Genomic DNA, 57,671 nt, shown 5'->3' with positions numbered 1-57,671 from the left:
TTCGAGGACGTCGCCGGTGCCTTTGTCCGACGAACCCTGAGGTAGGGGCCGCGCCTTTTGGCGCTTACCCCGCGGTTGTCGCCAGCAGCAGTGTCAGCGGCGCGAGCACCACGATGACGATGGCGTTCGCGATGAGCACGGTCACGATGATTCGCACGGGGTCGGCGGGAGCCTGTTGGGGGGCGCGCAGCCCGTCGGCCACGCTGATGGCGAGGGCGATCCGTGACGGTGATGTCATGACGGCGGCCCCGGTGGCCACGTTTTGCGCTCCGAGCGCGACCATGGCGCTGGCCCCGAGGTTGCTGGCGGCGGTGGTGACTCCACCGGCGAACATTGCCGCGGTGGCGGTGTTCGACGCGGTGACGTAACCCCCGATGAATCCGATGAGCGGCACGACGAGCAGGAACCCGGTGCCGAGGCCGGCGGCCGCCTGCGCGAGTGTCGAGGTCATGCCGTTCGCGGCGAGGATCCCGCCGAACAGGATGAACAGCACCGTGATCACACTGACGGGCCAGAACAGCGCGAAGCCTTTGCGTGCGCTCACCCATGCGTCACGGGGCGCGATTGACAGGAAGACGGGGGCGGATGCTGCGGCTACGATCAGCCACAGGGCCGGACTGGTGAGCAGTTCACCCCACAGTCCGAGTTCGATGACCGCCGTGATGCCGGTCATCACGAGCAGCCCGACCACGAGCAACAGGTACGGCAGCAGCGAGATGACGGTGTCGCGCCGCATTCCGGGGATTGGTCCGCCGCTGACCCGGGCGATGAGCAGCACGCACGCGATCGCGGCGAATGACGCGAGGATGCCGGCGAGTGCAACGCTCACCCACGCGTTCGCAGCGATGAGTGCCAGCCAGCTCACCACTGCGGTGGCGAGGGTTTCGCCGGACATGCGGAGCGCGGCCCGGCGTCCCATGCCGACGATCGCGATGCCCGTGCCCATGATGACGAGCACGGGCAGGCTGAGGATGGCGCTCCACACCCCGATGTCGAGCAGGTCGACGCCGCTCATTTCGGCCATGACGAGCAGGCCGGGGCCGAGGGACCCCCAGGGGGCGAGGACGATTCCGAGCAGCCCGATGGTCGCGGCTTTGGTGGCGTTGAGGCCGACGCGCATGAGTAGCGGCACCCCGATGATCACGCCGACGCCCCAGCCGATGATGCATTCGGCGAGGGGGGTGACGCCGAGTCCGAGTAACAGTACGGCTCGGTCGCGATTGTGGGCGGCGGCTCCCAGCCATCCGCCGATTTTTTCTTGCGCCCCCGATACGGCGAGGAATTCGGCGAGCATGACCCCGCCGAAGATGATCAGTACGACGGCTACGGTGAGCAGGAGCAGCGACTGGGTCGTCGAGGTGAGGGCCCCAGAGGTGATGGGGAACCAGAACCAGAGCGCGAGGGTGACGCCGATGACACCGAGCACGGCTGGCACGGGTTTGACCCGCAGGGCGAGCAGTCCGGCGATGAGCACAAGGGGCAACGCGGCGAGACCGATTTCCAGTGGATCGGGCAAGAAATCCCCCGATCAGAGTGGCTGACTGCGGATCTAAATCTACCCCATACCGTTGCCCGGCGGGCTGGCCTCGTCGACACTGCTGACCCTGGTCGTGCTGCCGTCGCTCTACTTCCTGGTCGAGGGTGCGAGGGAGCGACGGGTCGAACGCCGGGGAGCCGTCTCGAACAGCTTCGCGGAAATCGCCAAGGTCAGCACAGCATCCGCGTCAACGACCAATGGCGCGTCTGCTTCACCTGGACGCCCGCGGGGCCCGAACACGTCGAGATCACCGATTACCACTGAACTCATCGCACAGAGAGGAGACAACGTGTCTACAGCACATGACCCAATCCATCCTGGAGAGATCCTCCTCGAGGAGTTCCTGAATCCCTTGGGTATCAGTCAATATCGACTGGCCCGGGCCGTTGACGTGCCGCCGCGTCGTATCAACGAGATCGTGCACGGCAAGCGGGGAATCAGTCCTGACACTGCCCTTCGCCTGGCGCGAGCGCTCGGAACGTCAGATCGGTTCTGGGCCAACCTCCAGACCCGATACGACCTGGATGTTGTCGCTGCAGCGAACGATCACGAGTTGCGTCAGATTAAGCCCCTGATCGGCGCATAGGGCGAACCCATCGGGGCTGCGGCACTCACAGGTGTGCGCGCAGGAACTCGATGATCTGCGCTCGCAGCCCATCGTCGAGCATCCCGATCGAGTGGGCGTTCCCGGGCACCTCGACGTACGCGTGCTCGACGCCGCTCGCCTCCAGCGCCCGCACCAACGTTTCACCCTGGGCCGGCGGGATGAACTCGTCTATCGCGTGCGCGACGAATACGGGCGGGTCGGTCGGGTCCACTGAGAGGTGCGGTGACGCCTCAAGCGCGACGACGCATCCGTCGTAGTCGTCGCAGCCGAGGTAGTCGAGCTGGTACCGCGCGAATTCGGCCGGATAGTCTCCGGCAACGGTCAGGTCGATCGGTCCGCTCAGGTCGACCACCGCGGCGACGCGGGTTCCGATGTCCCACGGACCGGTTCCGGATGCTCCGAGGAGGGCGACCAGGTTGCCACCGGCCGACCCGCCGAAAGCCCCGAGGAGGGACGGGTCGTACCCGTACGCCTCCACCTGCGTCGGCTGCCGCAGCCATTCGACTGCTGAGCGAACATCCTCGATCGCGGCCGGGAATGGCGCTGCCGGCGCGAGCCGGTAGTTGAGGGAGAACGCCACGAAGCCCTCGGATGCCAGCCACTCGCAGGCGCTCCGCCAGTGCAGGCTGGCCTTGTCCCCTTCGCGCCAGCTTCCGCCGTGCACCGATAGCACCGCCCGCCGTGGTCCGCTGTTCAGGGAGCTGCTCTCGGCATCCGCCGGCTGGCAGACGTCCAGGCGTTGAAGGGCGTCGGTCCCGTAAGCCACGTTCTCGACGACCGAGACGTCCGGATAGATGGGCACCTGCTCTTCAACGGATGCCGGTGTCACGCGATCGGTGTCGGGTGAGCACCCGGCGAGCGTCGCCACGAGGGCAGCCGCAGTGACCAGCGCGCCAAGCGCAATGCCGCCGCGTGCGGCACGCCGGAGGTGAAACATGTTGCGGACACTTTAGTTCTATTTCGCAAGCACCCTGTACACCTATTTTCGCGGCGGTTGCCTGATCATCCGCCGCTAAGCGGCCTTCCGGGCGCAGAATCCGTGCTAATTCGGGGCCGGTCCTGTAACGTAGACAGGTCGGCTCTAGACATCGCGGTTTCGCGAATGGGTTTGTAAGTCTTTCGGGCCGGTTCCCACACATCAACTACTCCTTGAATGTGCCTGGGAAAAATCACGTATGTGAACGGTCCTGGCCAACGGTTGCTCGGGTTCCTGCAGTAGTGCAGCAAAAAGTGCTGTGCCCTGCCATGCAATTTGAAACAACCCGGAAAAAGCACCTATGTCAATCAACAAATTCACCGGCAAGAAGTCTGCCAAACGCACCGACTCGACCCGAGGCGGTCACAGCCCGAACCATCGCGGTTACCAGGCGGATGCTGCGGCTCCCGCCAAGAAGCGCTGGAACGCGGATGAGCGTGCCGCTCGCACCGGCGACAGCCAGCACTCGGCGGACCGCCGCCCCAACTGGACGCCTCGCGAGGACCGTCCGGCAAGCCAGCAGCGCACCGAACGCCCGTCATACGGTGACCGTGCAAATCGCACGGAGCGTCCGTCCTACAACGATCGTCCGGCTCGCACCGAGCGTCCCTCGTACGGTGACCGTCCGCAGCGTTCCGAGCGTCCCGCATACGGCGACCGCCCGGCTCGCACGGAGCGCCCGTCGTACAACGATCGCTCCAACAATTCTGCTGGTCGAGTAGGCCGCGAGCGAAGCGAGCAGCCGTATCGAGACCCCGCCGAACAGCGTGGCCGTTCCAGCAACGACCGCCCGTCCTATGGCGACCGTCCGGCGCGCACCGAGCGGCCCGCCTATGGTGACCGCGACAGCCGTTCAGAGCGTCCGGCCTATAACAAGGACCGCACGGAGCGTCCCTCGTACGGTGATCGCCCGCAGCGTTCAGAGCGCCCGTCTTACGGTGACCGCCCGGCACGCACGGAGCGTCCCGCATACAACAACGACCGCACCGAACGTCCTTCGTACGGTGAGCGTCCGGCGCGCACCGGGCGTCCCTCCTACAACGACCGCCCGCAGCGCAGCTTCGACGACCGTCCGAAGCGTTCGTTCGACGAGCGTCCGCCGCGCCGCGACTCCGACCTCTACCCGGCGCGTGACGCCAAGACTCACGCCCACCACGAGGATGTCGTCCTGGAGCGCCTCGAAGCCCAGGTAGTCACCGCCGGTGAGGTCGAGGGCAAGACGTTCGGCGATCTCGGCCTCGGCGACAACATCACCCGCCAACTGGCCTCCATGGGTGCGGAAGCGCCGTTCCCCATCCAGGCTGCGACCATCCCCGACGTTCTCGCCGGGAAGGATGTCCTGGGCCGCGGCAAGACCGGATCGGGCAAGACGATCGCCTTCGGCGCACCGCTGGTCGAGCGACTCATGGAGAACAACGGCGGCAAGGGCCGCACCGAGGGCCGCAAACCCCGCGCGCTGATCCTCGCCCCCACCCGCGAGTTGGCCATGCAGATCGACCGCACGGTTCAGCCCATCGCCCGCAGCGTTGGCCTGTTCACCACCACCATCGTGGGCGGCGTTCCCCAGCAGAAGCAGGTCATGACGCTGCGTCGCGGCGTTGACATCGTCATCGCCACCCCCGGTCGTGTCGAGGACCTCATCGAGCAGGGCCGCCTCGACCTCAGCCAGGTCACGGTCACGGTGCTCGATGAGGCCGACCACATGTGCGACCTGGGCTTCCTCGAGCCGGTGCAGCGCATCCTGCAGCAGACCAAGCAGGGCGGCCAGAAGCTGCTCTTCTCCGCCACGCTCGACAAGGGTGTTGCCACCCTGGTCAAGCAGTTCCTGGTCGACCCGGCCGTGCACGAGGTCGCCGGTGAAGACCAGGCGTCTTCGACCATCGACCACAAGGTGCTGCTCATCGAGCAGCGCGACAAGCGTGCCGTCATCGAGCAGCTCGCGGCAGGTTCGGGCAAGACCCTGGTCTTCGCCCGCACCCGTGCGTTCGCGGAGGAGCTCGCCGACATGCTCGACGATGCCGGCATCCCGGCCACGTCGTTGCATGGTGACCTCAACCAGTCGCGCCGTACCCGCAACCTGCAGATGCTGACCAGCGGTCGCGTCAACGTGCTGGTGGCAACGGATGTCGCTGCCCGTGGCATCCACGTCGATGACATCTCCCTGGTGATCCAGGCGGATGCTCCGGACGAGTACAAGACCTACCTGCACCGCTCCGGCCGCACGGGTCGCGCGGGCAAGCAGGGCACCGTCGTGACGCTGATCAACAAGTCCCGTCGTCGCAAGATGGACGAACTGCTGGGTCGCGCCGAGATCGACGCGACCATGGTCAACGCCGCCCCCGGCGATCAGCTGCTCGACCAGCTGGCCGCTCTGTAGTACCAGAACCCTTAACAACGAAGGCGCCTGCCCATCACGGGTGGGCGCCTTCTGTTCCGCGCCCGCCCACGCCAGCGCACAATCGAGGGACCTTTCGGCCAGCAGCACCGTCTGAGGGAAGTTCTTGCTGAGAATCGGCAGATTCTCCCTCTTTTCCGCGGTCAGAACCCTGGTGCGACTGGAGTTACACCACCGCGAGCATCGCGGCGGCGGCCAACGCCAGCACCAGCCCGGCGACCTGGCTGGGCGCGAGGCGCTCCTTGAGCACAACGGCGGCCAGGATGATCGTGCCGGCGGAGTACATCGCGGTCAGCACCGACATGATCGTCAATTCGCCGAGGCGGAGGCCCAGCAGCATGAGGGCGTTGGCGACGGCATCCAGAACGCCGCAGATGATCGCGAGCTTCAGGCCGGACAGCCACGGGTGCGGAGAGTGGGTTTCGGCGACCATGGTGGAGGGGTCGGCTTTGACATTGCTACCGGCCTCGACGAGCTCGGCTGGTCTCGACGAGCTCGACCCGCCTAACTCGCTCGACCAGCTAGAGGTCGGCCGACGGCGGGCGGCGACCAGCGCCAGCACGGCGATCGTCGCCACCATGATCGCAGCGTTCACCGACCGGTTCGCGATCAGCGGCAGCAGGCCGGAGTCGTCCGGTGTGAGGTCGATGAGGATCATGAAGACGCCGATCAGCGCACCGGAGCCGGTCGCCATGGCGAGGGCCTTCGCGCTGGGACGTACCGCGTTCTTCTCCGGAACGAAGCCGACGAGCACCACGGCGACCAGCGCCAGCCCGAGCGCGAGGTAGCCGGGCGGTTCGAGCCGTTCGCCCCGGATCAGCCCCGCCGTCATCGGCACGATCGCGGACACGACCGCGGTCAGGGGCGACAGGATGCTCATCGGCCCGATCGCGAGGCAGGCGTACAGAAGCACGATGGCTCCGGCCCCGGATATTCCGGACAGGCCGCCGTAGAGGATCGCTTCCCTCGACCATTCCCCGCCGATCAGCGGCAGGGCGAGCAGCAGCACGATGAGCCCGGCGACCGCCGCGATCGCGGTCACCCGGATGCTGCTGATCCGCTTCGATGCCAGCCCACCGAGGAAGTCGGCCGCCCCGAAAATGAGGGCGCCGCCCAGGCCGATGATGACGACGATGAGTGTGAGCACGAGGGATAATCTAAGCCACGGTGGTGAGGGCCTCGACGAGCTCGACAGGCTCGACCAGCTTAATTGACGAGTTCCATCCGCCTATGCAAAAGTGTGGCGGTCGTCTTGATTAAGTAATATGGTGTCGACCATGACGGATGCTGCTGCGGGCCACGAGAGAACAATCGAGGATGACATAGTCACCGACTTCCGTGACCGGATGAGTTACGGCTCCTACCTCCAGCTCGACCACCTGCTCTCCGCCCAGACCCCGGTCAGCGACCCGGTGCACCACGATGAGATGCTGTTCATCATCCAGCATCAGACGAGCGAACTTTGGCTGAAACTCGTACTTCACGAACTCGAATCCGCGCGCGCCCTGATCGCCGCCGATGAACTCCAGATCGCCCTCAAGCGCATCGCGCGGGTGAAGCACATCCAGCGCACCCTCACTGAACAGTGGTCCGTGCTGGCCACGCTGACGCCGAGCGAGTACTCCGAGTTCCGCGGCTACCTGGGCAACGCATCCGGTTTCCAGTCCTACCAGTACCGTGCCGTCGAGTTCCTGCTGGGCAACAAGAACGCCGGCATGCTGAAGGTGTTCGAGTCCAACGCCGAGGCGCACGCGCTGCTCTCCAGGCTGCTCGTCGAGCCGAGCGTGTACGACGAGTTCCTGCGTTACCTCGCCCGCCACGGCCACGACGTTCCGACGAGCGTGCTCGAACGCGACGTCACCCAGGGCTATGCGTTCCATGAGGAACTGGTCGCCACCTTCCGCAACATCTATGAGAACCCGGATGCGCACTGGCTCGCCTACGAGACCTGTGAGGAGTTCGTCGACCTCGAAGACAACTTCCAGCTGTGGCGTTTCCGGCACATGAAGACGGTGATGCGCATCATCGGCATGAAGCGTGGCACCGGCGGGTCGAGCGGGGTCGGCTTCCTGCAGAAGGCGCTCGACCTCACCTTCTTCCCGGAATTGTTCGCCGTCCGCACCGAGATCGGGCAGTCGTGACCGAAAGCTCCCCCCTGGTTTTCTCGACCGACGAGTGCTGGTCCGGTGGCTGGCGCGGGCCGTCGACGATGGTGGCGGATGCCGGCGGCATCCGTTTGGCGACGGATGATGACGGCCGCCCCGAACTGCATCTCCCCGGCACGATCTTCCCCGGCTTCGTTGACTCGCACGTGCACCTGGGCCTCGGCGACGCCGAGGCACTGCTCGCCGGCGGGATCGCCGCGGTCGACGACCTCGGCTGGAACCCGGAGATCGCCCGCACCTGGGCAGACCGCCCTGAACTGCCCAGGGCACGATTCGCCGGAGCTTTCATCACGACGGTCGGCGGCTACCCGTCCGACCGCGAGTGGGCTCCGGATGGCGCGGTCGTCGAAGTGGCCGACGCAGATGCGGCCCGCAGCGCGGTCGACCGTCAACTCGAGGCGGGCGCAAGCTTCATCAAGGTTGTCCTCAACTCGGATGCTGGCCCGGTGCTGGACGACCTGACCCTGAGGGCAATCGTCGGTCACTCACACGTTCGCGGCCGCGAGGTCGTTGCGCACGTCGAGGGCGCAGGTCAGGCGGCGCGGGCGTTCGAGGCTGGAGCCGATCGCCTCGCCCACACGCCGTGGACGGAACGACTCGACGACGCACTGCTGATGGCGATGGCCGGGCCGAAGGCTCGCACGCTGAGTGGCGCCCAGAGCTGGATCAGCACCCTCGACATCCACGGCTGGGGGGAACCGACGCAAGAGTTCGTCACTGCGAAGGACAACCTGCGCCGCTTCCATGCCTTCGGCGGCAACATCAGCTACGGCACCGACTTCGGCAACGGGCCGCTTCCGGCAGGCGTCAACGAGCGGGAGCTCCGCGCGCTCATCGCGGTCGGCCTGAGCGAGAACGGCGTGATTCGCGCCATGACCCCGCACAAGTACGGCCACGCGATCAGTTACGTCGCCGGCGAACGACGGGACGAGCTGTCGGAGTGGCTGGCCGGCGCATCCGTTATTACTGCCCACCAACTCGTGTCCCGAAACTTGCCCACCAACGAAAGGTCTGCGGATGACTGATACAGCCACAGCGGCGGCCGGCCTCGACGCCGCGGACCCGCTCGCCGGGTACCGCGACCTGTTCGTGCAATCGGATGATGTTGTCGCCTACCTGGACGGCAACTCCCTCGGTCGCCCCACCAAGGCGAGCGCCGAGCGGCTCGGCCGGTTCGTCACCGACCAGTGGGCGTCACGCCTGATCCGTGGCTGGGATGAGTCCTGGTACCACCTCCCGCTCGCCCTGGGCGACAAGCTGGGGGCAACCGTTCTGGGGGCTGCGCCCGGGCAGGCGTTCATCGGCGACTCGACCACGGTCATCCTGTACAAGCTGATTCGCGCCGGTCTTGCCGCCCGCCCGGATCGCCACGAGATCATCGTCGACCGGGGCAACTTCCCGACCGACCGGTATGTGCTGGAAGGCATTGCCGCCGAATGTGGCAAGACGCTGCGCTGGATCGACGCCGACCCGAACGGCGGGGTGACGCCCGACGAGGTAGCCGAACTCCTCGGGAAGGATACGGCGCTGGTCGTACTCAGCCACATCGCCTACCGCTCCGGTTACCTCAGCGATGCCCCGGCGATCACGCGGCTCGCCCACGAGGCCGGTGCGCTCGTGCTCTGGGATCTCTGCCACTCAGTCGGGGCGGTCCCGCTCGAACTCGACGCCTGGGGAGTCGACCTGGCCGCCGGATGCACCTACAAGTACCTGAACGGCGGGCCGGGGTCGCCCGCCTTCGGCTACGTGCGGTCGGACCACCAGGCAACCATGGTGCAGCCGATCCAGGGCTGGATGGGCAGCTCCGAACCGTTCGAGATGGGTCCGCGTTACCAGCCGCATGACGGCATCCGCCGCTTCATCAGCGGAACGCCGGCGATCGTCGGCATGCTCGCGATGCAGGACATGCTCGACCTCATCGCGGAGACGGGAATGGACCAGCTGCGTGCCAAGTCGGTTCGGCTCACCGAATATGCGATCACACTGGTCGATGAACTGCTGGTGCCCCTGGGGGTAGAACTCGCATCCCCGCGCGACTCCGCAAAGCGGGGAAGCCACGTCACGATCGACCACGACAGTTTCCAGCAGGTGAATGCCCGGCTCTGGGAGCAGGGGATCATCCCCGACTTCCGGCGTCCGAACGGCCTGCGCCTGGGGCTGTCGCCACTCACCACCAGTTTCGCTGAAGTGCACCTCGGAGTTGACGCGATCAGACACGCGATGATCGAGTGATGGCGCCGTGATCCTCGACGATTTCGACGCCCGTCCGGGGAGTGCCACTTCGATGTTGCGCACCATCATCGGCGCGCACCTGCGCAGTATCGGCGGCTGGGCCTCGATCGCCGGCCTGATCACGCTGATGGGCGCCGTCGGGGTCTCGCCGGTCAGCACCCGAAGCGCGGTATTGCGGGTCAAGACGAAGAACCTGTTGACCGCCGAAACCGTCGGAGGCCAGGCAGGCTACCGGCTGAACCCCGAAGCAGTGCCGATGCTCGAGCGTGGAGACCGCCGGATCTACTCGTTCCGCCAACAGGGGGACAACGACCTGTGGTGCCTGATCTCGTATTCGATTCCCGAAACCAAGCGTGATGCCAGGCACCAGCTTCGGCGTCGCCTCGGCTGGATCGGATGCGGCACGGTCGCGACGGGACTCTGGATCTGCCCGGCGTTCCTCGCCGACGAGGTGGAGGAGATCCTGAACGACCTTGGGTTGCGCGAAACCGCGACTCTGTTCATGGCATCCGAGTCCCGGTTGTCCGGCACCCCGACCGAGGCTGCGGCTCGCTGGTGGGACCTCGACCGGCTCGCCAAACTGCACACCACCTTCCTGGAGCGGCATACGGATGCGACGCCGGCCGCTGACGAGAAGGAAGCCTTCTCGCGGTACATCCGGGCACTGGACGACTGGCGCATCATCCCGTACCTGGATCCCGGGCTGCCTGCGAGTGCGCTGCCGGCCGACTGGCCAGGGTTCGAGAGCGTGGCGCTGTTCGGTCGGCTCACCTCCACGCTGGCGCACCCCGCCGAGGCGTACGTGCACTCCGTGGTCGGCTGAGCGCGTCAGCCGACCCCTCCCGCTCGCGGCGCGCATCGATCGGAGGTTCGCTAGCGCATATGCGTGCGCGCCCCAGCGGTTCGTGCGCGTGGCGTTTCCGCGCCGCACGCATCGACGCACGCACCACAGATGCGTGCGCGCCGCCCGGAAGGCGGCCGGGGAACATCCGGTTACGCGCAGATGAGCAATTCGCGCAAACCCTTGGAATCGTCGTCCCTCAGGGTTAATGTAGCTTCGACCCCCGTTCGGGGGTAGACCTACTCGTTCCGTATCGTCATCTTCGAGGGGACCCCACTGCCATGCAGGATCACGAGCACACTCGCCGCCGCACACGCCTCAGCGTTGCGGCGGTTGCTGCGTTTGCCCTAGGACTCACCACCGTCGGGGTTCCGGCCGCGTTCGCCGCCGAACCAGACCAGACCATCGTCGCGGTCCAGGGCACCGCCGACACCCAGGGCAGCGGCGGCGCGAGCCCGCTGGTCGGCTCGACCGTCACCGTCGAGGGAATTGTGACGGCAGACCACCGCGGGGTATCCGGCTACCGCGGTATTTTTGTGCAGGCCCCCGGAACCGGAGGGGCGACGGATGCCACACCGGGTGCCTCCGACGGCGTCTTCGCCTACCTGAACAACACCAACCCGGCCGTCGCCCTGGGCGACCTGGTGACGGTGACCGGCGTCGTTGCCGAGAACTTCGGGCAGACCCAACTCGGAGCCGGCGCGACGCCGGCCGTGGTCGAGCTCGTCACCGCGGCCGCTGAGGTTCCGGCGGAGCAGCAGGTCAGCGCCTCCCCGCTCGCCGATACCGTCGTCGGCACCGACCGTGAGGCGTTCGAAGGCATGCTGGTCGCCCCGACCGGTACCTACAAGGTCTCCTCCAGTCACCAGCTGTTCAATTTCGGCAGCCTCTGGCTGAACGCCGGCGAGCTCGCCGTGAAGAGCACCGAGACCACGGATGCCGGCGCAGACGCGAACGCGATCGCCGCCGCCAACCGGGCTAACCGCATCCTTCTCGATGACGGCTACAACATCCAGGTCACCAACGCCAGCCACCCTGGCACCCAGCCCTACTTCACCGCAGGCACCGTGGTGCGAAATGGTGACACCGTCGCCTGGCCGGCCAACCCCTACGTGCTCGGCTACGGCTTCGATGACTGGCGCCTGCAGCCGACCGTCCCGATCAACGACGCCAGCGCGGCCGCGTTCAAGCCGACCTTCGATGCGACCAACCCGCGCCCGGCATCCGCCCCCGTTGTCGGCGGCGACCTGGCGATCGGCAGCTTCAACGTCTTCAACTACTTCACCACCCTGACCAGCGAGAACTCGAGTGCGCGCGGTGCAGACAACGCCGCCGACTTCGCCATCCAGCAGGCGAAGATCGCGGCGGCCATCAACGCGCTCGACGCAGACGTGGTGGCACTGCAGGAGATCGAGAACTCGATCAAGCTGGGCGAACCGGCCGATGAGGCTCTCGCCGACCTCGTTTCAGCGCTGAATGCCGCAGCCGGTTCCGCCGTCTGGGACTACGTGCGCACCCCGGCCGCACTGCACGATGCGGCCATCACCGACTTCATCACCAACGCCATCATTTTCAAGACGGATGCTGTTGAAACGGTGGGTGACAGCTTCACCCAGGTTGACGAGACGGTGTGGGACATCGCCCGCGAGCCGATTGCCCAGACCTTCGAGGCGCTCAGCACCGGCAAGGTGTTCACGGTCGTCGCGAACCATTTCAAGTCGAAGAGCGGCACCGGGGCTGAACCGGCCGACGGCCAGGGTCACTTCAACGCCGAACGGGTCGAGCAGGCCACCAGCCTCGCCGCCCTGGTCGACACCATCACCGCCGACGAGGCGAAGAGCGCAGATGTGTTCCTGGTCGGCGACTTCAACGCGTACGCCGAGGAAGACCCGATCCAGGTGTTCACCGACGCGGGCTACGTCGACCTGGTACCGACGCACACCGACGACCAGTACACCTACACCTTCGACGGGGAGCTCGGCTCGCTCGACCATGTGATCGCCACCCCGTCGGCTGCGGCATCCGTCACCGGCGCCGGCGTCTGGAGCATCAACTCGCCTGAGTGGTCCGACCGCGGCTACGAGTTCGACGCCGCCGACGCGAGCACCGTGTACCGCTCGAGCGACCACGACCCGATCAGGGTGGGTGTCAGCGCCGAGCTGGCCCCGATCGAGATCGAGATCCTCACGGTGAACGACTTCCACGGGCGCCTGGAGGCCGGCTCCGGAATTCCGGGGGCCGCACAGATGGGCGGGATGGTCAACTTCTGGGAGGCGGCGAACCCGAACACCACGTTCGTCGGTGCCGGTGACTTCATCGGTGCATCCACCTTCACCTCGTTCATCCAGAACGACCAGCCGACCATCGACGTGCTGAACGAGATCGGCCTCGACGGCAGCTCCTTCGGCAACCACGAGTTCGACCAGGGGCGGGCGGATGTCGATGAGCGCATCCTCGACGCCGCCGACTGGCCGTACGTCGCAGCGAACCTGTACGACGTCGATACCGGCGAGCCGGCCTACGACGAGTACTTCCTGCAGACCTTCGATGGGGTCGACGTCGGATTCATCGGCGCCGTGACAGAAGACCTGCGCGAGCTGGTCAGCCCGGCCGGAATCGAGTCGCTCGAGATCCGCAGCATTGTCGATGAGGTCAACCGCGTCGCCGAGTACCTGACGGACGGCAGTGATGCGAACGGTGAAGCGGATGTGCTGGTGCTGCTGGTGCACGAAGGCGCGGCAACCAGCGATATCAGCTCATCGACGGATGACTCGGCGTTCGGCCAGATCGTCATGGGGGTCGACCCGGAGATCGGCGCCATCGTCTCCGGCCACACCCACCTGGCCTACGACCACGAGGTCGAGGTGCCAGGAATGGACCGTCCGCGCCTGGTCATCTCGGCCGGGCAGTACGGCCAGAACTACGGCCACCTCGACTTGAGCATTGACGCGGAGACCGGCGAGATCCTGTCCTTCACCGGTGAGGTCCTCCCGATCACCGGCTTCGTGCCAGATCCGGAGGTTGCCGCGATCGTCGCCGAAGCCACGAAGGTGGCGGACGTCCTGGGAAAGGTGAAGGTCGGCGAGATCACCGACGACTTCTACCGGGCAGTGCAGAACCCGTTCCTGGGTGTCCCGCCGAACCCGTTCCCCGAGAACCGTGGCGGTGAGTCGACCCTCGGCAACTTCGTCGCCGATGTTCAGCTCTGGGCAGCATCCGAACTGGGTGCCGAAATCGCGATCATGAACCCGGGCGGACTGCGAGCCGACCTGGTCTACGAGTCCTCCGGACCCGACGACCCGGACGGCAACGTCACCTACCGGGAGGCGGCCGACGTGCAGCCGTTCGCGAACACGCTGACCACCATGACGCTGACCGGTGCGCAGCTGAAGCAGGTGCTCGAGGAGCAGTGGCAGCCGGACGGCGCCCAGCGCCCGTTCCTGAAGCTCGGCCTGTCCGGAGGCTTCGAGTACGCCTACGACCCGGCCGCTCCGGCCGGTGAACGGATCACCGCGCTCTACCTGAATGGTGAGCCGATCGACCCGGCCGCCGAGTACAAGATCGTGGCGAACTCCTTCCTCGCGGCAGGTGGAGACAACTTCTTCACCCTGGCGGAGGGAACGGATCGGGCCGATAGCGGGCGAGTCGACCTCGCCAGCATGGTGGACTACTTCGAGGCCAACCCGGTCGCGTCTCCGTCCTTCGAGCAGCACTCGATCGGCGTGCACGTGACGCCGCCGGCGCCGTACAGCGCTGGTGACCAGCTCACCCTCGACCTGTCGTCCCTGGTCTTCAGTCGCGGTGGTCCCACCACCGGGATCGTCGAGGTCCGGGCGGGCGAAACGGTGCTCGGCACCGGCCAGATCGACGGAACCATCGTCGACACGACGGACGAACAGGGACGGGCATCCGTCACCATCACCATCCCGGAAGGCACCCCGGCCGGCACGCTCGTGCTGACCATTGCGGTGCCGGAGACGGGCAGCTCCATCGACGTGCCGATCGAGGTCACCTCCGACCTGGAGTCGATCGAGGTCGTCAAGGAGCCGCGCATCAAGGGCAACGCGGAAGTCGGCAAGACCCTGCGTGTCGACCCCGGCAAGTGGAGTGTGAAGCAGCCCGAGTTCAGCTACCAGTGGCTGCGCGACGGCCAGCCCATCGAGGGCGCGACCAACCAGCGGTACGAGGTGACCGTGGAGGACGTGGGCACATCCCTCAGCGCCCTGGTGACTGCCAGCAAGGACGGCTTTGCCGATGGCACCGCGGAAACGGCTGCTGTGTCGGTCGACAAGCTCGACTCGCGGGTGTCGGCGAGCACCAGCCGGTTCCTGATCTGGGGTGACCAGACCTTGACGGTGGATGCCCGGGTTAGCGTTCCCGGGGCGAGCGGAGTCGATGTGACCGGTGACGTGAACATCCTGGACGGCGGCGAAGTGGTGGCCACAGCGACGCTGGATGACCGCGGCCGGGCATCCGTCGACCTTGACGAGCTGGACCGTGGTTTCCACTGGATCAGCGTCGAGTACGCGGGCACCGACCTGATCTCCGGTTCGACCAGTTGGCCCCACCTGGTGCTGGTCCTGTAGCCCGGTGGCGTCCGGGAACGAATACTTCGCTCCTCAACTCAAACATTGAGCGGTTGGGATGGCCGAAAAGCGTGGCCATCCCAACCGCTCAAAACTCGCACCCCGCGAAGCATCCGTACCCGGCCGCTCGTGTGGGCTGTGATTCCCGAAGAAACATTGTTGCCGCTCCCAGCACAGGAAACTAGGGTGATCACGACTCATATCGCTCCCCACGACACGAAGGATCAGCTGAAACCATGGCCGGCCGCATTTACGAAAACGTCGCAGAACTGGTGGGCAACACCCCGCTGGTCCGTCTCAACTCCCTGACGGAGGGCATCGATGCGATAGTGCTGGCGAAGCTCGAGTTCTACAACCCCGCCAGCAGCGTGAAGGACCGCATCGGCGTCGCCATCATCGACGCTGCCGAGAAGGCCGGTGCCTTGAAGCCCGGCGGAACGATTGTCGAGGGCACCAGCGGCAACACCGGCATCGCACTGGCCATGGTGGGTGCCGCACGCGGCTACAACGTGATCATCACCATGCCGGACACGATGAGCCGGGAGCGGCGGGCGGTCATCCGTGCGTTTGGTGCGCAAATCGTGCTCACGCCGGGCAGCGAGGGTATGAGTGGTGCGGTGGCGAAGGCCCGCGAGATCGTGGACAACACGGAGAACTCGATTTGGGCCGACCAGTTCGGCAACCCGGCGAATGCCCTCATCCACCGTGAGACCACCGGCGAGGAGGTGTGGGCGGACACGGACGGTGCGGTCGACATCTTCGTGGCCGGTATCGGTACCGGCGGAACCCTGAGTGGTGCCGGCGGCCTGCTGAAGGAGCGGAAACCCGGCGTCCAGGTGATCGGTGTTGAGCCGGTCGATTCGCCGATCCTCACCCAGGGCAAGGCCGGTCCTCACAAGATCCAGGGCCTCGGAGCCAACTTCATTCCCGATGTGCTCGACCGTGACGTGTACGACGAGATCATCGACGTCACCCTGGCCGAGTCGCTGGACACGGCGCGCAAGCTCGCATCGCAGGAGGGCATCCTGGCCGGGATCTCCTCCGGTGCCAGCGTCAGCGCGGCGTTGCAGGTGGCGAGGCGTGCAGAGAACGCGGGCAAGACGATCGTGGCCGTGGTGCCGGACTTCGGTGAGCGCTACCTGTCGACGGTGCTGTTCGACCACCTGCAGGACTGATGTTCTCCCGCGTGCGGGAGGACATCCGCACAGCGCGCCATCGGGACCCGGCCTCTCGCAGCAACGCGGAAGTGTTCTGGCTGTACTCCGGTGTGCACGCGGTGTGGGGCTACCGCCTGGCTCACCGGATGTGGCGGCATCGTGGCCTGAAGTTCCTGGCCAGGCTGGTGTCGCAGTGGACGCGTTTCCTCACCGGTGTGGAGATTCATCCGGGTGCCACGATCGGCCGCCGGTTATTCATCGACCACGGGATGGGCGTGGTGATCGGCGAGACGGCTGAGCTCGGCGACGACGTGATGCTGTACCACGGTGTCACTCTCGGGGGTCGGAGTTCTACCCGCGAGAAGCGTCACCCGACGCTCGGCAACCACGTCACGGTCGGCGCCGGTGCGGCCGTCCTCGGCCCGGTGACGATCGGCGACTCCTGTGTGGTGGGCGCGCAGGCGGTGGTGACGACGGATGCGCCGGCCCACTCCCTGCTGGTCGGCATCCCCGCGAAGCCCCGCCCGATCGAACCGAAACCGCACGAGTTCGACCCGGAGTTCTTCGTCGATCCCGGCAACCACAGCATCTAGCAGGCCCCCTCCGCCGGGCTGCCTTCTCGGGCGCGTCAGCATCCGCTGCCGCGCGGCTCAACCTCCGCTGCGCGTACCGATCCGTGATCCGTGACTGTGGGCCTGACGACCGCGCGCATGCACCCGTGGCTCGCTATGGCATATGCGTTAGCCGTGCACCGGATCCGTTCGCGGTGTCCCTCGCGCCGTTCTATGTCGTCCTGCCGGGTCTCGTGGCGAACCCCCGATCCGTGCGCGTTTAGCGCGTACCGGGCACCAACCCGAAGGGTCGAACCCAGGCAGCAAGTCGCGTCCGGTCGTAGGCGATGTCCCAGTTCCACCGGACGAAGCCCTTCACCAAGCGTCGCATGCGGTCCTCACGTGCTTTCTCGGCCTTCTTCACCTCCTCAGCGGACAGGCCCGAGGGAGATTTGGCACCGTCGTACTTGAAGTCGCCGTCGCTCTCGCCAATCAGATCCAGCTCCGGCCAATAGAAATCGGCATTCCCGATGAATCCGTCGTCGTCATAGAACGGCACCTGGAGTCGAGGTGCCGGAAACCCGAGCAGCATGAACTGCGCCCGGCTGAGCGACTCGAGTAGTGATCCGGCCTCGCCATTGGCAAATTCAATGGCCTTGAGGGCCTTCGCCGACCCTGAGTACGGCACAAGGGAAGCGAGCAGGTCGATGAGTGTCTCTTTTGGTGCACGCGTTGACCCTCAACTGCTCGCGGAACTCTCCCTCCTTCGGCTGCCGAAGTCCGTGATCCAGCATGCCGACTGCCCGGGTGAATCGGCTGGTGCAGCTCACGTCGACCAACGTTCGAGCCAGGGAGGTCACATGCAGCCCTTCAATCTCGTACTCTCGCGCGTCTTCTCCGAAGCAATGCCGACGGATGTTGTTGTGCGAGCGACCACCGGATGCTCGTGGGCTGAGTAGGTGCACACTCTGCGACCAGGGCCCGAGCGTTGGCAGGCCCCACAACACCGCCGCAGAGTCGTGTGAGAACTGCGGCGTGCGAAGAACCTCGGCTGCGGCGTGAACCTGGAAGCGGTACGCATCGTCGCGTTCGACTGTGACACCGGGTGCCATCGGCAGGTATACCCCAGACCGCAATCGGGTGATGGCTCCGGATGAGTGCAGTCGACGAAGCTCACTCTCAGAGCCGGTAGCGCGGGCATTGCGGTACAGGAGGAATTCGGGGATCGTGCGTGTTGTCTGCATGGTGCAGTTTCGTAATGGCGCCGTCGCCGCAACGGGGGACTCCGGACATCCGTCAGCCGAGCGTCTGAAGCTGGGTTGTGGAGGACGGGACGCGCCCCTATGTCTGGTTCGGTTCGCGCATGCATCAGAGCTTCGCGACATTGCGCGCGCATGGATCCGCAGCCCGTGCACGCATATGGGTGGGCGACTCCCCGATCCAACCGCGCGGCGGTCCTAGCGACAGCAGAGCGACCCGTCCACGCCCACGCCCAGTCGCAGCAATTTAGGATTGACCCCGTGAATCTTGCCTATCACCGCCTGGCCCGCTCCTCGCCGAAGTACCGCTGGTGGAAACCCATCGTCACCGGGCTGATAGCGCTCGCGTTCTTCATCGTCTTGACGGTGATCGTGACTGTGCCGCTCGTCGTCCTTACCGTCATCGACCCGAACGGGTTCGGGGCTGCCTTCGGGCCGCTGATCTACGAGGGCGTCATCGACTCCACGGTCCCCGCCGTGCTGGCGTTCTCCCTTGTCGCGATCGCCATCATGCTGCCCGCCATCTGGTTGGCGAGGCTCATCATGGGGCCGCGTCCGGTGGGGTTGCTCTCCTCGGTGGCCGGGCGCCTCCGGTGGCGGTGGATGCTCCGGCTGGTCATCCCGGCGCTGGTCGCGTTCGGTGCATCCTTCGTCCTGTACCTGCTGGTTCTCCCGCCGATCATGGGCGAACCCGTCCTCGAGATCGTGGTCGGGCCTAACCTGTGGCTGATGCTGGCGATCATCGTGCTGCTGGTGCCGCTTCAGGCGACCGCCGAGGAGTATGTCTTCCGCGGTTACCTGATGCAGACGATCGGCGGATGGCTGAAGCATCCGGCGTTCGCCATCCTGCTGCCGGTGCCGTTGTTCATGATCGGCCACCTGTACGACGTGTGGGGCCTGCTCGACGTCGGTGTGTTCGCCGTCTTCGCGGCCTGGCTGACCTGGCGCACCGGCGGGTTGGAGGCGGCCATCGTCGCCCACGTGATCAACAACGCGTCGATCTTCGTGCTGGGCGAGTTCGGCCTGGTCGACACGAACACCACGGAGGGCAGCCTGGTCGGGGTGCTGGTGACCGGTGCCACTCTCGCCCTCTACAGCTGGTTCGTGGTCAGGCTTGTCCACAGGCACGGACTGCAAACGACGCGTCTCGTTGTGGAAGTCCAACCGGAGCCGACCACGGAGATTGTGGGAAACCACAGCTAGCCCGAGTGGTGGCTCGGTCTGCTTGTAGGCGCCTCACTGAACACTTTGGCACCGATGCCGCCATGCTTAGCCTGAGGGAAGTTGTTTTCCGCACCCGATAGATGAGGATGCCATGGCTATCTCCGATCCCACCACGAAGTCGTCGAATTCCGCCGTGCCGCGCGCCGCCGCCGGCCTGGAGACCGAGGTCGACGGTCACCTGGATGCTGCCGCAAGCGGTTCCGCGCCCGCCGTCGATGTCGCGAGCCTGAACCGCCAGCTGCTGGGAACCTGGGCGGATGTCCGCAGCGAGGCCCGCAGGCTGGCCGCCGACCCCGCGCTTCACCAGCTCCCTGGCCTATCGATGGAGGAGCACCGCAAGCGCGTGTCGTCCCAGCTGATGCTGCTGGTGGAGAACGGCCACGTGCACCGCGGTTTCCCGAAGGAGCTCGGCGGCGAGGACGACAACGGCGGCAACATCGCGGCGTTCGAGGAGCTGGTCACCGCCGACCCGTCGCTGCAGATCAAGGGCGGCGTGCAGTGGGGCCTCTTCGGTTCGGCCGTGCTGCACCTGGGGACTGAGGAGCACCACAGGACGCTCCTGCCGCGCATCATGAACCTGGAGGTGCCGGGCGCCTTCGCAATGACGGAGACCGGTCACGGCTCCGACGTCGCATCCGTCGCGACCACTGCCACCTTCGACGTCGACGCCCAGGAGTTCGACATCCACACCCCGTTCCGTGGGGCGTGGAAGGAGTACCTCGGCAACGCCGGCGTCGACGGCACCGCCGCCGTCGTGTTCGCGCAGCTGATCACCGACGGGGTCAACCACGGCGTCCACGCGTTCTACGTGCCGATCCGCGATGAGGCGACCGGCGAGTTCCTTCCCGGGATCGGCGGTCTCGACAACGGGCTGAAGGGCGGGCTGAACGGTATCGACAACGGCCGCCTGCATTTCACGCACGTGCGGGTTCCGCGCGTCGCGCTACTCAACCGGTACGGCAACGTGGCGGAGGACGGCAGCTACACCTCGTCGATCAGCAGTCCGGGCCGCCGCTTCTTCACGATGCTGGGAACCCTGGTGCAGGGACGGGTGTCGCTGGACGGCGCCGCGACCGCAGCATCCGCCATGGGCCTCACCATCGCCGTAACGTACGGCAACCAGCGCCGCCAGTTCACCGCCGGCAGCGACACGGATGAGGAGGTGCTGCTCGACTACCAGCGGCATCAGCGCCGGCTCATCCCGCGCCTGGCCACCACCTACGCCCAGACGTTCGCCCACGACGAGCTGCTGGTGAAGTTCGATGCCGTGTTCAGCGGCAAGGAAGACACCGACGACGACCGCGAAGACCTGGAGACGCTGGCCGCTGCCCTCAAGCCGCTGTCCACCTGGCACGCGCTCGACGCACTGCAGGAGGCCCGCGAGGCCTGTGGCGGTGCCGGCTTCATGGCCGAGAACCGCCTGGTCGGGCTGCGCGCCGACCTCGACGTGTACGTGACCTTCGAGGGCGACAACAACGTGCTGCTGCAGTTGGTGGCGAAGCGGCTGCTCACCGACTACAGCTCCAAGTTCAAGAATGCGGATGCCGGTGCGCTCGCCCGCTACGTCGTCGAGCAGGCGGCAGACCGGGCCTACCACGGCACCGGCCTGCGACGGTTGGCCCAGACGGTTCGCGACTTCGGCTCCACGGCCCGTTCCGTGCAGGAACTGCGCGAGACCGACGTACAGCGCGAACTGCTCACCGATCGTGTGGAGACGATGGTGGCGGAGGCGGCGCAGAAGCTGCGTCCGGCGTCGAAGATGTCGAAGAAGGATGCCGCGGAGCTGTTCAACTCGCAGCAGAACCAGCTGATCGAGGCCGCACGGGCACACGGCGAACTGCTGCAATGGGAGGCGTTCACCCGCGCAGTGGAGAACGTGCAGGATCCGGGTACCCGGCAGGTGCTGGAGTGGCTGCACGACATCTTCGGGCTGGGCCTGATCGAGAAACACCTCGCCTGGTACCTCATCAACGGACGACTCTCCCCGCAGCGGGCACAGGCGATCACGGCGTACATCGACCGGCTGATCGCGCGCCTTCGTCCGCACGCGCAAGGCCTGGTCGACGCGTTCGGCTACGGACCGGAGCACCTGCGGGCGCTCATCTCCGAGGGCGGTGAGGCTGAGCGCCAGGACGAGGCGCGCGCCTACTACCGCGAGCTGCGCGAGTCCGGAAACGCGCCGATCGACGAGAAGACCCTGCGCAAGAAGAAGGGCTGACGCCGCCTCCCTGGTTGATTTCGCCGAGACCTTCCCCTAGCGGTGCCCGACCACCGCCGCGCGCACGGATCGGAAGGGCGCCTATGCAAATGCATGCGCGTCCCTCCGATGTGGTGGCGCGTCCTTCCGCGCTTCGCCGTTTCATGCGCGCGCCACCGAGAGGCGCACGCCGCATAGGCGCAGGTTGCCCCGAGGCTGGGCCTTCCGCTGCCCTTGCCGAAGGCGCGTTGTCCATACCTCCGAGCCGAACTGTCACCCACCCCAGCTACCCTGAGTACATGACGTCGGCATCCGCTCCCGCCCCCCAGCTTGCGGAGACGGATGCTGCTCTCGACGTGCTCCACCGGGTGTTCGGCTACGACTCGTTCCGCGGCGAGCAGGCCGCGATCATCCGCCAGCTGGTTGACGGCGGCGACGCCCTGGTGCTGATGCCGACCGGCGGCGGCAAGTCGCTCTGCTACCAGATCCCCTCACTGGTGAGGGAGGGCACCGGCGTCGTCATCTCGCCGCTGATCGCCCTGATGCAGGACCAGGTGGACGCCCTCTCCGCGGTGGGCGCGAAGGCGGCCTTCCTGAATTCGACGCAGGGGGCGGATGAGCGCCGCCGGGTGGAGGAGGCGTTCCTCTCCGGCGAACTCGACCTGCTCTACCTGGCCCCCGAGCGTCTGAAGATCGAGTCGACCGCCGAGCTGCTCGACCGCGGCAAGGTCGCGCTCTTCGCGATCGACGAGGCGCACTGTGTTTCGCAGTGGGGTCACGACTTCCGCCCCGACTACCTCCGGCTGTCCGTGCTGCACGAGCGCTGGCCGACCGTTCCGCGTATCGCCCTCACCGCGACCGCGACGGAAGTCACCCACGCCGAGATCGCCCAGCGGCTGCAACTAGAAGACGCGAAGCATTTCGTCGCAAGCTTCGATCGCCCGAACATCCAGTACCGCATCGTGCCGAAGGATGACCCGAAAGCCCAGCTGCTGAACCTGCTGCGCACCGAACACGATGGCGATGCCGGCATCGTCTACTGCCTGTCGCGCGCATCCGTCGAAACAACCGCGCAATACCTGGTCGACCACGGCATCCCGGCCCTCCCCTATCACGCCGGTTTGGACGCGGCCACGCGGGCCTCGAACCAGTCCAGGTTCCTGCGCGAAGACGGAATGATCATGGTCGCCACCATCGCGTTCGGCATGGGCATCGACAAACCGGATGTCCGGTTCGTCGCCCACCTGGATCTCCCGAAATCGGTGGAGGGCTACTACCAGGAGACCGGTCGGGCCGGTCGTGACGGCCTCCCCTCGACCGCGTGGCTCGCCTACGGACTGCAGGATGTCGTGCAGCAGCGGAGGATGATCCAGACCTCCGAGGGCGACCTGGCCCACCGGCGGCGTCTCGGTGCGCACCTCGACGCGATGCTGGCCTTGTGCGAGACCGTTCAGTGCCGGCGAGTGCAGTTGCTGAACTACTTCGGGCAGGCCGGCACGCCGTGCGGCAACTGCGACACCTGTTTGCAGCCGCCCGAGTCGTGGGACGGGACCATCCCGGCCCAGAAGCTGCTGTCGACGGTGGTGCGCCTGCAGCGCGAGCGCGGCCAGAAGTTCGGGGCGGGGCAGTCGATTGACATCCTGCTGGGCAAGGAGACCCCGAAGGTGAAGCAGAACGGCCACGAATCGCTCAGCACTTTCGGCATCGGCACCGACCTCAGCGAGCAGGAGTGGCGGGGAGTGGTTCGCCAACTGCTCGCCCAGGGCCTGCTCGCCGTCGACAACAGCGGCTACGGAACACTGGTGCTCAGCGAGACGAGCGGCGAGGTGCTGCGGGGCGAGCGCGAAGTGCTCCTCCGCCGCGAGCCGGAGCGGTCGGCGTCGCGCAAGGTGAAGCGTTCGAAGGCCGCCGTCGACCTGCCGCCCGAATCGCTCGACTTGTTCGAGCGCCTCCGCGCCTGGCGTGGCGCGGAGGCCAAGGAGCAGGGCGTCCCCGCCTATGTGATCTTCCACGATGCGACCCTGCGTGAGATCGCGGTCGTGCGACCGCAGACGGTCGAAACCCTCGGCACCATCACCGGTGTCGGCGAGAGCAAGCTCGCGAAGTACGGCGAAGGCATCCTCGAAGTGCTGGCCGCGTAAGCGAATATTCCGCAGTTGGCATGCAGCCGCTCCTAAGCTTGACTGCCGCACGCTCACTCGGAAGGTCGCATGCTCAAATTCCTGTCCCGCCTGATCCTGGCGCCGCTCGCGCGCCTGGTCTTCCGTCCGCGCATCGTCGGGAAAGCCAACGTTCCGACCTCCGGTCCGGTGCTGATCGCCAGCAACCACCTGTCGTTCATTGACAGCGTTGTGATCACCCTGGTCGCACCGCGGTCGGTCTCGTTCCTGGCCAAGGCGACCTACTTCACCGGCACCGGATTCCGCGGGTGGGTGTCACGTGTGTTCTTCACGTCGATCGGCGCGATCCCGGTTGAGCGCGGCGCGGGACATGCGGCTCAGGACGCCCTCGACAGTGGGCTCAGAGTGCTCCGCGAGGGCGGTGCCTTCGCGATCTACCCCGAGGGCACCCGGTCCCTGGACGGTCGCATCTACAAGGGCCGCACCGGTGTTGCGTGGCTGGCACTGACATCCGGAGCCGTGGTCGTCCCGGTCGCACTTACCGGAACCGAGAATCTGCAGCCGGTCGGTTCGCGGCGACTCAGGCTGGCGAAGGTGACGGTCGAGTTCGGCACACCGCTCGACCTGGGCTCTCACGGGCGTGCAGACTCGGGGCGTGCCCGCCGCAAGGCGACAGATCAGGTAATGGATGCCATCCAGCACATGTCAGGGCAGGTGCCGGCTGGTGTCTACAACGAGCCGCCGGCCACCGTCAGCGAGCGGATGCGCCGCGTACTTCGAAGCCCGTGGCAGCGTTAGATGATGCTGCGACCCTCACGTCGGGCCTGCTTGAGCTCGCGGATGAAGGCGCGGGCGATTACGAACAGCACGCCGGCTACGACGACGGGCCAGATCAGCACGTACAGGGTCAGCAAGACGATTTCCATGGGTGCTCCTTAGCGGGACGGTGTCGGGATCAGGTCGGCGGCCTCGCCGGTCGGGTCATCAGCTACGACCGGACCGGGAGCGTCCGGTCCTTCCGGGTCGAAGTCACCGGTGCGCTTGCTGATCAGCTCGAAGTCGAAATTCTGCTTGCTTCGGAACGACATGAAGTAGCAGATGATCGTGCTGACGGCGTAGGCGATCAGCGACCCGCTGAGCACGGCGTACTCGTGCAGGAATCCGATGGCGAATGGGGCCACCGCCACAGCGGCGATGCTGCCAGCGATGAGCGCTACCCGCTTGCCGAAGAAGCCGAACGCCATCAGTCCGATCACCACGCCGACACCGACAACCGAGAGGATGTCGAACAGGATGCCGGTGACGCCCGCCATCGAGAACCACTCGAATCGCACCGGGATGAACAACGCCAGCGCGGCCAGCACCGATACCGTGAACGCGGCGTTGGTGACTTTCTTCCAGTAGAAGCTGGCGATCACCGGGAACACCAGGGCACCCCAGAGCGCACCGACGAACACCAGCATGTCGAGGATGTTCATTTGCCCGGTGGCGAAGAACAGCGCCGCCGCTACAGCCACGATCATGGTGATGCGACCCACCAGCAGCATGACCTTCGGGTTCGAGTTCTTCCTTCCGGCGATGTTCTGGCCGTAGACATCCGCCATCATGATGGACGACAGCGCGGCCAGGTCGGAGTCGGCGGTTGATGACAGCGCGCCGATGACCATGAGGAAGAACAGGCCCAGGAGGATCGGGCCCAGGTAGGTCGCCGCCATCTGTGGGATCAGGTTGTTGACGTCGCCATCCAGCGGCTTAATGCCGAGGTAGAGGGCGATGACGCCGAGCATCCCGACGCCGATGACGGTTGCGCCGTACCCGATGGTGGCGGTGACGAACGTCTTCTTGATCAGGTCTTCCCGAACTGCGAAGAGCCGCTGGGCGATGGTCTGGTTGCCGATCGCGTAGGCGAGGACTGCGGCAATGTAGGGGGCGCCCTGGTTGAGGAAGGCGTCCGAGGAGAAGAAGTTCTTCTGCTCGGCGGAGAGGTTGCCTGCCCCTTCAATGAAGATGGATGGTCCGCCGGCGGAGATGAAGATGATGGGGATGATGATCACCACTGCGCCGAGCATCGCCATCACCTGCGCGAAGTCGGTGAGCACGGATGCGCGGAAACCCGACCACAGCGTGTACAAGAGAATGCCGGCGGCGATGATGAGGATGCCCTGGCCGAAACTGAGCGGGGAGAGCAATGCAATGAGCGCTCCACCAGCGATGAAGTTGGAGGTGAGGCTGATCAGGCTGCCTAGGATGTTCGACCCGGCGAGCATCAGCTGGCTTGAGCGGCCGTGCCGCGCGTACATGACCTCCGCCAGGGTGTGGGCCCGCGGTGCGACTTTGCGGATCCGCCGCCCGAACGGATAGATGAAGAGGATCATCAGCGCACCCCAGAGCCCGTAGTGGATGGGGCCGGAGATCCCGTAGGTGTAGCCGGAGGTTGCCGATGCGTACAACGATGACGCCCAGATCCAGGTGGCGGTCATTGACGCGGCGGAAATGCCGAAGCCGATCTTTCCGCCGGCGGTCATGTAGCCGTCGGCGTTCTCCTTCTTCTTTCGGATGGACATGGTGATGAGGAAGGTGCCGCCGAAGAAGACGAGCAGCAGTGCGATGGTCATCACTCCGCCCAGCTGAGTGAGTATTCCGCCGTTTTCTTGCATGCCTCTTCCATTCGTCAAGGTGGTCAGACCGCGTTTGTGGCGCGCGGGCGCGCCACATCGTTCCGCTCGATTTCGAGCTTGTGACCGCACAGGGGCTGTGGCCCACTTCGCGTGCGTGTCTTCCGCCGGCGCGTCTTGGTGGCCGGGTCACTCTGGCTGCCTCCCGAGCGAGCCCGATGGTCATGGGCGTGGCTCTAGGGTGGCGACTACAGTCTTCGAGGTTAGCAGGGCTCGGGCGTAACCCCTAAAGACGGTGTGATTCGACGCACCCGCCCGACCTCTGGACTAACTTCGGGTCATGACCTTCAACGACAACGCGCGCAGCGGCGGAGGGCGCGTCTCCAAGCGAGGCCGCAACACCGGGTTCGCAGTCGGCGGCGGCGGCATCGGGCTGATCGCCATCTTCCTGATCTCCCAGGCATTCGGCGTTGACCTCAGCGGGTTGCTGGGCGGCGGCACCACCGGCAACAGCGCCAGTGACACCACTCTGCAGAACTGCGAGACCGGCGCGGATGCCAATGCGAACCTGGAGTGCCGCCTCGACTTCGCCGCGCAGTCGATGGACGCCTACTGGGAGCGTGAGCTCGGTGCGGCGTACACGCCACCGCCGCTCGTGCTGTTCGAGCAGTCCGTCGGCACCGGATGCGGCAGTGCGACCAGCGCCGTCGGTCCGTTCTACTGCCCAGCCGACCAGACGGTGTATCTCGATATCGGTTTCTACGATGAGCTGCGCACCCGTTTCGACACGGATGCCGGCCCGCTGGCACAGATGTATGTCATCGCCCACGAGTTCGGGCACCACATCCAGAACCTGGAGGGCACCATGAACTCGATCAATCGAGGCGACACCGGGCCGACCTCTGATGCGGTCAGGCTGGAGCTGCAGGCGGACTGCTATGCCGGCGCCTGGGCGGGAGAGGCGTCGACCGTTCCGGACGAGTCAGGCACTCCGTTCCTGAAGCCGATCACCAGCACCCAGGTAGCGGATGCCCTGGACGCGGCATCCGCGATCGGTGACGACCGCATCCAGGAGTCGACACAGGGGCAGGTGAACCCGGAGGCGTGGACTCACGGTTCGAGCGAGCAGCGGCAGCAGTGGTTCGAGACCGGGTTCGAGCAGGGTGCCGACAGTTGCGACACGTTCGCTGTCGGCGCGCTCTGACCTGATCCCTGATTCTCAGCCCAGGCTGCCGGTAGCGGCGGGTCGGTCGAAATCATCCATGCTGTCGAGAGCGTGCCTCAGCGCTGTGCTGGAGGTGTCGATCGTGTACGGGAAGTAGACGACTTTGACGCCGACGGCCGCGAATTCGCGTTCGAGCTTCAACCCTTTCTGGGTTCCGCGCCAATCGTCACCTTTGAAGAACACGTTGAATCCGACCTCACGCCAGGTTTCGAGCTTGTCGGGTAATGACTCGATGACGACTGAGTCGACGTACCGGATGCTGCGTACGATCTCCAGCCGCTCCGTTAACGGGACGGTAGGGCGGATGCCCTTGGTAAGTTCCAGCATCTCGTCGGAGACGACTCCGGCGATGAGGTGGTCGCACTGTTCTTTCGCGCGCCGCAGGATGTTCAGATGGCCGACATGGAAGAGGTCGTAAGCGCCGGCCGCATATCCGATTCGTAGGGTCATTTCACTCATCCGGGGGTGTGAGGAAAGGTTGACTAGGCGGATCAGCCTACGCTCCGGGTGCCGCCTGCACCAGTGGGTATCGCACTAGTTTCTGGCGCTGCACCGGGGAGCGGTGTCCGGGCTCGATCAGGAGCGAAATGCAGAAGAAGAGAACGAAGATGACGCTCGACTCCACGAGTCCGTTCTCGGCAACGCTCCTGACCAGCAGCAGCACGAGCAGGGGGAATGTGAGGTTCCGCAGTTGGGGTGATCGCGCACTCTCGACGAGGGTGAGGAAGACCCAGACGAACACCAGAACCAGGCCGATGATCCCGGTCTGGCTGAGCACGGAGACCCAGCTGCTGTCGAGCACCTGGGTTTCCCACCAGCGCTGGTCGACTTCGACCGTCTTGACAGCCAGCCCGGCGCCGATCCACTTGTGCCAGGTGTCCATCGGGATGTCCAGCACGGCCTGCCATGCGATGGTACGGGAACTCAAGGTCGCCAGTTCCTGGAGGTTTTGACCGCGGACCGCCACCTGAGCCACGAAGTCGGTGAACGCCACGATCGTGTAGATGACCGGTGCGAGCAGGATGAGCACGATGCCGGCTGAATGCGGCAAGGGCCACGACAGCATGATCGCGAGAATGATCGCGAGTACGGCCACGAACAGCGTCGTACGGGAACCGGTGGCGAGGACGATGACGCTGAACGTGAGCATGAGCACGGCCGTATGGGTGCGCAGTCCGGAACGGGTGACCTCGATGGCCAGCCCCACCAGGGGCGGCGCCGCGAGTCCGGCGAGTTCGTTTGGTCTCATCGCCGGTATCCCGCCGGCAAGCCTGCCCTCCGAAAGGAATTCGGGTATGCCGGTCACCGCCCCGATGAGGCCGAGGATGCCCATGGCGATGAGCAGGGAGCGGAGCAGATCGAGTGGCGTCGTCGTGCAGGTGAGGGTGTAGACCGTGGCGGCGACCAGGATGATCCGAACTGCAAGGACCAGGGACGGCACCGGGTCGCCGGCGGCGAGGGCTCCGAGGCAGGACACCGCGACGATGGCGATGAGGAACGAGAAGGAGCGGATGCCGACGCGTGCGTGCATCCGATACCGGTGGTAGATCGCCAAAGCGCAAAGGAACGCCGTGAGCGTGACCAGGGCCTTGGTGATGACCACCGGGTCGGCTCCGCCGGCATACAGCGTGTCGGGACGCCATGACACCACACTCAGCACTAGGAGGAACCAGGTGCTGACGAGGATGGGCAGTGTGGGCGTGGTGCCGGTTCGACTCGGTGTCGAAGCGGACATCAGCCCTGCACCACCTGTTCTTCCGTGACCTCCGGGAGGGTGCTCGGTTCCGTGCCGGGCTTCGGATCCGGGTCGGCGGCGTTGAGGTCGGCGGTGTTGAGTTGGTCGCCGTCGAGGTGGCCAGCATCGAGATCGTCGGCCTCCAGCAGCGCCGGAGCGGTGGTGGTGGCAGCGGTCGGGGCCGGCTTGCGGCGAACCCCGATGAGCGCTTTGGCGGGCTTGGCCCGGAAGTCCTCCGGTCGCCAGGTCGCAGGCAGGTCGATGTGCCGGCCCCGCGGCACGTCGAACAGTACGACGCCGATGGGGCGTACGCCGACGATCCGCAGTTGACTGATGGCCCGTGCCAGGTCACCGTCGGTCGACCGCGCGTGGCGAGCGACCACGACGGCAACGTCGGCGTAGGGCCCGAGCAGGGGGAGGCTGGCTGGATGGCTGGTCTGGGTCGATTGGGCGATGACGACATCCGAATCGGAGACCAGGCTGCCCACCACGGTGCGCAGCGAGGCCTCGGCCCGGTTGCCGGTGATGACGGCAGTACCGGCCGGCAGCACCCGAATGCCGTGGCTCTCGAACGCGACAGCACTCTCCGCAAGCGTGCTGGTGCCCTCAAGGAGCTCGGCCAGTCCTGCTGCCTGGCGCACCGCTGCCAGCTCGGTGGTATCCGTCGATCGCTCCGTCTCGACCAGGAGAACGTCACGACCGGTCGAGGCGGCAGCATGGGCAAGACCGAGGCGGATGCGCGCGGGCGTCGCCCTCTTCCCCGCAGGGACGAGGAGGAGCAGGCGCGGCATCCCGCCCCCGTTGGCTTGCCGAATGGTGAGCAGCGCATCCGCCATCGCCGCGGGGACGAGCGGCTCCACGTTCTCGTGACGCCGCGGTGGCCGACGCACCGGGATGGCGCCCAGCACCGGGAGTCCGCTTGCGCGCCGCACGTCGGCGATGTTTCGAAGCCGACGGTCGAAGCGGGTCAGCAGCAGCGCGGCGACTGCGCCGAGCGCGAGTCCCGCTACGAGGCCCAGGCCGATGATAACGGTCTTCTGCGGGGCGCTCGGTGTCGGCGGTGCAGTGGCGGAGATCCGTTGATCCAGCAACACGTTGGACTTCTCGATGTCCGCCACGACCTCGGCCAGGTTGCTGGCTGCTGCATTGGCGATCGTGGCAGCCGTGTCCGGGTCGTCGGCCTGCGCACTGACGTTGACGAGCACGGTGCTGTCGGGGTTCTCTGCCGACACCATTGTCTTCAGCTGTTCCAATGTCACGTCGAGGCCGAGCTGGTTGATGGTCGGTCTCAGCACGCCTTCGCTGTGCACCAGGTCGGGGTAGGAGGCGACCCGATCCTGGGAGAATTCCGAGCGCTCGGCGAGGGTCGCGCTCGAGTCCTGCACCGAGAGGAACATCGTGGCAGTGGCTGTGTAAGTGGGCGGGATGCTGAACGCGATGATGGCGGCCGTTCCCAGTCCGAGCACGACGGCCGACACGATAGCCAGCCATCGTTGGCGGAAGATCTCGAGATAGCCCAGACTCTCCACGCTTGGGCACCCCCATTTCGGGTAGGGTCGCACGGAATATTCAGGGTATCCGCCGATGCCCGTCATCGCCAGCCCTCCCGCTCGACAAGTTTCCTGCGGGGGTTCATGGGGGATTCCGCCGCGGCGGCATCTATGGCAATGTACCCGTGTGCCCCTTTTTGGGGGTATGTTCGCTCGCCATACCCGGTGACGCGCGAACTCAGGAGGAGCGCGTATGTCCGCCACTGAACCGACTCGCAGCGTGAGACCGCGTCCTCGTTGGCTGGTCCCGACGCTGGGCGGGGTGGCGGCGGTGCTCGTGGTCGCTGCGGTCGTGGTGGCCTCCTTCGCCGGTCCTGGCACCGCTGGGCCTCCTGGCGACCCCGGAGTGCCTCCCCTGCCATACGTCGACGGGCTGGGCGCGCCGGATAGCGCGGGAGCGGATGCCGACGACGCCGGTTCTGCCCCGGTCGGCACCGCGCAGTACGAGCCCCCTCCCGGCGCGCTTTTCGTGTCGCCAACGGGGAACAATGACCACTCGGGCGGGGTGGATGACCCGCTGCTCACCATCAAGGCCGCTATCAAGCGGGCTGCGCCAGGCGGTGCCATCGTTCTGCGTGCGGGCGAGTACCACGAGAAAGTCACCATCCCCGAAGGCAAGCCACTCATCATCCAGTCGTATCCTGGCGAGCCGGCCTGGCTGGATGGCAGCCGGGTCGTTGACGGGTGGGCCGCTGCCGGGGAGCACTGGTCAACAGGCTGGGACCTGATTTTCGATTCCAGTCCGACCTATTCGCGAGGGGTGGACGACAACGCCGAAGAGCATTGGCAGTTCATCAACCCAGAGCATCCGCTGGCCGCCCACCCGGATCAGGTCTGGATCGACGACACTCCCCTTCGTCAAGCTGGAGCGATCGCCGAACTGGACCCGCTGTCGTTCTACGTGGACGAAGTGTCAGCCACCCTCTACCTGGGTGCAGACCCGACCGGTCACGTCGTGCGGGCCAGCGCACTCCAGCGTGGGCTCAGCATCAGGGCGGAGGGGAGCACCATCCGTGGAATCGGTATCCGTCGCTACGCACCGTCGGTGCCCGATATGGGGGCCGTCACCATCGAACGCCCGGGCGTCACCTTTGAGAACGTCGTCGTGTCGGAGAACGCCACCACCGGACTCTTCGTGACGGCGGCGAAGGCGACCCTGCGCAATGTCACGGTGACTCAGAACGGGATGATCGGCATCGCCGCGAACTACGCGGATGAGTTCCTGGTCGAGGGGGTGAAGTCCTCCGACAACAATGTGGAATGGTTCAACAAGGCTCCTGTCGCGGGGGGACTGAAGCTGACCCGGTCGCGCCTCGTGGTGGTCACCGGCTCCGAATTCTCGCGTAACAACGCGACCGGGTTGTGGTTCGACCAGTCGTCCCGTGACCTGGCTCTCACCGGCAGCCGGATGGAGGGGAACCAGGGGCATGGCGTGTTCCTGGAGCTCTCAGCCCGCGCGGTCGTTGTCGGCAATGTCATGGCCGGGAACCGGGACCTCGGCATGAAGATCAATGACACCAGCAGCGTGGAGATCCGCCACAACATCGTCTCCGGCAACATGAATGCCATCTCCGTGCTGCAGGACGAACGGCTGAAGAGCGACCTGAGCGTGCCCGGACATGACGAGCGTCACATGGACGACGCCACGATCACCTGGCTCGGTACCGACGTGACAATCGTGGGGAACACGCTCGTCGGCAACGGCGAGCGCGGCTTGCTCTGGGTAGAGGACTACTCCCGAGAGCGCAGTGCGGAAGACTTCGGCATCACGGTGGAGGGCAACCTCTATGCGCGGGCGGAGAACGGAGACCCGGCGACACTCATCGCCTGGCCGATGAGCGCGACCGGGTCAACCATGTTCAGCACGCTGGACGACTTCACCGCCAACTCCGGTCAAGAGACGAGCGGGCGGGAGTTCCTCGGAGGCGTAGAGAGCACGCGCGAGAGCGGTGCCGAGGCGGAGGTGCCGGAGGTGCCCGGGTGGGTGGCAGAAACGTTCGCTGCCTACCCGGCCGTCAGCGAGGCCCTCGGCTAGCTGCCTCGCCCTCCCGGACTCTGCCGTACCAGCGGTACGAGGACGAGGAAGCGGATGGCGAGGCCTCCGAGAACGGAGGCCAGCGCGAGCACCGCGGGAACCCACTGCACGCTGCCCTCTGCTGCCAGCAGTACCCAAGCGAAGGCGATCGCGATTGCGGTGTCGCCGGCACGCACGGCGAAAACCGCGGCCTGGCGGCCACCGACAGCCGCAAGGGCGCCGTAGGGCGTTACCGCCGCAATGGAGGCCGTATAGGCGATCCAGCCGATCACCGCCAGCAGGTCGGGGGCGGTGCCGAAGAGCAGTGCACCCGCCCACGGCAGCGCGGCAACCAGAACCGCACCAACCAGCACGGTGAAGCCGACGAGGGCGAGCACCGAACGATCCGCCCGACGCAGCTTCTCGCCCACCGGCTTTGCCTTGTCGCTGGCGAATGAGACGAAGAGGTAGGAACTGAGCCCGCTCACCGCGAGCGTTGCCGGCGCCACATAGACCCTCCCGGCCTCCAGGAGGCCAGTAGCGGCCAGACTGGCCAGCAGGGTGACCAGGGTGCGGACCACGGTCAGCATCGCCGGACGCAGGAACTGCTGGCCGGAGCGCCAGGCACCGTACCGGAACACCTCGAGTGCCCCGCCGCGCTCCATCCGGACCAGGAATCGTTCCTCTCGGGGGAGCAGCATCGCGCCCAGCGCGATGGCAGCCACCTGGCCGGCGGCGATGGCGGTGAAGAAGGTCAGCAGGCTGAGCGTGCCGGTCAGCGCGACCGCGCCGATCACCCCGAGCGCGACGACTAACGACGCGAGGTCGATCAGCGTGACCCGCCAGAAACCGAATCCGGCCATGAGCAGCCGCCGCATCAGTTCCTCCACCGCGAACAACGCAACGGCGGCACCGAACACGGCGGCGGTTGCGCCGTCGAGGAGTCCGGAGGACCAGGCGATCGCCGCAGAGGCGATGGCGGAGGTGACGGCGATTCCCAGGGCGAATAGCTGGAGCGCCGAGCGGATGCGGTTCAGGCGGCGTTCCAGCACGACCAGGGAGTCGCCCACCAGTCCGCTTGCCGTGCCGGCGACGAGCGCCATGACTCCGTAGGCGATCGCGAACGCGCCCAGCCCCTCGAAGCCGAGCGTGCGTGCGATGATCACCTGGATCGTGAAACTCGCCAGCGCTTGCGCGCCTTGCGAACCTACCGCTCCCAGGGCTGCGCTTCGAGCCCTCACTTTGGTCTGGCCCTCACGCTCGACAGACTACTGCGGGGTGCGGGCGAGGAAGTTGTCGTACCGGATGACGATGGGGGCGTTGGGCGACGAACTCGAGATGTAGCTCTCGAATCCGATGGATCCGGCGGACTGCAGCGCGGCCGTCGCATCCGTCACGCTCAGCTGCCATGCTGCCGGTTCTGTCGTCCCGGCCCGCCACAGCTTCGCCTGGATCGTCGTGGGGTTCGTGCCGGTGACCTGCAGCTTCAGGATCAGGATGTCTCCTGGTGCGTAGGTCAGCCCCGGCACCGTCATGTTCGCGAGAACCGCCGACGAGCCGGTGAGCAGCTGGAGTCCCACCACCCCTCCCGGCTGCAGGCGCGCTCGGCCCTGGTAGAACTCCGATCCGACCTGGCGCCCGACGATGCCCACCACGACGTGGCCGGACTCCGCTGCCTTGTCGCTGGAGATCTCGACCTGCGCTTCGACGTCAGTGACGCTCACCGCGCCGAGAAGGGCGCGGCGCACTGCTCCGGGCGAGCTGTGCAGGAACGCTCCCGAGCCGCCGGACACCGTGTAGGTGGAGTTCACGTTGGAGCTCCACGCCCCGCCGGTGGTCGCTGTTCCCCACCCGGCAGCGACGGTCCGCTCGAAATCGTCGGCGGCGATCGGGGCAGGCGGTCCGCCGGGGGCTGCGGCCTCCACAAGGTGGTTCACGTTGGCGGTGGCGCCGGCGGCATCAGTGACGGTCAGGGTGACGGTGTAGTTGCCCGCCGCCGCGTAGTCGTGGGATGTCGTCACTCCGGTCCCCGCGGGTGATCCGTCGCCGAAGTTCCAGGCGTAGGCGGTGATCGCGCCCTCCGCGTCTGAGGAGCCGGATGCGTCGAAGCTGGCGTTGAGCTGGTCAGTAGCGCTGGTGAACGCTGCCACTGGTGGGGTATTGGCCGGAGAGTCGGTGACAGTGACCGGATGGCTCACCGTTCCGGTCGCCCCCTGGTTGTCGGTCACAGTGAGGGTCACCGTGTAAGTGTCGGCGGCGGCGTAGCTGTGGCTCGGGCTGGCCTCGGTGCTGGTCGCACCATCACCGAACGCCCAGGAGTGTGTGGCGATCGTACCGTCCGGGTCGCTGGAACCGGCCGAGTCGAAGCTGGCCGTGAGTCCCGCCAACGTGTTGGTGAATTGTGCGGCGGGGGCGATGTTGGCTGGTCCGGCCGCCTGGTCGTGGCCGGCGACTGCGAGGAAACTGTCGTAGTTGATGGCGACCGGGGTGTTGGTGGCTGAGCCGGAAAGGTAGGTGACGGTTCCCACTGAGCCGGCGAACTGCAGGCCGGCGGTCGTGGAGGTGGTGGTGAGGGTCCAACCGGTCGGTTCAGGCGTGCCGGCCTTCCAGAGCTTGCCGCGGATGGTCGTCGGGCTGGTGCCGTAGGCCTGCACCTTCACCAGCACCACCTCACCGGGGGTGTAGGTCATCCCGGGGATGGTGGTGGCTTCCAGGATGGTCGAGCCGCCCTGCAGCAGCTGGAAGGCCATGTCTCCGCCGGCGAAGTAACGCACGCGGGCCTGGTAGAAGTCGTTGCCGACCTGGCGGGCGATCAGCCCGGTGTAGGCGCCACCACCGGTGATCGTCTTGTCGATCGACATGCTGCCGGTGACCGTCACGTCGTTGGTGGAGACGGCGGGCAGCCAACCCTGGCGAGCGTTCCCGGCGTTGTGGGCGAAGACGCCGACCCCAGCACCGACCGAGGAGTTGCCGGCCGAGTTCGTCGTCCAGTCGCCACCGGCATCCGCGGTGCCCCATCCGGCGGCCACCGTGCGGGAGAACTCATCCCGGGCCAGCACCGTCACGGCGGGCGGTTGCCCGGCGGTCACCACGTGCGTCACCGTTGCCGTTCCGCCGCTGTTGTCGGTCACCGTCAGCACCACCGTGTAGTCGCCGGCGGCCGCGTAACTGTGGGCAGGGGTCTCCCCGGTTCCGGTGGAGGCGTCACCGAAGTCCCACGTGTAGGTGCTGATCGTGCCATCCGTGTCATCCGATGCCGACGCATCGAAGGCGACCGCGTTATCGGTCACCGCATGCGTGAACTCCGCCGTCGGCAACACATTCACAGCACTCACCGTCACCGGTGACGAGAACGTCGCCGTGCCACCCTCGTTGTCGGTGACAGTCAGGGTCACGGTGTAAGTGCCGGCAGCGTAGACGTGACTGGTGGTCACGCCGGTGCCGGTCGAACCGTCGCCGAAGTCCCACGCGTAGCTGCTGATCGTGCCATCGGGATCAGACGAGGCCGACGCATCGAAGCTGACGCTGGTGTCGGTGATCGTGTTGGTGAATTGTGCGGTGGGGGCGAGGTTGGTTGGTCCGGCTTCCTGGTCGTGACCGGCGGTGGTGAGGAGGCTGTCGTAGCTGATGGTGACCGGGGTGTTGGTGGCGGAACCGGACAGGTAGCTGATGGTTCCGACGGTGCCGGCGAATTGCAGGCCGGCCGACGAGGAGGTCGTCGACAGGGTCCAGTCGGTCGGTTCGGGGGAGCCGGCTTTCCAGAGCTTGCCGCGGATGGTCGTCGGGCTGGTGCCGAAGGCCTGCACTTTCACCAGCATGACCTCGCCGGGGGTGTAGGTCATCCCGGGGATGGTGGTGGCTTCCAGGATGGTCGACCCGCCCTGCAGCAACTGGAAGGCCACGTCTCCGCCGGCGAAATAACGCACGCGGGCCTGGTAGAAGTCGCTGCCGACCTGACGGGCGATCAGCCCGGTGTAGGCGCCACCACCGGTGATCGTCTTATCAATCGACATGCTGCCGGTGACGGTCACGTCGTTGCTGGACACATCCGACAGCCAGGCCCGGCGGGTGGACCCGGCCGTGCCGTGGGTGAACACTCCGACGCCGGAGCCGACCGAGGTGTTGCCGGCCGAGTTCGTCGTCCAGTCGCCACCGGCATCCGCGGTTCCCCACCCGGCGGCCACCGTGCGGGAGAACTCATCCCGGGCCAGCACCGTCACCGCAGGCGGCTCCCCGGCCGTCACCACGCGCGACATCGTCGCCGTTCCGCCACTGTTGTCGGTCACCGTCAACACCACCGTGTAGTCGCCGGCGGCCGCGTAACTGTGGGCAGGGGTCTCCCCGGTGCCGGTCGAGGCGTCACCGAAGTCCCACGCGTAGGTGCTGATCGTGCCATCCGTGTCAGCCGACGCCGACGCATCGAAGGAGACCGCGTTATCAGTCACCGTGTGTGTGAACTCCGCCGTCGGCAACACATTCGCCGCACTCACCGTCACTTGGTGGGTTGTCTCTCCCACCCATCCGTCGTTGTCCGTCACCGTAAGGGTCACCGTGTAGTCGCCCGGCTCCGCATAGGTGTGAGACGTGGTCTCCCCGGTGCCGGTCGACCCGTCACCGAAGTTCCACGCGTAGGTGCTGATCGTGCCGTCCGAGTCGGACGACGTCGACGCGTCGAAGCTCGCCACCACGCCGTCCGCACTGTGAGTGAACGCGGCCACGGGTGGAACATTCGCGGTGTTGCGACCCGAGAGCGTGAAGTGGCTCTGGATCTGCGCGCCGCTCAGTGGCTGGGGATAGATAGCCACTTCGTCGATCTGCCCGTTGAAGTAGCGAGCGCCGCTCCAGGTGTTGTCGCCGCCGATGCGCCAGTAGCCCCAGTAGTTCTGGCCCCACGTCGTGTTGGGGTTCACGCCGGCGCGGACGCCGTCGACCCAGAGTTCCATCCCGTTCGGGCCGAGGCTGCCGACCACGTGGTGCCACGCATTGTCGTTATAGGCGCTCGCGCTGCGGATGATCTGCGTGTTGCCGGGGTAGACGCCGAAGTTCAGCCGGCCCAGGGTATCCATGTAGATGTGGCGGTCGTAGTTGCTGGAGTTGTTCGACTGGGACGAGCCGAATCCGACGATCTTGCCGCCGACGAGGGTGTTGGTCTTGAACCAGGCTTCAACAGACAGGGTGTTGTCACGCCACACCCGTTGGCTGGAGGCCGTATAGCTGTTCGTCGCACCGGTGAAGTCCGCGGCGGTATTGCTGTCGCCGACGATGGCTCCGGTCTCACCGAAGCCCACACCTGCTCGCGCAAGCGCATTGGCGCGACCGACGCTGTCGATCGCCGTGCTGCCGGCGGAATCTCCTAATCGCCAGTAGTTCGTCGGCTGGTCGTTCATGACCCCGCGGGCGTACTGGCCGAGCGTCCCCGAGCCACTGGCGGAGAACGACACGGTGGAGCCCCAGCCGTTGTTTCCGAAGGGGTCGATTGCCCTCAGGCGATAGGTGTAGTTCTGTCCAGGAGTCAACCCGGTATCGAGGTAGGTCATCGTTGGCTGGTTATAGAAGCGGGAACTCTCGATCTTCTCGAAGATGGGCGAGGCGGTCCTGCCGTCACGGATGATCTGGTAGGTCAGGTGCTCGTTGTCCCGGTCGTAGTTTGCCGGCCAACTGAGGGCGATCACACCGGATGCCGGCGAGCTCATGCTGGGAACGAAATTGTCTCCGGTCAGGCGCGGCCCGTCGAGATTGGGGGCGATCGACGGGACGGCAAACCGCACCAGGCCTTGCTGCGCTCGGCCGTTCACCTGAGTGAACTCGCCACCGTAGACGGCGTACTGGTCGTTCGAGTCGACGTCCCAAGGGCCCTGGAATTGTCCGGTGAATGAACCCAGGTTGATGTTCGGGAAGAAGTTGAGGAGTGACGGCGACTTGTTGCCTACCCAGTTGGGGTAGCCGTATGGGTCGTTCGAAACGACGCCGGTGGCTTCCTTGGTGAACGCGATCCCGCGGTGGAAGGTCCACGGGTCGGTTTGCGGGAATCCGTCGATGTTCCCGCAGTAGTGCGGGTGGCCGGCGGCATAGATTGCCCCGCTGGAGGATGCGGAGACGGAGTAGGTATCGCCATGGCAGTCGTTGATCCAGACGATCTGGCTGTCTGACCAATTCGCCCGGAAGATGCCCTCGAGATTGCCTCCGGAACCGAAGACATAGCCCGAACCGTAGAAGCTGTCGGCGTCGGACTCGAGGGCGAAGATCGCCGCTTCAGTCCCGGCATTGCGCACCTTCGTGTTGGCCGCGAATGGCGTGACGAGTTGCCCCTGGGCCGCATCCACCATGGCGAGTCCGTAGCCAGGGTTGTTGGAGCCGTTGACCGTCGTGAAGTCACCGCCGATGACGACCTTCGATGCATCGGGGGAGATCACGACGCCGTAGGCGCGGCCTCCCGCCAGCTCCGGTGCCCAGCCCGTGATGCTGCCGTTAGCTGTCAGCGCAGCGGCCGCGCCCAACCGGGTGTTTCCGCTGACGGAGGTGAACGGGCCGGAGAAGTACACGGTCGCGTTCGTGGCGGTGACAGCGTAGACACGATAATTCGCACCAGGGGTGAACGATGGGATCACGTTGCCGGTTTGCGTGTCGAACGCGACGATGCGGTTCCGGGTTGTGCCATTGACCTGGGTGAAGTCGCCCACCACGTAGAGTCGGGTGCCGTCGGGCGAGGCAGCCAGGGCGCGCACCTGGGCGTTGAAGGTCGGAGCCCACGGGAGCAGGGTGCCGGTGCTGAGGTTGTAGGCCAGCATGTAGGAGCGGTTGACCTCGTTGGCGCCGGGAGCGGATCCAAACGGTCGCGCCCTCGAGAAGTCGCCGGACACGTAGACGGTGTCCCCGACGATCACCTGGTCCCAGACGACCCCGTTGATCTGGGGTGTCGGGAGTGGATCCGTCGACACGGTCGACGGCGTCGGTGCCGCCGGAGCTGTATCGGCGACCGCAGGCGAGACCTGGACCATCGAGAGCAGTGAGGTGACGAGCACGGTGGCGGCGATAACCGACACGATTCGCAGTGGGGTAGGCGACATGAGTCCGGGTGAGCGCATGGTGTCCAACTGTTCGGGTTCAGTCGGCGGCTAGGGGGTTCCGCCGGTGGAACGAAACTATAGACCTCATACCCCCCGAACGAGTGTCCCCCAAACGGGGGACAATCTGCGTCCTATTGCGCCGAAGTTGATGCGAAGTTGTCGTAGTTCACGGTGAGCGAAGAATTGGCGCTGCTTGAGAGGTACGTCTCGATTCCGATCGAGCCGGTCGTCTGCAGACTCGTGGTGGTGCTGGTCGCGTTGACGTGCCAGGCCGCTGGCTCTGCCGAGCCGGTCGCCCAGATCCGGGCTCGCAGCGTCGTCGGGTTCGTTCCCGTCACCTGAACACGCAGCTCCACCGACTGCCCGCCGGCGCAGCTCACTCCGGGAACGGTCGTGTTCGCCAGGACCGACGACGATCCCTGCAAGAGCTGGAGCCCACAGGATCCGTTCGATTGGAACAGCACTCGCGCCTGATAGAAATCGCCTCCCACCTGTCGTCCGACCACGCCGACTCGCGCGCCGCCGCCTGTCGTGGTCGCGTTGACGGACAGGCTGACCCGTGAGTCAGTCGAGGAGGCCGAGATTCCCGACAGCAGTTGCCGACGCGTGGTGCCGGGCGAATGGGTGGTTGTCCCGGCACTGCCATTGACCGCGGCGCCCGTCGTGGAGCCGGACCACGCACCGCCGACCGGAGCGGTGCCCCAGCCGTTCGCGACGGTCCGCGAGAACGCGTCACTGGCCAACTCGCCTCCCGGTGGCGGCGGGGGTGGAGGCGGTGGTGGAGGGGGCGGTGTCCCCGTCGAAACCGTGATGCTCCGCGTGGTGGTTGCCGTCGCACCGTCGTCGTCCGTCACCGTCAGGGTGACCGTGTAGGTGCCGGCAGCAGCGTACGTTCGGCTGGCGGTCTGCCCGGTGGCGGTACCTCCGTCCCCGAAGTTCCACGCGTACTGCGCGATCGTGCCATCCGGATCGCTCGACCCACTGCCGTTCACCGTCGCGGTCAGAGCGTTCGTCGAACTGGTGAAGTTCGCCACCGGTGGCTGGTTGGGAGGAGGCGTTCCCCCTCCTCCGGTCCGAAGCTGGTAGTGCTGGCTCACCTGGCCGGCCGAGAGTACGGTCTTGTAGATCGCGACTTCATCGAGGTCACCGGTGAAGTTCTGGTTGCCGGCCGGAGTCGTGTCGCCGCCGAGCTTCCAGTATCCCCAGAAGCCGCGACCGTAATCCGTCGAGCCACTGCTTGCGACCAGCGTGCCGTCCACGTAGAGGCGCATTCCGTCTTCGTTCAGGGTGCCGACGGCGTGGTGCCACTGGTTGTTGTTGTAGCCCGTTCCGCTCTGGAGCGTGCGCGTCTGGGTGTCGAAGACGCTCCAGTTCACGCGACCGCCGTTCAGGTAGAGCGAGCGATCCTGCAAACTCGATGACGAGTTCCCGGTAACGGATCCGCTGTTGCCGAATCCGAGAATCTTGCCGCTGGAGGTGGTGGTACGGAACCAGGCCTCGACGGTCATCGAGTCATCCGTCCAGGTCTGCTGGCTCGAGACCGCCCGTCCTGAGCTCGTGCCGTTGAAGCGGGATGCCGTGTTCGAGTCGCCGGCGATCGCGCCGCCGACTCCCCGAGAGACGCCGCTGCCTGCCGTCGCATTCACCTGGGCGTTCGTATTTGCCGTCTGGGTCACGTTCGCCGTGGGGCCGGCCCAATTGACGACCGTGGATCCGCTCCCCTCACTGAGCCGGTAGTAATGCGTGGGGTGGTCGGCGAAGACACCACGGGCGTACGGGCTGAGAGTTCCGCTCGATCCAGCGGATGCCGTGATGGTGTTCGACCACGCCACGTTCCCGAACGGGTCGGTCGCGCTCACCCGGTAGCTGTGACTGGAGCCGGGGGACAGCCCGCTGTCGACGAAGGTCAGCGTGGTCCGGTCCCAGAACTGAGACAGTGCGGTGGTCGTGTAGATCGGTGAGCCGGTGTTGCCGTCGCGGATCAGCCGATAGGTGAGCTGTTCGTTGTCACGGTCGTGGTTCGCCATCCAACTGAGCCGCACGGTGCCGCTGGAGTATGCATTGGCAGTGAGCGGCCAATTGCCGCCTGACGTCCGTGGGCCGTCGCTGTCCGGCGCGATCGATGAGACGGCGAACCGGGTCAGGCCCTGCTGGTTGACCCCGTTGACGTTGGTGAATTCGCCCCCGTAGACCACGTAGTTGCTGTTCGCGGCGACGGACCACGGACCCTGGTACTGCCCGGTGAAGTTGCCGGCATTGATGGTGGGAAAGAAGGCGAGCGGTCGCGGACTCGGCCTGCCGGACTGCGCGTTCGCCCGCACGACGCTGTACGGGCTCTTCGAGAAGGCGAGCGCCCGGTTGTTGGTCCACGGCTCTTGCTGCGGGAATCCGCCGACCCATTGGCATTGGTGGGCGTGGCCGGCGACGTAGACGCTGCTGCCGGAGGAGGCGATCGAATAGTGGTCGCCGCGGCAGTCCGCCACCCACTGCAGGTTCAGGCCAGACCAATCGATGCGGAAGGTGCCCTCCGTGTTTCCACCGGTACCGAAGATGTAGCCGGCTCCGTAGACACTGTCGGTGTCGGAGGACATCCCGAACACGGCGGAGTCGTTTCCGGCATTGCGGATGATCGAATTCGCCGGCATCGCGATGCTGGCGCCGTTCGTGGTGTTGACTGCCCCGAGGCCGTAGCCGGGGTTGCCGCTGCCGTTGAGGGTGGTGAAGCTTCCGCCGATGACCACCTTCGAGGCATCCGGTGATACCTCCATGCCATAGGCGCGACCGTTCGCCAATGCGGGCGCCCACGCCGTGGTCGCGCCGTTCGACGCGTTCGCGGCCGCGGCGCGGCCCGGGCGGGAAACCCCGGAAGCCGAACTGAAGTTGCCGGCGAAGTACGCGGTGGTTGCGCTCGCCGTGACGGCGAAGACCTCGCCATTGGCGGATGCTGCGAAGCTCGACACCACGTTTCCGGAGGCCGTGTCGAACGCGACAATGCGGTTGCGGGCTGACCCGTTCACCGTCGTGAACGCACCGACGACGTATACCCGGCTTCCGTCCGGCGAAGCATCGATTGCGCGAACCTGCCCGTTGAGCGTCGGAGCCCAACCGGTCAGTGCGCCGGTGCTGAGCCGATAGGACAGCAGATGCGTCCGCGCGACGGTTCCGGAACCGGCTGGCGAGCCGGCCGGCCGCGCGGTCGTGAAGTTGCCTCCGACGAACACCGTGTCACCGACGATCTCCTGATCCCAGACGACTCCATTGATCTGGGCGGTCGGCAACGCATCGGAGGTCACGGTGGCCGGTATCGCGGCGGACGGCGGCGACGAGTCGGCCGTGGCCGGCGTGGCCGCCATCAGCGAAGCGAGGAGGGTCACCGACGCGAGGATCGCCAGCGCGGGGAGGCGAACAGGGCGGTGCGACTTTTCCATTGGACTGCCTTCAGGGGGTAACGGCAGAGGTCCCTGGGTGGCTCGGGTTGGCGCAATGCTAACCCCCCGTTCGGGGGGTGTAAATACCTCGGCAGGACGAAAGTCGAAACTCGTTCGTTAACGGTCGATGAGGGTGGCGATATCGCCCTGGAAGACCAGAGGTTCCACGTCGACCGAATAGTCGACCATGATCGTCACGTTGCTCCGCTCATCCTGCGGAACTGTGAAGATGTAGACGCCGGTCGCGGTGGTTCCTGCACCGACCATGGCCGGTAGCGGTGAGCCGCCCGGCTCGCGAAGTTCGGGCGCCGGGGTGAGGTCGGCCCCGTAGTACGCGCTCACGACGGTGGTGCCCAGCGGGGCATCCGTCGACGCCGAATTGGCGATGGTCACCGTCACGCGCAGCGATGGTCCCGCCACTTCTCCGGGCCCCCGTGCCGTGCCGTCGACCGCTTCGACGCGGGCGATCTCCGCAGTGAGGCTCGGAGTGATCGGTGCTGGCTCGTCGATAGCGGCCGGCGGTTTGTCGGTGGGCGCTGCAGGGCCTTCAGTGGGCGGGGTCGACGGGGTGGGGGTCGCCGATGGCGACGGTGAGGCACTGGGCGAGATGCCAGGCGGCTGGCTCGGGGTTGAGGCGCCCGGCGCCGCTCCCAGTGCCGCGACAACCGCGATCACGGCGGCAATTGCAAGGAGCACGGGAATGGCGATTAGCAGGATGCGTCGCCGACGAGCGCTGAGCCCGGCCTGGGCAACAGCGTCGCGCGAGGCGTCCGCGTCGTGTGCGTCGGGCTTCGCGTCTGCCATTGCGGCTCCGTGCGTGATCGGGTATCGGGCTGCTTATCCTACTCGCGATGAGCGAAATGCGACCCCTCGTTTACTCAATGTGATCCAGCGATGTCGAGGGTGCGCAACTGGCGCCACCAGCGGATCAACACGCCGAACAGGATGACGGCGTTCGCAGCGAAGAGTAGGCCATAGATGATCACAAACCCGGTGCGCCAACCGAAGGTCAGGAAGGCCAGGCAGAGAACCGCATAATCGTTCGGAATTGCAACGATCGTCTGCAACCAACCTCCACCGCCGGACGGTTTGGCATAAGTCTCGCCGCGCTCCGAGGAGGCGAGCCTGCGCAGCTGGTCGGTGAGCATCATTCCGAAAAAGAACACCGAGGAAACAACGATGAAACCGAGTGGGATGAGCAGCACCGCATCTGGGCCGCCAGTACCGAAGCGGTAGAAGGAGACAAGGATGACCCCGTGGAACAGTACGTTCTTGAACGCGTCAACGATGTGGTCGAGCCACTCGCCTGACTTCGTACCCCCGCCGCGGAGGCGGGCGAGTTGACCGTCTGCGGAGTCGAGGGCGTAGCCGAGCAGCAACAGGAAAGTCACTAGGACTCCGAGCCACCAGGAAGGGTTCACCGCGGCAACCAGCGCCAGGGCGACGAAGGTCATCGTGGCACTCGCAGCGGTCACCTGATTGGGGGTTCGGCCGAGGAGGTATGCGCCGGCAGCAAGCCAGCGCCCGAAGCGGCGGTTCACCCAGCGCGAGTAAGGCGGAGCGCCGCGACCCGGTTTCTGCGCTATTGCCAGCTGCGCGACAGTGGAGCGGTAGCCGGGTGAATCTGCATTCGTGGAGCCTTCGGTGGCCATGGTTCACTGTACCGGAGCTGCCGTCAGATCGGGTTCGAGGATTTTGTCGCCCGGCGAAGGTGCCGGTGAATGCTGTAGCCGTCGGCCAGTCGCTCCGCGAGGTTCTCGTACCCGGCCGCGACCGCATCCCAGTCGTAAAGGAGCTGGGCTCGCCCCTGCATGTTTCGCCCCATCGTGAGGTGCTGAGTTGCGGAGTCTTCGGCTTCGTCGAGCAGGAGGCGCAGGGACTCAGCGTTCGTGAAGTAGCCCCCGTCGCTCCCGGCTACCTCCCTGTTGAAGCCGACGTCGTACGCGATCACGGAGGCTCCAGCACCCATGGCGCGCAGTAGCGACGGGTTGGTACCCCCGACTGAATGTCCGTGGAGATAGGTGAGGGAGTTCGAGTAGAGCTGATCGAGTAGGGCCTGATCCCAGACTCCGCCAAGCATCCGGATTCGGGGGTCGGATGCCGCGATGGCGTCGATCGATCGGGTGTAGGCGGCGGAGTACGGTGCACTCCCCACGACGACCAGTGGTAAATCACAGTCGCTCTTGTGATAGCCCTCGACAATTACCTCGACGTGGTTTTCCGGTTCGAATCGGGCGACGACCAAGTGATACTTGCCCGGTTCGAGACCGAGCCCGGAAACCAGGTCGGACCCGGGGTCTGTCAGGATCGTGGCCCCATAGGTCAACAGCTCGGTTGCAACGGCAAAGCGTTCGTAGTAGTAGTCGGCGATTCCCTGAGCATCCGCAATGAGCGCGTCGCCGTAGCGCACGGCCATCCTCTCGGCCGCGCGGTAGTATCGGCGACCCATCCGCCCCCATTTGCCGCGCTTCCATTCCAGACCATCGACGTGAACAGCGGTGGGTACGCCTCGGGCACGAAGGAGCGGCAGGAACGGGGCGTTGGCGGCGTTGAACACGAATGCGGCGTCCGGCCTGCCCCCGGTGATGGCGTGGCCGACAGAAAGTGCTGTGTGGCTGAGGGTTTCGGCGGCTTTGATCCTGATGGCGGGAAGATGCACCAGCCGCATGCCGAGGTAGCTTGCCGGCTTGTCGGCGTTTCCCCGGCAGTAGACGACGACCTGATGCCCGCGTGCTGCGAGCCGCTTGCCGATCTCCTCGATCGCGGTCTCGAATCCGCCGTACGCGGCCGGAACGCCCCGGGTGCCGATCATGGCGATGCGCAGCGGGGGAGTGGCCATGATTTCACTGTACGTCAGCCACCCAGTTGACGTGAAGGAAGGCTCGCTTCCGGGCCCGATCGACCATACGATGCAATCATGCGCGTGCTCTTCGACGGCTTCTGGTGGGTGCGGGGGCCGGTGTCGAACCGTCAGGTGCTGCGAGAGTTCATCTTCGCCTGGGCGAGAGAGTTCCCTGAAGATGAGGTGATCGTCGCCGTGCGGCGTCGCGATCGTGAGGTCGCGCGGGCAGAGCTGCCCGCAGCGGTCGCTGTTGTCGGAACGTGCCTGTCACCCCAGGGGATCAGCGCGATCGCCGAGTTGCCGTTCATTGCGAGGCGGATGCGTGCCGAGGTCACCGTCACGCACAACTTCACCCCGGCATTCGGCCGCGCGGCCGTCTTCGTTCACGACTACATGTTCCTCACCACACCCGAATGGTTCACGCGCAAGGAGCGCGCCTACTTCGCCCTCATGCCCCTTACCGCGAGGCGCGCGAACTGGCTGTTCACCTCATCGAAGAGCGAGGCCGCCCGCATCAGTCGACTGAGCCGCAGTCGCGCGGTGGTTCCCGTCGGCTTGGCGGTCGGAAGTGGGCTCACCGGTGCGAGCCCGCGCCGTCCAGCCGAACTCGAAGGCCTAAGCGACGGCTTCCTGCTGTGCGTCGGCCGCCTGAACGCCCGCAAGAACCTCGCCAACACGATCGAGGCCGCCCTTGCCTCCGGGCGGGTGACGGATGCCGCGCCCCTGGTGATTGTCGGGGAACCCCAGGGACGGAACGCGGTACTGCCGGACGGTGTGGCCGAGGCGGTCGAGCGTGGGGCCGTACGGTTTCTCGGCTTCATCGATGATGGTGAGCTCGCCTGGCTGTATGGCAACGCATCCGCCCTGCTGTTCCTGACCCGCGATGAAGGCTTCGGATTGCCGGCACTCGAGGCGCTGCACTTCGGTGCCCCCGTTGTGGTGAGTGACCTTCCGGTGTTCCGGGAGATCCTCGGGGACCGCGCGGCCTTCGCCGACCCCGCGAACGTGGTGGCGATCGCCGCCGCCATTCGCGCCGTGCCGCCGAGAATAGAAGCTGTCGACACCACCACGCTCGGCTATTCCTGGGAAGAGAGCGTGCGCCGGATGCGGGGTGCGATCACCGCATCCGCCGGTTAGCCGGCAGAGCCTTCCTTCGCAGCCTCGTTCCCGGCCTCCTGCTCGGCGATCTTGGCGTGCACCTCATCCATGTCGAGACCGCGCACGGCGTTGATGACCTCGTCGAGGGCGGGCCTCGGCAGGGCTCCCGGCTGGGCGAACACGAGCACGCCGTCCCGGAACGCCATCAGGGTCGGGATGGAGGTGATTCCCGCAGCACCGGCGAGGGCCTGCTCGGCTTCGGTGTCCACCTTCGCGAACGTGATGTCGGTGTTGCTGTCGCTGGCCTCTTCGTAGATGGGGCCGAACTGCTTGCAGGGGCCGCACCACTCCGCCCAGAAGTCGACGAGCGTGATGCCAGGCTCGGTGACGGTCTTCTCGAAAACGTCGGCAGTCAGGTCGATGGTGGGCATGCAATCCTCGTCTCTCGCTACGGTGTCCTCTCTACAACGTAGCCGGAGGGGCTGATCATTCCCGGGGCGGCATCCGGTCAGTCGCTGGGTTCCGGCGGGTAGGTGATTTGCGTGCCATCGACCTTCGCGAAACTCCTGAGCGTGTGGGGCTTCGCGGACTTCGCGGTCATGATGTCGAGCACTTCCACCCCGCGCACCACCAGTGCGTCACCGACGAGCGAGCGGTGGCAGCGCCAGGGCACGGCCTCCGCGCACATGATGACGGTCGGCTTCTTGTCGCCGAGCGCGAGCAGTTCGGCAAGGCCGGCCTGGAACGCATCCGTCTGCATGTAATCGGCGTAGCCGCGGAACGACGTGTTCTTCCAGGCGCCGTTGACGGAGTCCTTCGTGGTGTGCCGGAGCCCGCCGAGCGCCTCCAGCCGCTGGTAGGCGATGCCGTTCTCTGGAAGGCTTTCGCAAAGCTGGTCTTCACCGAACTGCGGGTTGTGGCGCGACTTCGCGATGGTGCGCACGTCGACCAGCTGTTCGACGCCGTGCGCCTTCAGCAGGTCCACGAATTCGTCAATCGGATGCGTGGAGTGCCCCACCGTGAAGATCCGCTCGGTCATGGCGCCACCATAGTCCCGCGGGGCGGTCTCAGTTCAGGTCGCGCAACCGTGCGGTGATGCTGTTCTCCTCCCCCGCTCGCCGCTCATAGGTGACGGCGATGATCAGGAGCACGGCTCCGACGACGGCGAGGGTGATCCACCACGGCATGGACTCGATTCCCCGGCCGATCTGCACCAGGAACACGAAGACGTTCTCGATGGGAAGCACGATGATGCCGATCAGGAATGGTGCCGCCAGCTTCCGACTTGACCCGATGAGGATGGCGACGAGCGCGATCACGATCACGAGGATCGCGCGCCAGGTCAGCGGGTCGGTGAAGGTGGCGACAATCGACGCGAGCATGGTGGTCACGATCCCTGGGCCGAGCAGCGGCCAGGAGCCGGTCCAGTCGGCCGGCCAGCTGTTCACCGTTCCGGCGCCGGAAGGTTGCCGCAGGGCCAATGCGCCAGCGGCCAGCAGGAAGAGCCCCAGCGGCAGCGAGAACCACTCGACCCGCAGGTCCCGCGGACTCCAGGCCACGATTGCGGTGACGAACGCGAGAGCGAACACGAACCACACCGGCGGCAGGCTGGTCGAGCGGATGCTGCGCCTCCTCGCAATCGCAACCACGGCAACGAGGAAGGCCAGCATGAGCGCCCACATCGTCCAGACGGTGAACCAGTCGCGCTCGATCGCCGTCCAGGTGGCCACAGCGACGTAGGCCATGGCCGGCGCGTACAGCCAGCGGGTGCGCGCCAGGCGGGAGCCCTCGGGCGCGATCGAGCGGATGGCGCGTGCTGCTACGGCTGCGGGTAGTGCCCCGGCCACGCCGATGGCGAAGCAGAGCAGCACGAGCGGCACTCCTCCGGTGTCAACCAGCTCGGCGCCGATGCCGAACCGCACTCCCTGCACCGCGCCGGCAGCTCCGGCTGCGATCGCCACGCTGAGGGTCGGCACCCGCAGGGCGCGCAGTGACTGTGCCCGAACGGAGGAGCCGCGGCCGAGCATGGTGCCGAGCGCGAGCAGCAACCAGGATGCGGCGACGAGGCCATAGCCTCGCCAGGCCGCCGACGCGAACTCGCCGGAACCGAACGCCGCCAGCACGACGAGAATCGGCGCAACGGCCACGATGAGCCCCGTCGCGAACAGCGGCACTGCCGGGGTGCCTCGCGCCGTGAGGATCAGGCCGATGACCACCGCGGCCAGGCTCGGCGGCAGCAGGTACGGTTCCAGCGCGTCGATCCCGGCGAGCGCCCACAGGCACCACAACGCCCCGGTGAAGGCGGATGCCGCTACCCACCACCCGTAGCGCCGCTTCGCCCAGAACGAGGTGGCTGCCGCACCGAACCCGAGGATGACCAGCACGATGAAGGTCGTCCCCAGTCCCGAGGCTTCGCGTACCAAGGCGAGCATCACCGCGATCGCACCGGTCAGCAGGGCGGAGGCTTCGATTGCGATTCGGGCAACCGTGGCATCCCGCTCCGGGATGTCGCGTCGCTGCAGCGCCGAGCGGATCACGCCGGTGTTCGGGAGTACCAGTGCGACGATGGCCGCGATCACCGGCAACGTCACGGGGGACCCGCTGCTCAGCAGCACCTGTGCTCCAAGGCACACGACGACGACGGCGAGCGACGGAACGAGGATGCCGGCGGCGATGGCGCGCAGCCCGACCCCGAGCCCGCTGCGCCGCGTGACGAGGAGGGTCAGCGCGAGCAGGAAGATGAGTCCGGTCGACAGCGCCGTCCATCCGCTGCGCTCGAACACCACCTGGATCACGCCGATCATGAACGGCACCGAGGTCACGACGAGGATCGCGTACCACGACGGGGGCCTCAGCCGGCGGATGAAGGTGGCCGCGATCGCGCCGACGGAGCCGAGCGACGTGGTGAGGCAGAGCATCGCGATCGTGCCCACGCCGAGCTGTCCGAGGGTTGTCGCGAACACGATCAGGGCGTAGGCGTAGCCAGCGCCGACGTGGAGGAAGCGCAGCTCGGCGGGCAGCGTCCGTGCGATGACGGCGATGGTTGCGATGATGGCGATGCCCGCCCAGACCATCGTCCAGCCGTCGACCCACGAGCTCACCGTGGCCAGCAGCACCGCGAAGTGCACACCGAGGATGAGCGGCAGCCGGTAGCTGAGGGCGGCAGAGCGGATGCGCGGCACCCCGACCAGCGAGGCGCTCGCTGCCACGGCGAGCCCCAGGGCGATGGCGATGCGCGACCACAGCGGAAGTAGGGGGGTGCAGGCAAGGGTCAGGCCGGCGAGGGCGGCGAACCAGACCGCGAGCGAGCCCGTCGCCTTCGCCAACGTGCCGCTTCCGGCATCCGCAGCCGGGCCGCTTCGCTTGGTGGCGACCGCGAAGGCGGCCAGCCCGGCCGCCATGGCGACCAGGCCAAGCACGATGGCAAGCACATCATCCGTCGGCATGACCTGGCTGGCACCGTTGGGGGAGCCGCTGAGGGCGCTCAGTACGGTGACTGCCCCGACCAGCACGGCAAGGAGCACCGGGGAGAGAACGCTCACTCCCGCAAGCGCGAACGCCCCAGCCAGGAACGGCCGCCGCTTCACACTGCGCACTTTCGGCACCAGCGTGCCGAGAACGACGAGCCCGGCGGCACCCGCGGCGGCCGTGACCGTGTGATACCACGCGCCGGCTCCGCTCGCTCCGAGGTCGAGGGCGTAGGGGAGGCAGACGAACGCGGCGACCCCGGCCCCACCGGTCGTGACGCTCCAGAAACCGCGAGCCAGCCCCTGCCGCGTCGCCAGCACGGCGAGGATCGCCACGCCGGCGAGCACGGCGGTGATGGCCAGCCAATACTCGGTGGTGTCCGGGAACTGGATGAACCACAGCTGGGCGATCACGATCACGATCGCAACGATCTGGAGGGTCGAGATCGCCACGCGTTCCGAACGGAGTCGTCCGTCGAACCGCACGGCCAGGGTGCCGATCGCCGCCATCAGGGCGAGCGCGGCGAACGCCGTACCGAGGTGCCCGATTGTCGCCGACAGTGTTGTGCCGCCCGCGTATCCCAGCATCGCCGGAACGAGGCCGAGCCCGAGCATGGAGATCCAGAGCCAGCTGCGGATGCGGGCCCGCATCGATACGGCGACCATCACCGCACAGCTGACGAGCGTTCCGATTGCGGCAAGCACCCAGGCGCTGAGGCCGGATGGGGAAAGCTCCGACACCGCATACACGTCGAGCGCGACGAAGACCATGCCGAGCCCGCCGACCGCTTCGGCCGAGAACTGCAGCTTGCGGCGGGCCAGCAGCCAGGCGCTGCCGAGGAAGAGGATCGTGATGAGCCCGACGGTCACGCTGCGGAGCACCCGATCGCTGAGCTCAGGGTTGAAGAAGGTGAAGACGATCGCGGCAACGGCGAACAGCCCGGCGCCGGCGACGGCAAGCACGGACTGCACTGTTGCGCTGGAGCGCTGCACGGTGGCGCTCGCCGGCTTCGCGCGGGCGGGTTGAGCGGACTGCCCAGAGACCACCTGTCGATTCGGCTTCGCCGCCACGGAGGGCGCGGTGGAGAGTTTGCGCACCCGGTCGACCACCGCCCGCCGCGCCATGAGCGCCTCAGCGGCTGCCTCGGACGCGGCCCAGAGCTCGACTGCCAACTCGTCGGTGAGGTGGGCCTCGCAGTTCCGACAGCGCCGGTCGAACAGGGCGTCGACCCCGCAGACCGGGCAGGAGGTGCTGTCCAGGAGGTGGCGAATCGCGACATCGCTCCAGGGCTGTACCCCTCGTGGTGTGCTCATGCCCCGGTCACCCCGCCACCGGCATCCGCTGCGTCGTCATCGTCAGGAACCCAGCTGAAGATGTCGCCGGGCTGGCACTCGAGAACCCGGCAGATCGCATCCAGCGTCGAGAATCGCACCGCTTTGGCCCGCCCGTTCTTGAGTACGGACACATTCGCGGGGGTGATGTCGATGGCGGCAGCGAAGTCGGCGACCGACATCTTCTTCTTGGCCAGTTCGACGTCGAGGTTGATCACGATCGGCATCAGACCACCTCGGAGAGGTCTTGTTCCAGCTGGGACGCCTGATGAAGTAGGCCGCGCAGCACGACGACCAGTAGTGCGAAGCCGGCGCCGAGCACCACGCCGAGGGCGCAGATCACGTTGACCGCCCCCGAAGCGACCCCTGCGGACTGCAGGATGATGAACGAGCCGAAAATGAGGATAGTCGCCACGATGACCAGATAGAGGATGCCGTTCACCCACTTGAACGCGTCCTCGCTGAAGATGATGGATGCTCCTGCCAGGGTCAGCAGTCGCCACACGCAGACGAGCGCAAGCTGCACGCAGAGCAGGAAGGCGACGGTGATCAGGATGCCCGGCAGCTGGAGGTAGGCGACCTCCGGGTTTCGCAACGCCATCTGCGCGGCGACGTCGGGAACCACGAACACCTGGCAGGCAAGCACGAGCACGATCATGACGACGATGAGTGCCTTGAGGGTGACGATCGCGGTGCGGTTCATCTCGTTCCTATCGTTTGTCGATATTCATCTATCGACAAACAATACACATAGTGCGAGACTACGGAACCGACCACCGGAAGTTTCGGGCCGATCGGCGCAGCATTCTCCATGCTCGTTCCGGCCCGTCAAGCCCCTGAATTTCTGCGTCAGAACCGGGTTCGATGGTGGAATTCGACCGCTCGAAGGGAGCGACATGACTGCAATAACGACTCAAACAGGAACCGGGCAGGTCCGTTCCGTTCCACCTGTGATCGAGGCGCTGTCCCCAACCGAATGGCGGGTGCGCACGACCGAGCTGCCGGAGGGTGACGGCAGGTCTGTGCTCGGAGTCGTTCAGTTGATTGGGGACACTTACGAGGTCATGCAGATCGGAGCACCGCTGACCCGTTACTACTTCGCGAGCCTCGAGGATGCTGTCGGATACCTCGACGGCGCCCGTTGATGGAGCGTTGCCGCGTACTAGCTCTTGGCTCCAAGGAAGGTGGGTGACCAGGTGCTTGACCGGCCGCTAGTTGCTCCTTCCCTTAGTCGTCAGCTCATCGACGGAGCCAACTCGGCTCTATTCATCGCAGTGTGGCTGGGTATCGTCTACGCCCAGGTCATGGTCGCCTTCAAAGCGACGAATGCCGCCGCACATTGTTCGCTGTCACTTGTTGTCTGGAACGCGCACGCAACCGAAAACGCGACCATGGCGGTGGTTGTGATTGCTGCGGCCGGCATGAGCGGGTACTTGGTGTGCGCAAGACGGAAAGATTGGGGCGCCGGCGCGCTGGTCGGGTCGATCATCCTTTGCGGGATACTCACCGCCCTTGTCGCGCTTCTGGCCTCAGTGTCCATTTCGATGTTGCTCTCGGAGCCGGTTTTCGGCGAAGAACCGTTGTCTGCACCATTGACGATCATCGTGAAATGGCTGACCGTGCTCCCCGGGCTGGCGGCCATAAACACTTTGGTTGTTTGCTGGGCGCTGCGTCGATCGAGCGCTCGTCCGTGGGGTGCGGCTTGGAGCGCCGGCCTCGTGCCCGCCGTCTGGTTCGCGCTGGCAATCGTGGTGTTTTTGACCGCCACCGCGGGCCTACTGCTAGAGCATTGTCCTCCCATCTTCATACCAAGGGTTATGCAGGTACCCTTTGGTATGGCTCGATCCTCGCCATGCATGACGCGCTGCTCCGGGACACCGCGCCGGAGAAGAAGCTAGACGAGCACCGGGATGGCACCATGTGGTCGACCGGGATCCAGGCGTATCTTCTCGAGCCCAGGAAGCCCTCCGCCTTCGCGGAAGGGGCCGCCAGCAACCCCGAGATATTCAGTCCCTGGCAGCATCCGTTCGAAAAGGTCCGCGAACGCATGGAAAAACAGCGCAGCATGCTGCTAGATGCATCGCCGTCTGAGTCCGCCGCCGAACTCGTTGCGTCCGATTTGGCCTCGGTTCTTCGGAGGCTACCGCACATGCTCCGCACGTTAAGCGAGCTGCGACCCGAGTGGCACATGCCTGACGAGATCCGGGACGAGCATGACTTGCAAGTCGTGGTCGGTGCTCTCCTGCGGACGCTCTTTGACGATGTACGTCCAGAAGACTACGTCCCCTCAAAAGGTGGACGCAACTCTCGTGTGGACTTTGTCATCCCCGAGGTTGGCGTCGTGATTGAAACGAAGATGATGAGGCCAGGCCTCAGCGCGTTGAAGGTCAGTGAAGAACTCTTGATTGACTCCGGGCGTTACCCCAACCATCCGGATTGCGATGCGATTATCGCCCTTGTCTACGATCCGAATCACCGCATCACCAACCCCAAGGGGCTAGAGCGCGATCTAACAATGCGAACGCAGTCAGGGTTGTCTTTTCAGTGCGTCATTATTAACTGAACGGCTTTCCTCGGCCGCCTTCTCCCCAGGTGGTGGGCGATTCCGTTGATCTGTTAGAGATCTCGCAGACGTTCACGCAACTCGGCTAAAACCTCGGGATCCACAAGTGTCCCCGCCATGCCAGCCAGGACATCGAAGGGCATGGACCGAGCCATACTGATCATGGGATTGCTTGCAATCTCCGGAACAAGTTCGTCGATAATCTCGCGAGACTCTGGGTCGTCGAGGAGCTCGCCCACTGTTGTCTGGTTGAGATCGAAGCGACCTTGGCTTTGATCAGGATCGAACATGGTGCCCTCCACGATTTGGAACAGAAACAGAACTTAAGCGGTGCTGAGGGACGAATATCGCGTTGGTGCGCTTTTGTGTTGAACCCGGTGCGCGACCTAGTGCGACCGAATCTAGCAGCAGGAGGATCGGCGACGCTGACGACCGCCCCTGGGGCTTGCCTGCATAGTACTTGCAAAAAACAAGTGACTACTTGTTTTCTGCTACTGTTCGGGCATGCGAAGTTATTCCGACGCCTGCGGGTTGGCTCGCGCGTTAGACCTCGTGGGGGAGCGGTGGGCCCTTCTCGTAATCCGCGAGCTGGTTGTGGGCTCGAAACGCTATACCGATCTCGTTGTTTCGCTGCCTGGCGTGAGCACTAACATCTTGAGCTCGAGGCTGTCTGAGCTGGAGCAGGCAGGAATCGTTGCGAGACGAAAGCTTCCCCCGCCCACGCCGGTGAGCGTGTACGAGCTAACTGCTTGGGGCAAGGAGTTGGAGCCTGCAATTCTGGCCCTTGGACGGTGGGGGGCGCGGACCACGCTCGATTTGTCGACACAGTCCTTAAGCCCGGCGTCCTTCGTCTTGTCCCTGAGGACGAACTTCTCAGGAACGTTGGCTGAAGGAGTTCAGGTGCGGTTCGGCACTCGGCTGGATGACCAGCGTTTCGTCGGCGTCATTGACCATTCTGGCTTTGCTATCGAGCAAGACCAGCAAGCGCCGGTAGATGTCGAAATCTCGGGCGACCCGAAGTCCCTCGCGGCCGTGTTCTATGCGGGCGCCTCGCTACAGGCTGCGGTTGATGCCGGGTCTCTGACTGTGTCGGGCGACCGCAAGGTGCTGCCGCAGATTGTCGGATGTTTTCCGCTCCCTGATAAGCCAACGCTCGAAGAAAGGATGCAACCTTGACCTCAGTAATAGTCGATATCTCCGTATCCCTCGATGGCTATGTGACAGCAGCCCACCCCGGTATCGAACACGGTTTGGGAGTCGGCGGCGAATGTCTTCATGCTTGGGCATCGTCAGCTGCGACGCCCGAAGATGTCGAGCTAATCGAGGCCGGTGTCGCAAGCACCGGCGCGGTACTCATGGGGAGGAAGACCTTCGACTTCGTTGACGGGCCGCACGGCTGGTCCGGCGACCTCGGTTACGGTGCGGAACGCGATCAAAGCGCGCCGCCACCGAATTTTGTGGTCACCCATGCCGTGCCGTCGACCGTGCGCCTGAGTGAGCGATTCACATTCGTGACTGACGGCATCCAGAGCGCTCTCGAACAAGCGCGAGCGTCTGCCGGAACGAAGGATGTCGTCATCATGGGAGGAGCCGACATCGCACTCCAATACCTTCAAAGCGGGCTTGTGGACGTCCTGTCGATCCACCTCGCGCCCACCATCCTGGGTGCGGGTACTCGCCTGTTCACGGAGGGCCAAGCCATCCCCATGGGACTCGAGCTCATGCAGTCGGTCACAACACCTGCCGCACAACATCTGACCTACCGGCTCAAATGAAGGACGTGGGGGTCGAGATGGTGCACCTTGACGGTGGTTCGGTCACTTTGCACGATGCCCGCCGTAAGATTCGGCGGGAAGTGGAACTCGATTCGTTTCAGATTGGCGTGCACTCCGTGACGCAGGCGCAACTTGCGCGGATCGCGGGGACCCCCGGGCACCCTTCACGGCGTCCGGTCGTTGACATCAGCTGGGTCGAGGCTGTGCGGGCGTGCAACGTCGCTTCGGAGCTGGATGGGCTGAGTCCGGCGTATCGGTTCGACGGGGACAGGGTGACGTGGACGTTGTCGGCCGACGGTTATCGACTGCCCACCGAGGCGGAGTGGGAGTTCGGATGCCGCGCGGGAACTGCTGGCCCCCACTACGGTTCGCTCGCTGAGATCGCATGGACGGATGCTGACAAGGTAGACAGTCCACAGGATGTCGGCGGCAAGCTGCCGAATTCCAATGGTCTGTACGACACGCTGGGTAACGTGTGGGAGTGGTGCTGGGATCTGCTCGATCCCGCCCGTTACGGGGACTACCGGGTGTTCCGCGGTGGCGGTTTCTCCGACGACGCATGGAACGTGCGGGCGTCTGTGCGTCGCGGGGGAGCCCCGGGGATGCACCATCATGATCTCGGCTTTCGCCTCGCGCGCGGCGGGTTCGCCGGCGATGGTGTGCAAGGGTGGTCGGCCGAGTCCGATCTCGAACGCGCTCGCGTCGTCGGAGCGCTGCCATCGGGATGGACGCCGTTGCGTTGACGGCTCCCCTTCCTTTCGAGGCGCAGGTCGATTCTTATCGCCGCGAGTTGATCGCCTACTGCTACCGCTATTTCGGATGCTACGGAGAGGCCGAGGACGCCGTGCAGGAGACGATGATGCGCGCGTGGCAGCGCGCCCACGAGTTCGAGGGACGGTCGTCGCTACGCACGTGGCTCTATGCGATCGCCACGAATATCTGCTTGGACATGAAGCGCGCGCCCCAGCGACGTTCACTGCCCACAGATTTCTCGCTCCCAGGTCATACGCGGAACGATCCTTCTTCGCTCACCACGCGTGCCGAAGCAACGTGGGTCGGTCCCATCGCGGACTCGTATCTGCCCTCAACGGCGGATCCCGCCGATGTGGCGGC

At 65.9% G+C, this 57,671-nt stretch carries 46 protein-coding genes (2 of these 46 cut by a window edge); 24 read left to right on the top strand and 22 right to left on the bottom strand.

Going from position 1 to position 57,671, the window contains the following annotated elements; all coding sequences use genetic code 11:
* Positions 1-40, top strand: the 3' portion of a protein-coding gene (locus tag ACX3PH_RS02260) for an IclR family transcriptional regulator (RefSeq protein ID WP_459088943.1). The gene continues 749 nt to the left of window position 1, outside the view; 40 of the gene's 789 nt are visible here — the last part of the coding sequence; its start codon lies beyond the left edge, outside the window; it ends in the stop codon at positions 38-40.
* 24 nt (positions 41-64) lie between these two features.
* Here ACX3PH_RS02260 and ACX3PH_RS02255 read toward each other — a convergent pair whose 3' ends face one another.
* Complete coding sequence (locus tag ACX3PH_RS02255; protein ID WP_459088941.1) at positions 65-1,516, bottom strand: L-lactate permease; 1,452 nt, start codon at positions 1,514-1,516, stop codon at positions 65-67.
* Between ACX3PH_RS02255 and ACX3PH_RS02250 the strand changes: the two genes are divergently transcribed.
* Together ACX3PH_RS02250 and ACX3PH_RS02245 are read left to right on the top strand one after the other, a co-directional pair.
* Entirely contained in the window at positions 1,508-1,801 is a 294-nt protein-coding gene (locus ACX3PH_RS02250; protein ID WP_459089816.1) for a type II toxin-antitoxin system RelE/ParE family toxin, read from the top strand. The genes ACX3PH_RS02255 and ACX3PH_RS02250 overlap by 9 nt on opposite strands.
* Positions 1,802-1,826: 25 nt before the next feature.
* A complete protein-coding gene (locus ACX3PH_RS02245; RefSeq protein ID WP_459089814.1) occupies positions 1,827-2,123 on the top strand; it encodes a HigA family addiction module antitoxin in 297 nt (98 codons plus the stop codon).
* Between the two features lie 25 nt (positions 2,124-2,148).
* On the opposite strand, the gene ACX3PH_RS02240 is transcribed toward ACX3PH_RS02245, so the two are convergent.
* The gene (locus tag ACX3PH_RS02240) at positions 2,149-3,081 is read right to left on the bottom strand and encodes an alpha/beta hydrolase (protein WP_459088939.1); all 933 of its coding nucleotides are present in this window, start codon (positions 3,079-3,081) and stop codon (positions 2,149-2,151) included.
* Positions 3,082-3,421: 340 nt separating this feature from the next.
* Here ACX3PH_RS02240 and ACX3PH_RS02235 point away from each other — a divergent pair, with 340 nt between their 5' ends.
* Positions 3,422-5,497, top strand: coding sequence for a DEAD/DEAH box helicase (locus ACX3PH_RS02235; RefSeq protein ID WP_459088937.1), 2,076 nt, complete (start codon positions 3,422-3,424; stop codon positions 5,495-5,497).
* A 184-nt stretch (positions 5,498-5,681) separates the two neighbouring features.
* On the opposite strand, the gene ACX3PH_RS02230 is transcribed toward ACX3PH_RS02235, so the two are convergent.
* On the bottom strand, positions 5,682-6,662 hold the full coding sequence (locus ACX3PH_RS02230) for an EamA family transporter (protein WP_459088935.1): 981 nt from the start codon (positions 6,660-6,662) through the stop codon (positions 5,682-5,684).
* A 130-nt stretch (positions 6,663-6,792) separates the two neighbouring features.
* Here ACX3PH_RS02230 and kynA point away from each other — a divergent pair, with 130 nt between their 5' ends.
* The 7 genes from kynA (at position 6,793) to epsC (ending at position 17,089) form a co-directional block, all read left to right on the top strand.
* Entirely contained in the window at positions 6,793-7,656 is an 864-nt protein-coding gene (gene kynA / locus ACX3PH_RS02225) for a tryptophan 2,3-dioxygenase (RefSeq protein ID WP_459088933.1), read from the top strand.
* Positions 7,653-8,705 carry an amidohydrolase family protein gene (locus ACX3PH_RS02220; RefSeq protein ID WP_459088931.1) on the top strand — a complete coding sequence of 351 codons (1,053 nt, stop codon included), beginning with the start codon at positions 7,653-7,655 and terminating at the stop codon, positions 8,703-8,705. Before kynA ends, ACX3PH_RS02220 begins: the two co-directional genes overlap by 4 nt.
* Positions 8,698-9,912: a kynureninase gene (gene kynU, locus ACX3PH_RS02215; RefSeq protein ID WP_459088929.1), complete on the top strand. Its 1,215-nt coding sequence runs from the start codon at positions 8,698-8,700 to the stop codon at positions 9,910-9,912. The genes ACX3PH_RS02220 and kynU overlap by 8 nt, the downstream gene beginning before the upstream one ends.
* 7 nt (positions 9,913-9,919) lie before the next feature.
* Entirely contained in the window at positions 9,920-10,735 is an 816-nt protein-coding gene (locus ACX3PH_RS02210) for a PaaX family transcriptional regulator (protein ID WP_459088927.1), read from the top strand.
* 299 nt (positions 10,736-11,034) lie between these two features.
* On the top strand, positions 11,035-15,339 hold the full coding sequence (locus ACX3PH_RS02205) for an ExeM/NucH family extracellular endonuclease (protein WP_459088925.1): 4,305 nt from the start codon (positions 11,035-11,037) through the stop codon (positions 15,337-15,339).
* 236 nt (positions 15,340-15,575) lie between these two features.
* Positions 15,576-16,514, top strand: coding sequence for a cysteine synthase A (gene cysK, locus ACX3PH_RS02200; RefSeq protein WP_459088923.1), 939 nt, complete (start codon positions 15,576-15,578; stop codon positions 16,512-16,514).
* Positions 16,514-17,089 (top strand): serine O-acetyltransferase EpsC, encoded by a 576-nt coding sequence (epsC, locus tag ACX3PH_RS02195; protein WP_459088921.1) that lies wholly within the window; start codon positions 16,514-16,516, stop codon positions 17,087-17,089. Before cysK ends, epsC begins: the two co-directional genes overlap by 1 nt.
* A 238-nt stretch (positions 17,090-17,327) precedes the next feature.
* Here epsC and ACX3PH_RS02190 read toward each other — a convergent pair whose 3' ends face one another.
* Positions 17,328-17,735: a hypothetical protein gene (locus ACX3PH_RS02190; protein ID WP_459088919.1), complete on the bottom strand. Its 408-nt coding sequence runs from the start codon at positions 17,733-17,735 to the stop codon at positions 17,328-17,330.
* A gap of 832 nt (positions 17,736-18,567) precedes the next feature.
* Between ACX3PH_RS02190 and ACX3PH_RS02185 the strand changes: the two genes are divergently transcribed.
* From ACX3PH_RS02185 to ACX3PH_RS02170, 4 genes are all read left to right on the top strand, one after another.
* The gene (locus tag ACX3PH_RS02185) at positions 18,568-19,509 is read left to right on the top strand and encodes a CPBP family intramembrane glutamic endopeptidase (RefSeq protein WP_459088917.1); all 942 of its coding nucleotides are present in this window, start codon (positions 18,568-18,570) and stop codon (positions 19,507-19,509) included.
* Between the two features lie 112 nt (positions 19,510-19,621).
* Positions 19,622-21,748 carry an acyl-CoA dehydrogenase family protein gene (locus ACX3PH_RS02180; protein ID WP_459088915.1) on the top strand — a complete coding sequence of 709 codons (2,127 nt, stop codon included), beginning with the start codon at positions 19,622-19,624 and terminating at the stop codon, positions 21,746-21,748.
* A gap of 278 nt (positions 21,749-22,026) precedes the next feature.
* Entirely contained in the window at positions 22,027-23,868 is a 1,842-nt protein-coding gene (gene recQ, locus ACX3PH_RS02175) for a DNA helicase RecQ (protein WP_459088913.1), read from the top strand.
* 69 nt (positions 23,869-23,937) lie between these two features.
* A complete protein-coding gene (locus ACX3PH_RS02170) occupies positions 23,938-24,645 on the top strand; it encodes a lysophospholipid acyltransferase family protein (protein ID WP_459088911.1) in 708 nt (235 codons plus the stop codon).
* Here the strand turns inward: ACX3PH_RS02170 and ACX3PH_RS02165 are convergent.
* Positions 24,642-24,773: a putative transporter small subunit gene (locus ACX3PH_RS02165; protein ID WP_459088909.1), complete on the bottom strand. Its 132-nt coding sequence runs from the start codon at positions 24,771-24,773 to the stop codon at positions 24,642-24,644. The genes ACX3PH_RS02170 and ACX3PH_RS02165 overlap by 4 nt on opposite strands.
* A gap of 9 nt (positions 24,774-24,782) precedes the next feature.
* Entirely contained in the window at positions 24,783-26,504 is a 1,722-nt protein-coding gene (locus ACX3PH_RS02160) for a sodium:solute symporter family protein (RefSeq protein ID WP_459088907.1), read from the bottom strand.
* A 298-nt stretch (positions 26,505-26,802) separates the two neighbouring features.
* Between ACX3PH_RS02160 and ypfJ the strand changes: the two genes are divergently transcribed.
* A complete protein-coding gene (ypfJ, locus tag ACX3PH_RS02155) occupies positions 26,803-27,666 on the top strand; it encodes a KPN_02809 family neutral zinc metallopeptidase (protein ID WP_459088905.1) in 864 nt (287 codons plus the stop codon).
* Positions 27,667-27,681: 15 nt separating this feature from the next.
* Here the strand turns inward: ypfJ and ACX3PH_RS02150 are convergent, their stop codons facing one another.
* From ACX3PH_RS02150 to ACX3PH_RS02140, 3 genes are read right to left on the bottom strand one after another with little or no spacing between them, the layout of a single operon-like run.
* Positions 27,682-28,137 (bottom strand): adenylyltransferase/cytidyltransferase family protein, encoded by a 456-nt coding sequence (locus ACX3PH_RS02150; protein WP_459088903.1) that lies wholly within the window; start codon positions 28,135-28,137, stop codon positions 27,682-27,684.
* Positions 28,138-28,183: 46 nt separating this feature from the next.
* A complete protein-coding gene (locus ACX3PH_RS02145) occupies positions 28,184-29,422 on the bottom strand; it encodes an O-antigen ligase family protein (RefSeq protein ID WP_459088901.1) in 1,239 nt (412 codons plus the stop codon).
* Positions 29,422-30,951 carry a Wzz/FepE/Etk N-terminal domain-containing protein gene (locus ACX3PH_RS02140; RefSeq protein ID WP_459088899.1) on the bottom strand — a complete coding sequence of 510 codons (1,530 nt, stop codon included), beginning with the start codon at positions 30,949-30,951 and terminating at the stop codon, positions 29,422-29,424. The genes ACX3PH_RS02145 and ACX3PH_RS02140 overlap by 1 nt, the downstream gene beginning before the upstream one ends.
* 214 nt (positions 30,952-31,165) lie before the next feature.
* Here ACX3PH_RS02140 and ACX3PH_RS02135 point away from each other — a divergent pair, with 214 nt between their 5' ends.
* On the top strand, positions 31,166-33,007 hold the full coding sequence (locus ACX3PH_RS02135) for a right-handed parallel beta-helix repeat-containing protein (protein ID WP_459088897.1): 1,842 nt from the start codon (positions 31,166-31,168) through the stop codon (positions 33,005-33,007).
* Here the strand turns inward: ACX3PH_RS02135 and ACX3PH_RS02130 are convergent.
* From ACX3PH_RS02130 to ACX3PH_RS02105, 6 genes are all read right to left on the bottom strand, one after another.
* Positions 33,004-34,152 carry a hypothetical protein gene (locus ACX3PH_RS02130; RefSeq protein ID WP_459088895.1) on the bottom strand — a complete coding sequence of 383 codons (1,149 nt, stop codon included), beginning with the start codon at positions 34,150-34,152 and terminating at the stop codon, positions 33,004-33,006. The two genes, ACX3PH_RS02135 and ACX3PH_RS02130, sit on opposite strands and share 4 nt — an antisense overlap.
* A 102-nt stretch (positions 34,153-34,254) precedes the next feature.
* Entirely contained in the window at positions 34,255-40,071 is a 5,817-nt protein-coding gene (locus ACX3PH_RS02125; RefSeq protein ID WP_459088893.1) for a PKD domain-containing protein, read from the bottom strand.
* Positions 40,072-40,184: 113 nt separating this feature from the next.
* On the bottom strand, positions 40,185-43,481 hold the full coding sequence (locus tag ACX3PH_RS02120; RefSeq protein WP_459088891.1) for a PKD domain-containing protein: 3,297 nt from the start codon (positions 43,479-43,481) through the stop codon (positions 40,185-40,187).
* Between the two features lie 117 nt (positions 43,482-43,598).
* On the bottom strand, positions 43,599-44,285 hold the full coding sequence (locus ACX3PH_RS02115; protein WP_459088889.1) for a hypothetical protein: 687 nt from the start codon (positions 44,283-44,285) through the stop codon (positions 43,599-43,601).
* 74 nt (positions 44,286-44,359) lie between these two features.
* Positions 44,360-45,133, bottom strand: coding sequence for a CDP-alcohol phosphatidyltransferase family protein (locus tag ACX3PH_RS02110; RefSeq protein ID WP_459088887.1), 774 nt, complete (start codon positions 45,131-45,133; stop codon positions 44,360-44,362).
* Positions 45,134-45,156: 23 nt separating this feature from the next.
* Positions 45,157-46,320 carry a DUF1972 domain-containing protein gene (locus tag ACX3PH_RS02105; protein ID WP_459088885.1) on the bottom strand — a complete coding sequence of 388 codons (1,164 nt, stop codon included), beginning with the start codon at positions 46,318-46,320 and terminating at the stop codon, positions 45,157-45,159.
* Positions 46,321-46,398: 78 nt separating this feature from the next.
* On the opposite strand from ACX3PH_RS02105, the gene ACX3PH_RS02100 reads away from it, so the two are divergent.
* Entirely contained in the window at positions 46,399-47,460 is a 1,062-nt protein-coding gene (locus ACX3PH_RS02100; protein ID WP_459088883.1) for a glycosyltransferase family 4 protein, read from the top strand.
* Here ACX3PH_RS02100 and ACX3PH_RS02095 read toward each other — a convergent pair.
* The 5 genes from ACX3PH_RS02095 to ACX3PH_RS02075 form a co-directional block, all read right to left on the bottom strand.
* Complete coding sequence (locus ACX3PH_RS02095) at positions 47,457-47,852, bottom strand: thioredoxin family protein (RefSeq protein ID WP_459088881.1); 396 nt, start codon at positions 47,850-47,852, stop codon at positions 47,457-47,459. The genes ACX3PH_RS02100 and ACX3PH_RS02095 overlap by 4 nt on opposite strands.
* A 77-nt stretch (positions 47,853-47,929) precedes the next feature.
* On the bottom strand, positions 47,930-48,460 hold the full coding sequence (locus ACX3PH_RS02090) for a DUF488 domain-containing protein (protein WP_459088879.1): 531 nt from the start codon (positions 48,458-48,460) through the stop codon (positions 47,930-47,932).
* A gap of 28 nt (positions 48,461-48,488) precedes the next feature.
* Positions 48,489-52,202 carry an SCO7613 C-terminal domain-containing membrane protein gene (locus ACX3PH_RS02085; protein ID WP_459088877.1) on the bottom strand — a complete coding sequence of 1,238 codons (3,714 nt, stop codon included), beginning with the start codon at positions 52,200-52,202 and terminating at the stop codon, positions 48,489-48,491.
* Positions 52,199-52,447: a helix-turn-helix domain-containing protein gene (locus tag ACX3PH_RS02080; RefSeq protein WP_459088875.1), complete on the bottom strand. Its 249-nt coding sequence runs from the start codon at positions 52,445-52,447 to the stop codon at positions 52,199-52,201. The genes ACX3PH_RS02085 and ACX3PH_RS02080 overlap by 4 nt, the downstream gene beginning before the upstream one ends.
* A complete protein-coding gene (locus ACX3PH_RS02075; protein WP_459088873.1) occupies positions 52,447-52,923 on the bottom strand; it encodes a DUF2975 domain-containing protein in 477 nt (158 codons plus the stop codon). The genes ACX3PH_RS02080 and ACX3PH_RS02075 overlap by 1 nt, the downstream gene beginning before the upstream one ends.
* A 193-nt stretch (positions 52,924-53,116) precedes the next feature.
* On the opposite strand from ACX3PH_RS02075, the gene ACX3PH_RS02070 reads away from it, so the two are divergent.
* A complete protein-coding gene (locus ACX3PH_RS02070; protein WP_459088871.1) occupies positions 53,117-53,365 on the top strand; it encodes a hypothetical protein in 249 nt (82 codons plus the stop codon).
* 146 nt (positions 53,366-53,511) lie between these two features.
* On the opposite strand, the gene ACX3PH_RS02065 is transcribed toward ACX3PH_RS02070, so the two are convergent.
* A complete protein-coding gene (locus ACX3PH_RS02065) occupies positions 53,512-53,988 on the bottom strand; it encodes a hypothetical protein (protein ID WP_459088869.1) in 477 nt (158 codons plus the stop codon).
* An 84-nt stretch (positions 53,989-54,072) separates the two neighbouring features.
* On the opposite strand from ACX3PH_RS02065, the gene ACX3PH_RS02060 reads away from it, so the two are divergent.
* On the top strand, positions 54,073-54,783 hold the full coding sequence (locus tag ACX3PH_RS02060; RefSeq protein ID WP_459088867.1) for a PD-(D/E)XK nuclease domain-containing protein: 711 nt from the start codon (positions 54,073-54,075) through the stop codon (positions 54,781-54,783).
* A 53-nt stretch (positions 54,784-54,836) separates the two neighbouring features.
* On the opposite strand, the gene ACX3PH_RS02055 is transcribed toward ACX3PH_RS02060, so the two are convergent.
* Positions 54,837-55,073, bottom strand: a complete 237-nt coding sequence (locus tag ACX3PH_RS02055) for a hypothetical protein (protein WP_459088865.1) — start codon at positions 55,071-55,073, stop codon at positions 54,837-54,839.
* 214 nt (positions 55,074-55,287) lie between these two features.
* On the opposite strand from ACX3PH_RS02055, the gene ACX3PH_RS02050 reads away from it, so the two are divergent.
* The 4 genes in view from ACX3PH_RS02050 to ACX3PH_RS02035 are tightly spaced (each overlapping or abutting the next) and all read left to right on the top strand, a layout consistent with a single transcriptional unit that may run on beyond the window.
* Positions 55,288-55,959 carry a winged helix-turn-helix transcriptional regulator gene (locus ACX3PH_RS02050; protein WP_459088863.1) on the top strand — a complete coding sequence of 224 codons (672 nt, stop codon included), beginning with the start codon at positions 55,288-55,290 and terminating at the stop codon, positions 55,957-55,959.
* Entirely contained in the window at positions 55,956-56,558 is a 603-nt protein-coding gene (locus tag ACX3PH_RS02045; RefSeq protein WP_459088861.1) for a dihydrofolate reductase family protein, read from the top strand. The genes ACX3PH_RS02050 and ACX3PH_RS02045 overlap by 4 nt, the downstream gene beginning before the upstream one ends.
* Positions 56,555-57,301, top strand: coding sequence for a formylglycine-generating enzyme family protein (locus ACX3PH_RS02040; protein WP_459088859.1), 747 nt, complete (start codon positions 56,555-56,557; stop codon positions 57,299-57,301). The genes ACX3PH_RS02045 and ACX3PH_RS02040 overlap by 4 nt, the downstream gene beginning before the upstream one ends.
* Positions 57,283-57,671, top strand: the beginning of a protein-coding gene (locus ACX3PH_RS02035) for a sigma-70 family RNA polymerase sigma factor (RefSeq protein ID WP_459088857.1). 604 nt of this gene lie beyond the right edge of the window; only the first 389 of its 993 coding nucleotides appear in the window; it begins with the start codon at positions 57,283-57,285; the stop codon falls past the right edge of the window. Before ACX3PH_RS02040 ends, ACX3PH_RS02035 begins: the two co-directional genes overlap by 19 nt.

The organism is Homoserinimonas sp. A520 (assembly GCF_054489245.1).
The sequence above is the reverse complement of the archived record's forward strand: the minus strand, read 5'-3'. Positions and strand labels throughout refer to the sequence as shown.

Bases quoted from the DNA above. Each gene is read 5' to 3' on its own strand.
- ACX3PH_RS02110 (WP_459088887.1), bottom strand. From the start codon at position 45,133: ATGGCCACCGAAGGCTCCACGAATGCAGATTCACCCGGCTACCGCTCC.
- ACX3PH_RS02135 (WP_459088897.1), top strand. From the start codon at position 31,166: ATGTCCGCCACTGAACCGACTCGCAGCGTGAGACCGCGTCCTCGTTGG.
- ACX3PH_RS02080 (WP_459088875.1), bottom strand. From the start codon at position 52,447: ATGCCGATCGTGATCAACCTCGACGTCGAACTGGCCAAGAAGAAGATG.
- ACX3PH_RS02160 (WP_459088907.1), bottom strand. From the start codon at position 26,504: ATGCAAGAAAACGGCGGAATACTCACTCAGCTGGGCGGAGTGATGACC.
- ACX3PH_RS02180 (WP_459088915.1), top strand. From the start codon at position 19,622: ATGGCTATCTCCGATCCCACCACGAAGTCGTCGAATTCCGCCGTGCCG.
- ACX3PH_RS02040 (WP_459088859.1), top strand. From the start codon at position 56,555: ATGAAGGACGTGGGGGTCGAGATGGTGCACCTTGACGGTGGTTCGGTC.
- ACX3PH_RS02060 (WP_459088867.1), top strand. From the start codon at position 54,073: ATGCATGACGCGCTGCTCCGGGACACCGCGCCGGAGAAGAAGCTAGAC.
- ACX3PH_RS02170 (WP_459088911.1), top strand. From the start codon at position 23,938: ATGCTCAAATTCCTGTCCCGCCTGATCCTGGCGCCGCTCGCGCGCCTG.
- ACX3PH_RS02205 (WP_459088925.1), top strand. From the start codon at position 11,035: ATGCAGGATCACGAGCACACTCGCCGCCGCACACGCCTCAGCGTTGCG.
- ACX3PH_RS02095 (WP_459088881.1), bottom strand. From the start codon at position 47,852: ATGCCCACCATCGACCTGACTGCCGACGTTTTCGAGAAGACCGTCACC.
- ACX3PH_RS02235 (WP_459088937.1), top strand. From the start codon at position 3,422: ATGTCAATCAACAAATTCACCGGCAAGAAGTCTGCCAAACGCACCGAC.
- kynU (WP_459088929.1), top strand. From the start codon at position 8,698: ATGACTGATACAGCCACAGCGGCGGCCGGCCTCGACGCCGCGGACCCG.
- ACX3PH_RS02050 (WP_459088863.1), top strand. From the start codon at position 55,288: ATGCGAAGTTATTCCGACGCCTGCGGGTTGGCTCGCGCGTTAGACCTC.
- ACX3PH_RS02055 (WP_459088865.1), bottom strand. From the start codon at position 55,073: ATGTTCGATCCTGATCAAAGCCAAGGTCGCTTCGATCTCAACCAGACA.
- cysK (WP_459088923.1), top strand. From the start codon at position 15,576: ATGGCCGGCCGCATTTACGAAAACGTCGCAGAACTGGTGGGCAACACC.
- ACX3PH_RS02075 (WP_459088873.1), bottom strand. From the start codon at position 52,923: ATGAACCGCACCGCGATCGTCACCCTCAAGGCACTCATCGTCGTCATG.
- epsC (WP_459088921.1), top strand. From the start codon at position 16,514: ATGTTCTCCCGCGTGCGGGAGGACATCCGCACAGCGCGCCATCGGGAC.
- recQ (WP_459088913.1), top strand. From the start codon at position 22,027: ATGACGTCGGCATCCGCTCCCGCCCCCCAGCTTGCGGAGACGGATGCT.
- ACX3PH_RS02070 (WP_459088871.1), top strand. From the start codon at position 53,117: ATGACTGCAATAACGACTCAAACAGGAACCGGGCAGGTCCGTTCCGTT.
- ACX3PH_RS02105 (WP_459088885.1), bottom strand. From the start codon at position 46,320: ATGGCCACTCCCCCGCTGCGCATCGCCATGATCGGCACCCGGGGCGTT.
- ACX3PH_RS02165 (WP_459088909.1), bottom strand. From the start codon at position 24,773: ATGGAAATCGTCTTGCTGACCCTGTACGTGCTGATCTGGCCCGTCGTC.
- ACX3PH_RS02085 (WP_459088877.1), bottom strand. From the start codon at position 52,202: ATGAGCACACCACGAGGGGTACAGCCCTGGAGCGATGTCGCGATTCGC.
- ACX3PH_RS02100 (WP_459088883.1), top strand. From the start codon at position 46,399: ATGCGCGTGCTCTTCGACGGCTTCTGGTGGGTGCGGGGGCCGGTGTCG.
- ACX3PH_RS02125 (WP_459088893.1), bottom strand. From the start codon at position 40,071: ATGCGCTCACCCGGACTCATGTCGCCTACCCCACTGCGAATCGTGTCG.
- ypfJ (WP_459088905.1), top strand. From the start codon at position 26,803: ATGACCTTCAACGACAACGCGCGCAGCGGCGGAGGGCGCGTCTCCAAG.
- ACX3PH_RS02240 (WP_459088939.1), bottom strand. From the start codon at position 3,081: ATGTTTCACCTCCGGCGTGCCGCACGCGGCGGCATTGCGCTTGGCGCG.
- ACX3PH_RS02150 (WP_459088903.1), bottom strand. From the start codon at position 28,137: ATGACCCTACGAATCGGATATGCGGCCGGCGCTTACGACCTCTTCCAT.
- ACX3PH_RS02145 (WP_459088901.1), bottom strand. From the start codon at position 29,422: ATGTCCGCTTCGACACCGAGTCGAACCGGCACCACGCCCACACTGCCC.
- ACX3PH_RS02115 (WP_459088889.1), bottom strand. From the start codon at position 44,285: ATGGCAGACGCGAAGCCCGACGCACACGACGCGGACGCCTCGCGCGAC.
- ACX3PH_RS02120 (WP_459088891.1), bottom strand. From the start codon at position 43,481: ATGGAAAAGTCGCACCGCCCTGTTCGCCTCCCCGCGCTGGCGATCCTC.
- kynA (WP_459088933.1), top strand. From the start codon at position 6,793: ATGACGGATGCTGCTGCGGGCCACGAGAGAACAATCGAGGATGACATA.
- ACX3PH_RS02090 (WP_459088879.1), bottom strand. From the start codon at position 48,460: ATGACCGAGCGGATCTTCACGGTGGGGCACTCCACGCATCCGATTGAC.